Annotated in this window: 48 protein-coding genes (2 of these 48 cut by a window edge); 16 read left to right on the top strand and 32 right to left on the bottom strand. The window is 69.8% G+C overall.

All coding sequences use genetic code 11. The annotated features are described in order from the left end of the window. Nucleotides 1–376, bottom strand: partial view of an ATP-binding cassette domain-containing protein gene (locus ACZ3TS_RS21355; protein WP_467620073.1) — the beginning only. The gene continues 632 nt to the left of window position 1, outside the view; only the first 376 of its 1,008 coding nucleotides appear in the window; the start codon lies at nucleotides 374–376; the stop codon falls past the left edge of the window. 226 nt (nucleotides 377–602) lie between these two features. Further along, a complete protein-coding gene (locus tag ACZ3TS_RS21350; protein ID WP_467620072.1) occupies nucleotides 603–1,253 on the bottom strand; it encodes a PadR family transcriptional regulator in 651 nt (216 codons plus the stop codon). A 252-nt stretch (nucleotides 1,254–1,505) separates the two neighbouring features. Here ACZ3TS_RS21350 and ACZ3TS_RS21345 point away from each other — a divergent pair, with 252 nt between their 5' ends. From ACZ3TS_RS21345 to ACZ3TS_RS21335, 3 genes are all read left to right on the top strand, one after another. After that, a complete protein-coding gene (locus ACZ3TS_RS21345) occupies nucleotides 1,506–3,071 on the top strand; it encodes an amino acid permease (protein ID WP_467620070.1) in 1,566 nt (521 codons plus the stop codon). An 11-nt stretch (nucleotides 3,072–3,082) separates the two neighbouring features. Further along, nucleotides 3,083–3,262 carry a hypothetical protein gene (locus ACZ3TS_RS21340; RefSeq protein ID WP_467620068.1) on the top strand — a complete coding sequence of 60 codons (180 nt, stop codon included), beginning with the start codon at nucleotides 3,083–3,085 and terminating at the stop codon, nucleotides 3,260–3,262. A gap of 141 nt (nucleotides 3,263–3,403) precedes the next feature. Continuing rightward, complete coding sequence (locus tag ACZ3TS_RS21335) at nucleotides 3,404–4,345, top strand: RluA family pseudouridine synthase (protein ID WP_467620066.1); 942 nt, start codon at nucleotides 3,404–3,406, stop codon at nucleotides 4,343–4,345. Nucleotides 4,346–4,348: 3 nt separating this feature from the next. Here the strand turns inward: ACZ3TS_RS21335 and ACZ3TS_RS21330 are convergent, their stop codons facing one another. The 6 genes from ACZ3TS_RS21330 to ACZ3TS_RS21305 all read right to left on the bottom strand — a co-directional run bounded on the left by ACZ3TS_RS21330 (nucleotide 4,349) and on the right by ACZ3TS_RS21305 (nucleotide 9,961). Next, nucleotides 4,349–5,872, bottom strand: coding sequence for a cytochrome P450 (locus ACZ3TS_RS21330; RefSeq protein ID WP_467620064.1), 1,524 nt, complete (start codon nucleotides 5,870–5,872; stop codon nucleotides 4,349–4,351). An 84-nt stretch (nucleotides 5,873–5,956) separates the two neighbouring features. Then, nucleotides 5,957–6,577, bottom strand: coding sequence for a GTP-binding protein (locus tag ACZ3TS_RS21325; protein ID WP_467620062.1), 621 nt, complete (start codon nucleotides 6,575–6,577; stop codon nucleotides 5,957–5,959). Beyond that, entirely contained in the window at nucleotides 6,558–6,974 is a 417-nt protein-coding gene (locus ACZ3TS_RS21320; RefSeq protein WP_467620061.1) for a DUF742 domain-containing protein, read from the bottom strand. Before ACZ3TS_RS21320 ends, ACZ3TS_RS21325 begins: the two co-directional genes overlap by 20 nt. Continuing rightward, the gene (locus ACZ3TS_RS21315) at nucleotides 6,971–7,378 is read right to left on the bottom strand and encodes a roadblock/LC7 domain-containing protein (RefSeq protein ID WP_467620058.1); all 408 of its coding nucleotides are present in this window, start codon (nucleotides 7,376–7,378) and stop codon (nucleotides 6,971–6,973) included. Before ACZ3TS_RS21315 ends, ACZ3TS_RS21320 begins: the two co-directional genes overlap by 4 nt. Further along, nucleotides 7,375–8,994 (bottom strand): ATP-binding protein, encoded by a 1,620-nt coding sequence (locus ACZ3TS_RS21310; protein ID WP_467620055.1) that lies wholly within the window; start codon nucleotides 8,992–8,994, stop codon nucleotides 7,375–7,377. The genes ACZ3TS_RS21315 and ACZ3TS_RS21310 overlap by 4 nt, the downstream gene beginning before the upstream one ends. 340 nt (nucleotides 8,995–9,334) lie before the next feature. Further along, nucleotides 9,335–9,961, bottom strand: coding sequence for a TetR/AcrR family transcriptional regulator (locus tag ACZ3TS_RS21305; RefSeq protein WP_467620054.1), 627 nt, complete (start codon nucleotides 9,959–9,961; stop codon nucleotides 9,335–9,337). A gap of 240 nt (nucleotides 9,962–10,201) precedes the next feature. Here ACZ3TS_RS21305 and ACZ3TS_RS21300 point away from each other — a divergent pair, with 240 nt between their 5' ends. The 4 genes from ACZ3TS_RS21300 to atzF are packed head-to-tail and all read left to right on the top strand — an operon-like array spanning nucleotide 10,202 to nucleotide 16,848. After that, nucleotides 10,202–11,026 carry an urea amidolyase associated protein UAAP1 gene (locus ACZ3TS_RS21300; protein ID WP_467620053.1) on the top strand — a complete coding sequence of 275 codons (825 nt, stop codon included), beginning with the start codon at nucleotides 10,202–10,204 and terminating at the stop codon, nucleotides 11,024–11,026. Then, on the top strand, nucleotides 11,023–11,637 hold the full coding sequence (locus ACZ3TS_RS21295) for an urea amidolyase associated protein UAAP2 (protein WP_467620050.1): 615 nt from the start codon (nucleotides 11,023–11,025) through the stop codon (nucleotides 11,635–11,637). Before ACZ3TS_RS21300 ends, ACZ3TS_RS21295 begins: the two co-directional genes overlap by 4 nt. Beyond that, entirely contained in the window at nucleotides 11,634–15,146 is a 3,513-nt protein-coding gene (locus tag ACZ3TS_RS21290; RefSeq protein WP_467620048.1) for a 5-oxoprolinase/urea amidolyase family protein, read from the top strand. The genes ACZ3TS_RS21295 and ACZ3TS_RS21290 overlap by 4 nt, the downstream gene beginning before the upstream one ends. A gap of 19 nt (nucleotides 15,147–15,165) precedes the next feature. Further along, nucleotides 15,166–16,848, top strand: a complete 1,683-nt coding sequence (gene atzF, locus ACZ3TS_RS21285; RefSeq protein ID WP_467620046.1) for an allophanate hydrolase — start codon at nucleotides 15,166–15,168, stop codon at nucleotides 16,846–16,848. Nucleotides 16,849–17,013: 165 nt separating this feature from the next. Here atzF and ACZ3TS_RS21280 read toward each other — a convergent pair whose 3' ends face one another. From ACZ3TS_RS21280 to ACZ3TS_RS21230, 11 genes are all read right to left on the bottom strand, one after another. After that, nucleotides 17,014–19,866, bottom strand: a complete 2,853-nt coding sequence (locus ACZ3TS_RS21280) for a DEAD/DEAH box helicase (RefSeq protein WP_467620043.1) — start codon at nucleotides 19,864–19,866, stop codon at nucleotides 17,014–17,016. 107 nt (nucleotides 19,867–19,973) lie between these two features. Continuing rightward, a complete protein-coding gene (gene tatC / locus ACZ3TS_RS21275; RefSeq protein WP_467620040.1) occupies nucleotides 19,974–20,921 on the bottom strand; it encodes a twin-arginine translocase subunit TatC in 948 nt (315 codons plus the stop codon). A 47-nt stretch (nucleotides 20,922–20,968) separates the two neighbouring features. Next, a complete protein-coding gene (tatA, locus tag ACZ3TS_RS21270) occupies nucleotides 20,969–21,247 on the bottom strand; it encodes a Sec-independent protein translocase subunit TatA (protein WP_467620038.1) in 279 nt (92 codons plus the stop codon). 340 nt (nucleotides 21,248–21,587) lie between these two features. Next, nucleotides 21,588–21,782 carry a hypothetical protein gene (locus ACZ3TS_RS21265; RefSeq protein ID WP_467620037.1) on the bottom strand — a complete coding sequence of 65 codons (195 nt, stop codon included), beginning with the start codon at nucleotides 21,780–21,782 and terminating at the stop codon, nucleotides 21,588–21,590. Between the two features lie 10 nt (nucleotides 21,783–21,792). Next, nucleotides 21,793–22,053: a CpXC domain-containing protein gene (locus ACZ3TS_RS21260; RefSeq protein ID WP_236041782.1), complete on the bottom strand. Its 261-nt coding sequence runs from the start codon at nucleotides 22,051–22,053 to the stop codon at nucleotides 21,793–21,795. 77 nt (nucleotides 22,054–22,130) lie between these two features. Beyond that, nucleotides 22,131–23,159 carry a helix-turn-helix transcriptional regulator gene (locus ACZ3TS_RS21255; RefSeq protein WP_467620035.1) on the bottom strand — a complete coding sequence of 343 codons (1,029 nt, stop codon included), beginning with the start codon at nucleotides 23,157–23,159 and terminating at the stop codon, nucleotides 22,131–22,133. A gap of 17 nt (nucleotides 23,160–23,176) precedes the next feature. Further along, on the bottom strand, nucleotides 23,177–24,154 hold the full coding sequence (locus tag ACZ3TS_RS21250) for a helix-turn-helix transcriptional regulator (protein WP_467620033.1): 978 nt from the start codon (nucleotides 24,152–24,154) through the stop codon (nucleotides 23,177–23,179). A gap of 375 nt (nucleotides 24,155–24,529) precedes the next feature. Beyond that, nucleotides 24,530–24,901, bottom strand: coding sequence for an FKBP-type peptidyl-prolyl cis-trans isomerase (locus tag ACZ3TS_RS21245; protein ID WP_467620030.1), 372 nt, complete (start codon nucleotides 24,899–24,901; stop codon nucleotides 24,530–24,532). A gap of 69 nt (nucleotides 24,902–24,970) precedes the next feature. After that, nucleotides 24,971–25,975 (bottom strand): FKBP-type peptidyl-prolyl cis-trans isomerase, encoded by a 1,005-nt coding sequence (locus ACZ3TS_RS21240; protein WP_467620029.1) that lies wholly within the window; start codon nucleotides 25,973–25,975, stop codon nucleotides 24,971–24,973. A 126-nt stretch (nucleotides 25,976–26,101) separates the two neighbouring features. Further along, nucleotides 26,102–27,463 carry a Pup--protein ligase gene (gene pafA / locus ACZ3TS_RS21235; RefSeq protein WP_467620027.1) on the bottom strand — a complete coding sequence of 454 codons (1,362 nt, stop codon included), beginning with the start codon at nucleotides 27,461–27,463 and terminating at the stop codon, nucleotides 26,102–26,104. Between the two features lie 9 nt (nucleotides 27,464–27,472). Next, nucleotides 27,473–28,732, bottom strand: a complete 1,260-nt coding sequence (locus tag ACZ3TS_RS21230; RefSeq protein WP_467620025.1) for an MFS transporter — start codon at nucleotides 28,730–28,732, stop codon at nucleotides 27,473–27,475. Between the two features lie 98 nt (nucleotides 28,733–28,830). Between ACZ3TS_RS21230 and ACZ3TS_RS21225 the strand changes: the two genes are divergently transcribed. Then, nucleotides 28,831–29,844, top strand: a complete 1,014-nt coding sequence (locus ACZ3TS_RS21225) for a LacI family DNA-binding transcriptional regulator (RefSeq protein WP_467620023.1) — start codon at nucleotides 28,831–28,833, stop codon at nucleotides 29,842–29,844. A 91-nt stretch (nucleotides 29,845–29,935) separates the two neighbouring features. Here ACZ3TS_RS21225 and prcA read toward each other — a convergent pair whose 3' ends face one another. From prcA to arc, 6 genes are all read right to left on the bottom strand, one after another. Next, entirely contained in the window at nucleotides 29,936–30,688 is a 753-nt protein-coding gene (gene prcA / locus ACZ3TS_RS21220) for a proteasome subunit alpha (protein WP_467620021.1), read from the bottom strand. Nucleotides 30,689–30,747: 59 nt separating this feature from the next. Then, complete coding sequence (gene prcB / locus ACZ3TS_RS21215) at nucleotides 30,748–31,593, bottom strand: proteasome subunit beta (protein ID WP_467620020.1); 846 nt, start codon at nucleotides 31,591–31,593, stop codon at nucleotides 30,748–30,750. After that, the gene (locus tag ACZ3TS_RS21210) at nucleotides 31,545–32,138 is read right to left on the bottom strand and encodes an endonuclease VII domain-containing protein (RefSeq protein ID WP_467620018.1); all 594 of its coding nucleotides are present in this window, start codon (nucleotides 32,136–32,138) and stop codon (nucleotides 31,545–31,547) included. Before ACZ3TS_RS21210 ends, prcB begins: the two co-directional genes overlap by 49 nt. A 37-nt stretch (nucleotides 32,139–32,175) precedes the next feature. Next, on the bottom strand, nucleotides 32,176–32,394 hold the full coding sequence (locus ACZ3TS_RS21205; RefSeq protein ID WP_380884004.1) for a ubiquitin-like protein Pup: 219 nt from the start codon (nucleotides 32,392–32,394) through the stop codon (nucleotides 32,176–32,178). A gap of 183 nt (nucleotides 32,395–32,577) precedes the next feature. Further along, on the bottom strand, nucleotides 32,578–34,089 hold the full coding sequence (dop, locus tag ACZ3TS_RS21200; protein ID WP_467620017.1) for a depupylase/deamidase Dop: 1,512 nt from the start codon (nucleotides 34,087–34,089) through the stop codon (nucleotides 32,578–32,580). 233 nt (nucleotides 34,090–34,322) lie between these two features. Next, the gene (gene arc, locus ACZ3TS_RS21195; RefSeq protein ID WP_467620016.1) at nucleotides 34,323–36,089 is read right to left on the bottom strand and encodes a proteasome ATPase; all 1,767 of its coding nucleotides are present in this window, start codon (nucleotides 36,087–36,089) and stop codon (nucleotides 34,323–34,325) included. 247 nt (nucleotides 36,090–36,336) lie between these two features. Between arc and ACZ3TS_RS21190 the strand changes: the two genes are divergently transcribed. Continuing rightward, nucleotides 36,337–36,639: a ferredoxin gene (locus tag ACZ3TS_RS21190; RefSeq protein ID WP_467620014.1), complete on the top strand. Its 303-nt coding sequence runs from the start codon at nucleotides 36,337–36,339 to the stop codon at nucleotides 36,637–36,639. Nucleotides 36,640–36,757: 118 nt separating this feature from the next. On the opposite strand, the gene ACZ3TS_RS21185 is transcribed toward ACZ3TS_RS21190, so the two are convergent. The 3 genes from ACZ3TS_RS21185 to ACZ3TS_RS21175 all read right to left on the bottom strand — a co-directional run bounded on the left by ACZ3TS_RS21185 (nucleotide 36,758) and on the right by ACZ3TS_RS21175 (nucleotide 40,300). Then, nucleotides 36,758–37,333: a hypothetical protein gene (locus ACZ3TS_RS21185; RefSeq protein WP_467620012.1), complete on the bottom strand. Its 576-nt coding sequence runs from the start codon at nucleotides 37,331–37,333 to the stop codon at nucleotides 36,758–36,760. A 218-nt stretch (nucleotides 37,334–37,551) separates the two neighbouring features. Then, entirely contained in the window at nucleotides 37,552–38,454 is a 903-nt protein-coding gene (locus ACZ3TS_RS21180; RefSeq protein ID WP_467620011.1) for a tRNA (adenine-N1)-methyltransferase, read from the bottom strand. A gap of 43 nt (nucleotides 38,455–38,497) precedes the next feature. Next, on the bottom strand, nucleotides 38,498–40,300 hold the full coding sequence (locus tag ACZ3TS_RS21175; RefSeq protein WP_467620009.1) for a site-2 protease family protein: 1,803 nt from the start codon (nucleotides 40,298–40,300) through the stop codon (nucleotides 38,498–38,500). A gap of 242 nt (nucleotides 40,301–40,542) precedes the next feature. On the opposite strand from ACZ3TS_RS21175, the gene ACZ3TS_RS21170 reads away from it, so the two are divergent. Further along, complete coding sequence (locus ACZ3TS_RS21170) at nucleotides 40,543–41,508, top strand: RecB family exonuclease (RefSeq protein WP_467620006.1); 966 nt, start codon at nucleotides 40,543–40,545, stop codon at nucleotides 41,506–41,508. Nucleotides 41,509–41,522: 14 nt separating this feature from the next. Continuing rightward, nucleotides 41,523–42,194 carry a response regulator gene (locus tag ACZ3TS_RS21165; RefSeq protein WP_402428405.1) on the top strand — a complete coding sequence of 224 codons (672 nt, stop codon included), beginning with the start codon at nucleotides 41,523–41,525 and terminating at the stop codon, nucleotides 42,192–42,194. 101 nt (nucleotides 42,195–42,295) lie between these two features. Here ACZ3TS_RS21165 and ACZ3TS_RS21160 read toward each other — a convergent pair whose 3' ends face one another. The 4 genes from ACZ3TS_RS21160 to metH form a co-directional block, all read right to left on the bottom strand. After that, complete coding sequence (locus tag ACZ3TS_RS21160; RefSeq protein ID WP_467620101.1) at nucleotides 42,296–43,879, bottom strand: ABC transporter substrate-binding protein; 1,584 nt, start codon at nucleotides 43,877–43,879, stop codon at nucleotides 42,296–42,298. A 141-nt stretch (nucleotides 43,880–44,020) separates the two neighbouring features. Then, nucleotides 44,021–45,625, bottom strand: coding sequence for an ABC transporter substrate-binding protein (locus ACZ3TS_RS21155; RefSeq protein ID WP_467620003.1), 1,605 nt, complete (start codon nucleotides 45,623–45,625; stop codon nucleotides 44,021–44,023). 420 nt (nucleotides 45,626–46,045) lie between these two features. Then, nucleotides 46,046–46,747: an HAD family hydrolase gene (locus tag ACZ3TS_RS21150; protein ID WP_467620002.1), complete on the bottom strand. Its 702-nt coding sequence runs from the start codon at nucleotides 46,745–46,747 to the stop codon at nucleotides 46,046–46,048. A 732-nt stretch (nucleotides 46,748–47,479) separates the two neighbouring features. Continuing rightward, on the bottom strand, nucleotides 47,480–51,004 hold the full coding sequence (gene metH, locus ACZ3TS_RS21145) for a methionine synthase (RefSeq protein WP_467619999.1): 3,525 nt from the start codon (nucleotides 51,002–51,004) through the stop codon (nucleotides 47,480–47,482). 271 nt (nucleotides 51,005–51,275) lie between these two features. On the opposite strand from metH, the gene ACZ3TS_RS21140 reads away from it, so the two are divergent. The 5 genes from ACZ3TS_RS21140 to ACZ3TS_RS21120 form a co-directional block, all read left to right on the top strand. Beyond that, nucleotides 51,276–52,040: an IclR family transcriptional regulator gene (locus ACZ3TS_RS21140; RefSeq protein ID WP_467619998.1), complete on the top strand. Its 765-nt coding sequence runs from the start codon at nucleotides 51,276–51,278 to the stop codon at nucleotides 52,038–52,040. Nucleotides 52,041–52,436: 396 nt separating this feature from the next. After that, nucleotides 52,437–53,225 (top strand): MIP/aquaporin family protein, encoded by a 789-nt coding sequence (locus ACZ3TS_RS21135; protein ID WP_467619996.1) that lies wholly within the window; start codon nucleotides 52,437–52,439, stop codon nucleotides 53,223–53,225. 85 nt (nucleotides 53,226–53,310) lie between these two features. Beyond that, nucleotides 53,311–54,870, top strand: a complete 1,560-nt coding sequence (glpK, locus tag ACZ3TS_RS21130; RefSeq protein WP_467619993.1) for a glycerol kinase GlpK — start codon at nucleotides 53,311–53,313, stop codon at nucleotides 54,868–54,870. Nucleotides 54,871–54,876: 6 nt separating this feature from the next. After that, the gene (locus tag ACZ3TS_RS21125; protein ID WP_467619991.1) at nucleotides 54,877–56,484 is read left to right on the top strand and encodes a glycerol-3-phosphate dehydrogenase/oxidase; all 1,608 of its coding nucleotides are present in this window, start codon (nucleotides 54,877–54,879) and stop codon (nucleotides 56,482–56,484) included. 443 nt (nucleotides 56,485–56,927) lie between these two features. Continuing rightward, nucleotides 56,928–57,671: the 5' portion of a nucleoside phosphorylase gene (locus ACZ3TS_RS21120; RefSeq protein WP_467619988.1), read on the top strand. The gene runs 18 nt beyond the window's last position; 744 of the gene's 762 nt are visible here — the first part of the coding sequence; it begins with the start codon at nucleotides 56,928–56,930; the stop codon falls past the right edge of the window.

The raw sequence follows: 57,671 nt of genomic DNA, 5'->3' as shown, positions 1-57,671 counted from the left end.
GCTCGAGGAGCTCGTCCACTCGCGTGTTGAGCGCCCCGCCCTTCAAGCCGTAGAGCCTGCCCTGGAGTTGGAGGTTCTCGCGGCCGGTGGCGACCGGGTCGGCACCGGAGCTCTGGGCGACCACGCCGATCGCGCGGCGCACCCGGTCGGGGTGGCGCAGCACGTCGTGGCCGGCGACGGTGGCCGAGCCCGAGTCGGGGCGGGCCAGGGTGGTGAGGATCTTGACGGTGGTGGACTTCCCGGCGCCGTTCGGGCCGAGGAGTCCGAAGACGGTGCCCGGCTCGACGGTGACGTCCATGCCGTTCAACGCCGTGACATCACCGGGATAGGTCTTGATCAGCTGACGCGCCTCGACCGCGGGCGCACGGGTGGTCATGACGACTGCTCTCCTGTGGACAGCGGACGGCGGCGGTCCGCGGTGCGCGGACGGACCGCCCTCCGGATGAGCGGATGACGACTGATCCGCGTGAAGAGCGCCGGGCTATCCTGGGTGTGCCGCACCTCGATCGCCTGGATGTGCCTCACGGCGGATTCAGCTCGGGGTTCGAGACCCTGGCGGGACTGCTGCAACAGCCCTGCCGGGGTTTTTTCCTTGTCAGCGGCTACGGTCTCTCGACATCGCCGCCTTCCGGCTTCGCGTACTCCTCGGGGAACTCCCCCGTCTCGTTGAAGGTCCGCCACTCCTTGACGCCGGGCAGGGTGCCCGCCGTGATCTCCGCGAGGAAACCGCGCACCCACGCGGCCTCGGCCTCGATCATGTGGAGCTTGTACTCGGTCTCGATGAGGAAGAGCCGCGGAAGTGTCTCGTAGAGCTTGTCCAGGCCACCGCGGGCGCTCGCGGCCTGCACCTCCAGGGTGTCCAGCCGCTCCTCGAGCAGGCGGGCCACCTCGTCCGGGTGGAGCACACCCATCAGCGAGAGCGCCGCCTCGAAGATGGGGAACTCCTGTGCGGGGACGGCGAGCAGGTCCGACAGCCACTCCGTGGCCTCTTCGCGCCCGGCGTCCGTGATGCCGTAGAGCGTGCGCTCGGGACGGTTGCCCTGCCGCTGCACCTCGGCGACCTCGACGAAACCGTGTTTCTCCAGGTTCTGGACGACGGTGTAGAGCGACCCGTAGTTGATCTTCAGGCTGGCGTCCTTGCCGCGACGGCGCAGGGTCTGGGCGATCTCGTACGGATGCATCGGCTTCTCGGTGAGCAGCACCATGACCGCGAGCGCCAGCGGGTTGCCGAGCTTCCGGCGCTTCGTCGCCACGGGGTTCACCTCGATCCATTGTTCAGAACCGAATATCCGGAGACGAACATATCGCGTCTCCCAGACAGGCGTCAACAGTCACGATGTATCGTGTTTTCGCGTCGAGCCGCAAGGCGGTGAGGAGTTGGGTCCGCACCCGACACGGCCACGTGACGCCGGCGAAACAGGCCCTCCCTACTTTCTGTCGCCCGACAGGAATTTCTGTCACCCGACAGGAAGTCTCGCGCCGCAGTGCGAAAGCAGGTTGCCGCCATGACGAGCACCGCCCCCGCCGACATCCGCCCCGCCCCGCCACGACCCGACGGGGCCGCCGACCTCGCGGAGTTCGGCTACCGCCAGGAACTGCACCGCAGCCTGGGCCGGTACGCCTCCTTCGCCGCCGGGTTCTCCTTCATCTCCGTACTGACGACCGTCTTCCAGTTCTTCGCATTCGGGTACGCGTTCGGCGGCCCCGTCTTCTTCTGGACGTGGCCCGTGGTGCTGGTGGGCCAGCTGCTGGTGGCCGCGTGCTTCGCGGAGCTGGCGGCGCGCTATCCCCTCTCCGGCGCCGTCTACCAGTGGTCCTCGCGGCTGTCGAACGCCACGTTCGGCTGGTTCGCCGGCTGGATCATGGTGATCGGGCAGGTCGTCGTGGTCGCGGCGGCGGCTCTCGCGCTGCAGATGGTGATGCCGCCGCTGTGGTCCGGCTTCCAGCTGGTGGGTGGCGACCCGTCCCCCACCTCCTCCACGGGCGCGGCCAACGCGGCGGTCCTCGGTGTCATCCTGCTGGTGCTCACCACACTCGTGAACGTCCTCGACAACCGCGTGCTGTCCGCGGTCAACCGCATCGGGGTCACCGCCGAGATCATCGGCGCCTGCCTGATCGTGGTGCTGCTGCTCACCCACTCCGAGCGCTCCCCCGGCATCACCTTCCACACCGGCTCCGGCACGGGCGGCCTGTTCGGCGCGCTGCTCGTGGGCTCGTTCACGGCGGCGTACGTGATGATCGGCTTCGACAGCGCCGGGGAGATGAGCGAGGAGACCCACCATCCGCGCCGCACCGCGCCCCGCACCATCCTCACCGCTCTCGGCGCGGCGGGCCTGCTCGGCGGACTGATCGTCCTCGGCGGCATCCTCGCCGCGCCCAGCCTGACCGACGGGCACCTCGGCACCGAGGGCCTGAGCTACGTCCTGACCAGCAGCCTCGGCGACGGTGTCGGCCGGGTGCTGCTGGCCGATGTGGTGGTGGCGATCGCGGTGGCGACCCTCGCGATCCAGACGGCGGCCTGCCGGATGCTCTTCTCCATGGCCCGCGACGGTCAGCTGCCGTTCGCGAAGCGGCTCGCGCGCGTCAACCCGCGCACGGGCATGCCCAGCGCCCCGGCCCTGGTGGTCGGCGTCCTCGCCGCCGCGCTCCTGCTGCTCAACTTCGCCTCCCCGGACGCCTTCCTGGCCATCGGCACCACCTGCATCGTGATGCTGTACCTCGCGTACGCGATGGTGACCGGCCCCCTGCTGGTACGGCGCCTGCTCGGCCGGTTCCCCGCCTCGGGCACCGACGAGACGGGCGCGCCCCTCTTCTCGCTCGGCCGCTGGGGCGTCCCGGTCAACGCGCTCGCCCTGCTCTACGGCCTGCTCATGACCGTCAACCTGGCGTGGCCGCGCGCGGCGGTGTACGACCCGACGGGCGGGCACTGGTACTTCCAGTGGTTCACGGTGCTCTTCCTGCTGGTCAGCGTGGGTGTAGGTGCCCTGTATCGAGTCACGAGGGCACAACGCGGGCACTCGGTCCAGAAGCCGGCGGCCCCTGCGGAAGCCCTCCCAGAACCGACTCAATAGCGTCCGCCGTCATGCCCTCGACCGCCGGCCAGAGGCCCGTGTGCTTCTCCAGCGTGATGCTCGGCTTCGAGTGCCCGAAGCGCACTACGGCGCTCGAGGACATAGGCACGGTGCTCTCCGACCTCGGCATCGGACCGGAAGACCTGACGCGCGAGCTGTACACGGACGCGGTCGCGGCCCGGCGCCGCTGATCCCGGACATGCAGAAAGCCCCCTTGCACGGTCGTGTGGACCATGCGGAGGGCTCGGTGCGCCCGGAGTACCGCGGGCAGGGGGAGGGGCTGCTGTGCCGGCCGAGGGCGGCCTTCGCGGCACCACGTACGCTGGGCCGTGATGCGACGCAAGATCCGGATCCCGCCCTCTCCCCTGCTGCAGCGCGACGGGGTCGATCCGGTGCGGGTGCGGCTGCCGTTCGACGAGGAGTGGGCCACCGTCCGGGATCATCTCGTGGCGCGGCTCGCGGCCGGGGACGGAGTGATCGACGGCATGCTCGACGCCGGGCTGATCGTCGGGGCGGACGGGCGGGCGGTCGCGCGTGACGCGGCGTACGTACCGGGCATGTACGTGTGGTTCCACCGCGCGCTGCCCGACGAGGTGCGCGTCCCCTACCCGGTGGAGGTGGTGTACCGCGACGAACACATCGTCGTCGCCGACAAGCCGCACTTCCTCGCCACCACCCCACGCGGCAGCCACGTCGCCGAGACCGCCCTCGCCCGGCTGCGGCGCGACCTGGACATCCCGGCGCTGACCGCCGCACACCGGCTGGACCGGCTCACCGCCGGGCTCGTGCTGTTCACCGTACGGCCCGAGGAGCGCGGCATCTACCAGACGCTGTTCCGCGACCGGCGGGTCTCCAAGGAGTACGAGGCCGTCGCCCCGTACGACCCCGAGGTGACCCTGCCCCGCACCGTGCGCAGCCGGATCGTCAAGGAGCGCGGGGTCATGGCGGCCCGGGAGGTGACCGGCGAGCCCAACGCGGTCAGCACGATCGAGCTGCTGGAACACGGCGCCGGGCACGGGCGCTACCGGCTGCTCCCGCGCACCGGGCAGACCCATCAACTGCGGGTGCACATGAACGCGTTGGGGCTGCCGATTCTCGGCGATCCGCTCTATCCGGTGGTGTCCGGCCCCGGACCGGCCGGTGATTTCCGGCGCCCGCTCCAACTGCTGGCGCGAGTACTGGAGTTCACCGATCCGGTCACAGGAGGCGTACACCGCTTCGTCAGCGAGCGGGTGCTCCAGGCCTGGTCGGCGTACGACGCGTGGGCCCGGTAGGGCTCAGTCGCCCCGCCACCACCGCAGCACCCACCGCCACAGGCCGGGGCGGGTGCGCGGCTCGGCGGCGGGGTACGGCAGCGACGGCCCGGCACCCGGCCCGGGCGGCACCGGCTGAGCGGCCACCGGCTCCGGCACCGGCGTGGTGGTGGTCTCGGACCCGGGTGTCGTGATCAGCCAGCCGGGACGCTGGTGCGGTACGGCGTGCATGGCCGGCCGCTCGGTCACCTCCTGCGGCGGCCTCGGCTCGAACCGCACCGGCAGCTCCACCAGGTGCCGCGACGCGATGGACCCGGTCCACCGCAGTTCGTCCTCCGCGCAGTCGAGCTGGATGTCCGGCAACCGCATCAGCAGCGCGTCGATACCGGTGTCGGCGATGGCGCGGCCGATGTCCTGGCCCGGGCACTCGTGCGGGCCGCCGCCGAAGGCGAGGTGGGAACGGTTGCCCAGCATGTTGGCGGAGAGGTCGGGCCGTACCCGGGGGTCGACGTTGCCGGGCGCGATGCCCAGCAGCAGTCCGTCGCCCTTGCGGATACGCCGGCCGCCCAGTTCGGTGTCCTGCTTGGCGAAGTACCCGAGGATGCTGCTGAACGGCGGCTCGTCCCACAGGGACTGCTCCACCGCCTCGGGCACCGTCATCTGTCCGCCGCTGAGCTGGGCCCTGAAGCGCGGATCGGTGAGCACCACGCGCAGCACGTTGGCGAGAAGGTTGGCCGTGGCCTCGTAGGCCGCGATCAGGACCACACGCAGATGCTCCCTGATCTCGTCGTCGGTGAGCCGGGCCGGGTGGTTGACGAGGTGGCTGGTGAAGTCGTCCTCGGGCTGGGCCCGGCGGCGGGCGGTGAGCCGGGTCAGGGCGTCCACGATGTACTGGTTGCTGGCGATCGCGGTCTCGGTGCCCTTGAGCATGTCTCGGGCGGCGTGCACGATCCGGTCGTTGTACTCGTCGGCCATGCCGAGGACCTCGCACATCACCGCCATCGGCAGATGGTCGGCGAACTGGCCTACCAGGTCGGCCCGGCCCTCCTCGCAGAACCGGTTGACGAGGGTCTGCGTGGCGCGGTTGATGTAGCGGCGAAGGCCCCGGTAGTCGATGGTCGACATGGCTCCGGTGACCGCGCCGCGCAGCCGCAGGTGCTCGTCGCCCTCGGCGTGCGAGCAGATGGGCTGCCAGGCGAAGTGCGGCGTCAGCGGATGGTCCGGCTTGATCGCGCCGGACAGCAGCGGGGCCCAGATCCGGCTGTCCCGGGTGAAGTGCGCGGGGGAACGCACCATGTGCAGGTTCTCGGCGTGGCCGAGGACCACCCAGATCGGCACGTCGTCGTGGAGCAGCGCGGGTGCCACGGCACCGTGTTCGGCACGCATCTTCTCGTACAGGGCTCCCAGGTCCTCCGCCTCGGGACCGTACAGCCGGTGCGCTCCGCCGGGGCCGCGGCCGTGGGCCGGGCAGCCGGGCGGCGGGACGTGGGCGGGGTCGTCCGTACTGGTGAGGTCCCTGCTGGTCAGGGAGTGGGATTCATGCGTCACGACGTTCGCTCCGAAGCTGAGGTGGATCCGGGTGTCTTGGGGGGGACAGGACATGGGGACGGGCACGGCGGGTGCGTGCGCGGATCAGACGGGCGCGCGTGTCATCGCGAGGGAGTGCAGGAAGCGCATCAGCGTCATCAGGACGTCGCGGCTGGAGGCCCGGCGCCGTGCGTCACACTCCACGATCGGGATCTCGTCGGACAGGTCGAGCGCCACGCGGAGTTCTTCCATGGGGTAACGAGGTGCGTCGGGGAATGCGTTGACGGCGACCACGAAGGGCACGCCGCGCTCCTCGAGGCGGCCGATGACGTCGAAGCTGACCTCGAGGCGGCGGGTGTCGAGCAGCACGACCGCGCCGAGAGCGCCCTCGAACAGGCCGTTCCACAGGAACCAGAAGCGTTCCTGGCCCGGGGTGCCGAACAGGTACAGCACGAGTTGCCCGGTGACGCTGATCCGGCCGAAGTCCATGGCCACGGTGGTGGCGGTCTTGCTGTCGGAGCCGTAGTTGTCGTCGACTCCGATGCCTGCCTGGGTCATGGTCTCCTCGGTCGTCAGCGGCCTGATCTCGCTGACGGAACCGACCATGGTCGTCTTGCCGACTCCGAAGCCGCCCACGATCACGATCTTGACCGCGGCCTGCGCCGTGTGCGGCAGGTGGTCCTCGGCCCGCGGACCCGGGATCGTGTCAGAGCTTTTGTAGTCCATGCATCACCGCTTCGAGGAGGGAACGGTCGGGCGTCGCCTTCCGGACGATCGGCGCGCGTGCCTGCACCAGTTCGGCCGCCAGCAGGTCGGTGAGCAGGACGGTCACCACGCTGAACGGCAGGCTGAGATAGGCCGAGATCTCGGCCACGGACAGGGGGGCCCGGCAGAGCCGGAGCAGCGCCGACTGCTCCGGGGTGGCGGTGGGAGGTGGGGCGGTGCTCGCCACGATCAGGGTGACCAGGTCGATGGGGGCCCGCTCGCCCCCGTCGGTCGCGCCCGTGAGGATGTACAACCGCTCCGGGTTCTTCTCCTCGCCCTCCTTCCCGCCGCCTGCTGCGACAGGCTCCGGCGGGGGCTGCTCCTTGGGGTTGCGCCGACGGCGTCGCGGAGGAGTCATACGGTCTGCCCGTTGCGCCGCGGCGGGCTCGTCAGATGGTCGCCGATGCGGATGACGAGATCGCGCATGCGGTTGCTCATCAGGCCCGCCTCCGCGACCGTGTCGGCGAGCACCGCGAGATAGGCGTTGGCGCCGGCCGCCATCATGTAGAAGTAGCCGCCGTCGATCTCGATGACGACCATCCGCATCCGACCGTCGCTGCCCGGGATCTCGGTCGCGACCGCTCCGGCCAGGCTCTGCAGTCCGGCGCAGGCCGCGGCGACGCGGTCGGCCGCGTCCGGGTCGCCGCCGTATCGGGCGATGCGCAGACCGTCGGCGGAAAGCACCACGACCTGGTGGACGCCCGGCACTCCGTCGGCGAGCTCCTTCAGCAACCAGTCGAAGTTGCCTCGCTGCTGGATCACTTGAAGTCCCCCTCGTCGTCGGCCTGGGCAGGGGCAGGCTCGTCGTTGATGAATGCGTGCGGGTCGTCGTCCGGGGGCCCGGGGGAGAACGCGTTCGGGTCCGGGTCGGCCTTGAGCCCGTTCATGAACGCCTCGACCCAGAGGCCGGGGGCGGGCTCTTCCTTCTCCGGTTCGGGTTCAGGCGTCCAGGGGGCGTGGGTCGCGGCCTCGACGGCCTGGGCGGCGGCCTCCGCCGCGGCTGCCTCGGCGATCCGCTGGCTCAGCGGGATCTTGACCCGGCTGCGACGCTGCGGCAGGCCGCCCGGCGTCCACTCGGTGACCACGGGGACGTCGTCCTCCATGGCGAGTTGCTGCGGGATCCGGGGCCCGGTGGTGGGACGGCGTTTCTTGGCCTTGCGGTCGGGGCCCTTGACCCCGTCGTTGTCCAGGGTCGGCACGGAGGTGGCGCCGATGCCATGGGCGAACCCGGGTGCGGGGTCGGTGGTCAGCATGTCGTTCGGGATGACGAGGATGGCGCGGACGCCGCCGTAGGCGGACTGTCGCAGCGAGACATGCATGTTGAACATCGACGACAGGCGCCCGACGACGGCGAGTCCGAGGCGCGGGGTCTCGCCGACCTCCTGGACGTCCACGCCGGCCTGGGCCTCGGCGAGCATCCTCTCGACCTTGGCGCGGTTCTCCTCGCTGAGGCTGATGCCGCCGTCCTCGATCTCCACCGCGATGCCGGTCTGCACCTCGGTGGCGGTGACGTGCACCTTGGTCTGCGGCGGCGAGTAGCGCGTGGCGTTGTCGAGGAGTTCGGCCGCGGCGTGGATGATCGGCTCGACCGAGATGCCCTTGATGTTGACCTTGGCGATGGAGTGCAACTCGATGCGGCGGTACTCCAGGATCCGGGACATCGCGCCGCGCAGCACGCTGTACAGCGGTACGGGCTGGGGCCACTGGCGGCCGGGGCGGCCGCCGCCGATGACGGCGATGGAGTCGGCGAGGCGGCCGATCAGCGCGGTGCCGTGGTCGATGCGCAGCAGGTCGTCGAAGACCTCGGGGTTGCGGCCGTGGTCCTCCTCCATCTCCCTCAGTTCCTTGGCCTGCTGGTGGACGATGGCCTGGACGCGGCGGGCGATGTTGACGAAGGCGCGCTGCGAGGAGTCACGGATCGCGATCTCGCGGTCGACGATCTTGAGGAGGGTCCGCAGCAACTGCCGCTGCGGCCCGGGAAGCCCGCGGAACCGGGGGCTCTGGTCGACGACCGTGTGCATCACCTGCGCGGGGGAGACGCCGCCGCGCAGGGTGTCGAGCGCTCGGGGCAGCACCTCCGTGCGGAAGTACTCGATGTCGTCGTCCTGGGAGGCGATGCGCTGTTCCAGGTAGGCGGTCCGCTGCGCGAAGTCGGCACGCAGGGCACGGACGGTGCGGCCGCGGCGCGCCGCCACGGCCGCGACGGCGGTCACCAGGACCGTGGCGAAGGCTCCGCACCAGCCGACCGTGCTCCGGGCCTGCTCGGGGACCAGCCCGACGGCGGCGCCCGTCGCCGCCGCCGTCAGTATGGCGGGCAGCAACAACTCGCGTACGTAGAGAAGTTCACGACCACCGGGAGGCGATTGAACACTCACCATGTATGCCCTCTGAGACGAATCGGCAGGATCGGGGGGCTTGCGGAAGAAAAGGTGGGGGTGGCTACCTGGTCGGACGTGGGGATCAACTCGATCTTCGGTATTTTTGCGAACAGAAGGACGAATTCACCTCAACTCGGTGCGTCGCGGGCGAGCTTAGTCCGGCCGGATCATCGCCGAGTCATATTCAGCAAGCACCTGAAATGCCTACCGAGGCAGGAGTACGCTCGGCGTTTTACACAATGCGACGCTGTTCGAACACTGTCCGTCACGGCGTACGGGCGTACGAAGCCGGTCCCCTCAGCGAGTGCAACGCTCTTCGCGGAAGTGACCTGAGAGACCGTCAGATTCCGGCGATGCGCAGTGCCGCGTCCGCCGTCGCCTCCGCAAAGACGGAGACCGGGCGCTCCGGATCGGAGCGGTGGACGAGGATGACGCCCTCGATCAGGCCGAAGACCAGATCCGTCCGCAGATCCAGCTCACCCTTGGCCAGAGCACCGCCCGACGCAGTGGCGGCGAGCAACTGCCGGTAGGTGTCCTTGAGTTCTGCCCGTACGGCGTGGAAGCCGGCGAAGCGCTCGGTGCGGACCTCGGGCAGCAGATACAGACCGCCGAGGTTGTACGGACCGCCGCAGAGCAGCTCCACGTCGGTGCGGCACAGCTCCCACAGCCGCTCCTCGGCCGGGACGGCGTCCTCGGCGAGCAGCTCGCGCGCACAGGCCAGCGAGGGGGTGACGGTGGACTCCAGGAGTTCGGCGAGCAGTTCCTCCTTGCCGGAGACGTAGTGGTACATGGACGCCTGCCGCATTCCGGCCCGCTCGGCCACGGCCCGGGTGGTGGTGGCGGCATAGCCCCGAGTCGTGAACAACTCGGCGGCGGCGGAGAGGAGTTCGTCGCGCGGCGACAGCCCGCTCTCGGGGCGCTGCGCCGCCCGCGGCCTGCCGACCCGCCGCCCACCACCGGTTCCCATGCGTTCGATCCTCGCACACGACGGCGTACGGCGATCTCGGTCGAGCCCAGCACGCCCGCCCCACGGCGACTCCGCGCGAGAGGGCACGACGCGCCTCGACCATCGCTACGGCGCGACCGGTGAGGGATCGGTAACCGAGCGGCAACACCCGGGACACGGCGGCGACCCCACCCCCGCCTAATTTCTGTCGCGCGACAGAAATAAGCACAGCAGTCACCGGATCACCCGGAGGTCCCCGCAATGGCGACAGCGACCACTTACGGAGCACGCGACCATGCCCGGGCACAGGAGGGCACCCGTGCCGAGGCCATGCCCGTCGTGCCGGCGAGCGCCTGGCCCGCGCCGCCGTGCGAGGCGGGCCACCTGGTGTGGGCGGAGACGGTGGCGGGCGGCAACTACACGCACAAGGTGCTGGCCCGCGGCACGGAACTGCGGCTGACCGACCTGCGCGGCGACGCCTGTGCGCACCTCCTGCTCCATGTCGCGGACCGCCCCTGGGAGCGGCTGAACGTCGCCGACACGGTCAAGGTGCAGTGGAACGCCTACCTCGGTGAGGGGCAGCTGCTCCTCTCCGACCAGGGCCGCGTCCTCGCCTCGGTCGTCGCCGACACCTCCGGCCGGCACGACGCGCTGTGCGGTACCTCCACGCTCGTACGCAACACAGCGCGGTACGGGGACGGTACGCCGCAGTCCGCGTCCCCCGCCGGGCGCGAGCTGTTCAAGCTCGCCGCCGCCAAGAACGGCCTTCAGCCGCGCGACCTGCCGCCCTCGCTGTCGTTCTTCCAGGGCGTGGAGGTCCGCGAGGACGGCGCCCTCGACTTCACGGGCTCGGCCGGTCCGGGCGGCAGCGTCACCCTGCGCGCCGAGCAGGACCTCACGGTGCTCCTCGCGAACGTCCCGCACCCCGCCGATCCCCGCCCGGACTATGTCTGCACCCCGCTGGAGGTCCTCGCCTGGCGCGCGGAGGCCACGCGCCCGGGCAATCCGCTGTGGGAGGCCACTCCCGAGGGCCGCCGTGCCTTCCTGAACACCGCCGAATTCCTTGCCGCGAGGGGGCTCGCATGAAGACCGTCGTTCCGGCCCGTGCCGCCTGGTCGTGCGTCGTCCGCGCCGGCGAGACGCTGACCATCACCGACCTCCACGGCAACCAGGCCGTCGACTTCCTCGTGTACGACGCCCACGACACGTCGGTCCGCTACAGCGCGCCCGACACGATCCACGCGCAGGGGAACATCTTCCTCACCACGGGCAGCGTGATCCTCTCCAACGAACACACCCCGCTGATGACCGTGGTCGCCGACGACGTCGGCCGGCACGACACGGTCGGCGGCGCCTGCTCCAAGGAGTCGAACACGCTCCGCTACGGCCACCACACGTGGTCACAGCACGCCTGCGTGGACAACTTCCTGGCGGAGGGCGCCAAGCACGGCCTGGGCAAGCGCGACCTCGTCTCGAACGTCAACTGGTACATGAACGTGCCCGTCGAGAAGGACGGCACGCTCGGCATCGTCGACGGCATCTCGGCCCCCGGTCTCTCCCTGACCCTGCGCGCCGAACGCGACGTGCTCGTCCTGGTCTCCAACTGCCCCCAGATCAACAACCCGTGCAACGGCTTCGAGCCGACGGCCGTGGAGATGACGATCGCCGGGCGCACCGGCCAGGGGGACGCCGCATGACCTTCGACACCCTGCTGGTCGCCAACCGCGGCGAGATAGCCGTCCGCATCATCCGCACCGCGCGCGAACTCGGCCTGCGCACGGTCGCCGTGTACTCCGACCCGGACCGCTCGGCTCCCCATGTCCGCCTCGCCGACGAGGCCGTAAGGCTCGGCCCTGCTCCCGCGAAGGAGTCGTACCTCGACGCGGACCTGGTGCTGAAGGCGGCCAAGGACACCGGCGCGGGGGCGATCCACCCCGGCTACGGCTTCCTGTCCGAGGACGCTGCGTTCGCCCGCCGCTGCGAGGACGCCGGGATCGTGTTCGTGGGTCCGACGCCCGAGCAACTGGAGCTGTTCGGCACGAAGCACACGGCGCGGGCGGCGGCCGAGGTGGCGGGAGTGCCGCTGGCACCCGGCACGGGCCTGCTCGGCTCCCTGGACGAAGCGCTGCGTCAGGCGTCCGCGATCGGCTATCCCGTGATGCTCAAGGCGACCGGGGGCGGCGGGGGCATCGGTATGTCGGCATGTCGCTCCGCAGACGAACTGACCGACGCCTGGGCGCGGGTGCAGCGGGTCGCCGCCGCTTCCTTCTCCTCCGCCGGAGTCTTCCTGGAGCGGCTCGTCGAGCACGCCCGCCATGTCGAGGTACAGATCTTCGGCGACGGCGAAGGTCGCGTCGTCACCCTCGGCGACCGTGACTGCTCCCTGCAGCGCCGCAACCAGAAGGTGGTGGAGGAGGCACCCGCACCGAATCTGCCTTCTCAGGTGCGCGCACAACTCGCTGCGGCCGCACGCGACCTGTGCGCTTCGGTCGGCTACCGCTCCGCCGGAACCGTGGAGTTCGTGTACGACGCCGCCCGGGAGGAGGCGTACTTCCTGGAGGTCAACACCCGGCTCCAGGTGGAGCACCCGGTCACCGAGGAGATCTACGGCGTCGACCTGGTCGCCTGGATGCTACGGCTGGCGCGCGGCGACCGCGCTGTCGTGCGGGACCCGGGCCCGCCCCGCGGCCACGCCGTCGAGGCCCGTCTGTACGCCGAGGACCCCTCCCGCGGCCACCGGCCCGGCGCGGGCCTGCTGACCCGGGTCGAGTTCCCGCAGGGCGTACGCGTGGACGGCTGGGTCGAGACGGGCACGGAGGTCACGACCTCGTACGACCCCCTGCTCGCCAAGGTGATCGCATTCGGCCCGGACCGGGAGCAGGCGCTGGGGCGGCTGGACCACGCCCTGGCCGGGACCCGGATGGACGGCATCGAGACGAACCTGGGGCTGGTGCGCGCGGCGCTGGCGGACCGGCACGTCCGGGCGGCCGCCCACTCCACCGCGACCCTCGCCGCCATCACCGACCCGACCCCGCGCATCGAGGTCGTGACGGCCGGGACCCTCACCACGGTCCAGGACTGGCCGGGCCGCACCGGCTACTGGCAGGTGGGCGTGCCCCCGTGCGGCCCGATGGACGACCTCTCCTTCCGGCTCGGCAACCGGGCCCTCGGGAACACGGAGGGCGCCTCCGGCCTGGAGTGCACGCTCCAGGGGCCGGCCCTGCGCTTCACGCACCCGACGACCGTGTGCGTCACGGGCGCCCCGGCACCGGTGACGGTGGACGGCAGGGCGGTCGCGCAGTGGGAGCCGGTGACGGTGCCCGCGGGCGCCGTCCTGGAGATCGGCACACCGGAGGCACACGGACTGCGCACGTATGTGCTGGTCGCCGGCGGCCTGGACGTCGCCCCTTTCCTCGGCAGCGCATCTACCTTCACGCTGGGCCGGTTCGGCGGCCACGGCGGCCGGGCACTGCGCACGGGAGACGTCCTGCACGGCGGCACCTTGACGACGGGCACCCCGGTACCCACGGCCGACCGCCCGGCTTTCACCCGGTCGTGGCTGCTCGGGGCCCTGGAGGGCCCGCACGCCGCACCGGAGTTCTTCACCGAGGAGGACATCCACGACTTCTACGCCGCCGAGTGGAAGGTCCACTTCAACTCGGCCCGGACGGGCGTGCGACTGGTCGGGCCCAAGCCGCGCTGGGCCCGCTCCGACGGCGGCGAGGCGGGCCTGCACCCGTCCAACATCCACGACACGCCGTACTCGGTCGGTGCCGTCGACTACACGGGTGACATGCCGGTACTGCTCGGCCCGGACGGCCCCTCACTCGGTGGCTTCGTCTGCCCGGCGACGGTGGCGACCTGGGAGCGCTGGAAGCTCGGCCAGCTGCGCCCGGGAGACACGGTCCGCTTCGCTCCGCTGGCCGACGACGGCGCACCACGGCCCGCGATCGTGGACGGCGGGGTACTGGCCCGGGACGGCGATGTGACGTACCGGCGCAGCGGCGACGACAACCTGCTGGTCGAATTCGGGCCCATGCAGCTCGACCTGGTGCTGCGGATGCGGGTGCACGCACTGATGGAGGCGGTGACACAGGCATGCCTGAACGGAGTCACGGACCTGACTCCCGGCATCCGCTCCCTCCAGATCCAGACGGACCCGGCAAGGCTCCCTCAGCCGGAACTGCTGTCGGCGGTCAGCGACTTGGTCACCTCCCTTCCACCCACCGACGAACTGGTCGTTCCGTCCCGCACGGTCCACCTCCCCCTGTCCTGGGACGACCCGGCCACCCGCGAGGCCATCGCCCGCTATATGGCCGGTGTCCGCGACGACGCGCCCTGGTGCCCCTGGAACATCGAGTTCATCCGCCGCGTCAACGGACTGGCTTCGGTGGAGGACGTGTACCGCACGGTCTTCGACGCGGAGTACCTGGTACTCGGTCTGGGCGACGTGTACCTCGGCGCACCCGTGGCCACGCCGCTGGACCCCCGCCACCGCCTGGTGACCACGAAGTACAACCCCGCCCGCACCTGGACCGCCGAGAACTCGGTCGGCATCGGCGGCGCCTACCTGTGCATCTACGGCATGGAGGGCCCCGGTGGTTACCAGTTCGTGGGCCGTACGACGCAGGTGTGGTCGGGCTGGCAGCAGCGGGGGGCTTTCGAGCCGGGCTCGCCGTGGCTGCTCCGCTTCTTCGACCGCATCAAGTGGTACCCGGTCGGCGCCGACGAGCTGCTCGAACTCCGCGCGGACATCACGTCGGGTCGTTTCGTCCCCCGCATCGAGGAGGGCGTGTTCTCCCTGGCGCAGTACCAGGCGTTCCTCGCCCAGAACGCGGACTCGATCGCCGGATTCAGGTCCCGCCAGCAGGCCGCCTTCGCGGCGGAGCGCGACGCTTGGGAGGTGGCGGGTGAGTTCGCCCGGGCGGAGTCGGCGGCCGCACCGGCGGCGCCCCCGGCCGAGGTGACGGTTCCCGCGGGCGGCCGACTGGTGGAGGCCGAGTTCGCCGCGTCCGTGTGGCAGGTGAACGTCCGGCCGGGTGACGAGGTGGCGGCCGGACAGCCGTTGCTCGCTCTGGAGGCGATGAAGATGGAGTCCCGGGTGCACGCGCCGACCGCCGGTGTGGTGGCCGAGGTGCTGGCCAGGCCCGGCGACCAGGTGGAGGCGGGGACGGCGCTGGTCGTGCTGGCCCCGGCCGCGAGTTGAGAACACGCAAGGAGCACGCATGTCCACGACTGTGTCCCGCGTCCGTGCCGCCTACGGGCGCATCGTGGCGGTCGACCGCCCGGAGCTCTGGATCGACCTGCGGCCGCGGGCCGAGGCGGAGGCCGAGGCCGAGGCGATCGATGAGCGGGTGGCCGCCGGAGAACGCCTCCCCCTCGCCGGCCGCCTGTTCGCCGCGAAGGGCAACATCGACGTGGCCGGGCTGCCCACCACCGCCGGCTGCCCCGCGTACGCCTACATGCCGGAGGCGGACGCCCCGGTCGTCGCCCGCCTGCGCGCGGCCGGTGCGCTCCTGCTGGGCACGACGAACCTGGATCAGTTCGCGACCGGGCTGGTCGGCACCCGCTCCCCCTACGGCGCGGTCCGAGGCGCCCATGACCCGGACCGGATCAGCGGCGGCTCCAGCTCCGGTTCCGCCGTGGCGGTGGCGCTCGGCATCGTCGATTTCGCCCTCGGCACGGACACCGCGGGCTCGGGCCGCGTCCCGGCCGCCTTCAACGGCATCGTCGGCCTGAAGCCCACCCGTGGTCTCGTCCCCACGACCGGTGTGGTTCCCGCCTGCGCCTCGATCGACTGCGTCACGGTCTTCGCCCGTACGCTGCCGGAGGCCCAGCAGGCCCTGGCACACATGGCGTCCCCGCCCGGCCGCGCCCTGCCGCCGCTCCCCCAGCGCGCCCCCGGTCCGTGGCGCATCGCCGTCCCGCCGCTCGCCATGCTCGGCGAGCTCGACGAGGGCTGGGCCGAGGCGTACGAGGCCGCCGTCGCCCGGCTGGCCGACGCGGGCGCCGAGGTGCGGACCATCGACCTCACGCCCTTCACCGAGGCCGCCACGATGCTGTACGAGGGTGCGTTCGTCGCCGAGCGCTACACGGCGATCGGGAGCTTTGTCGACAAGTTGATCTCAGAGGGCGGTGAGGGCCTCGACCCGACCGTCGCCGGCATCATCACCCGTGCTCGTGACGTCCCGGCGCATCAGCTCTTCGCCGACCAGGACCGGCTGGCCGCCCTGCGTGACCGGGCCCTCGCCGAACTGGCCGACGCCGACGCGTTGTTGCTCCCCACCGCCCCGGGCCACCCCACTCTCGCCGAGGTGGCCGCGGATCCGCTGGGCGCCAACGCCCGCCTGGGCCGGTTCACCAACTCCACGAACCTCTTCGACCTGGCGGCGGTGGCCGTCCCCGCCGGCGAGGTGGACGGACTGCCCTTCGGTGTGATGCTGATCGGCCCGGCGTTCACGGACGAGCGGCTGGCAGGGATCGCCCACGGCCTTCAGCCGGAGACCCGCCTCGCCGTGGTGGGCGCACACCTGACCGGCCAGCCCCTGAACCCTCAGCTCCTGGCGCTCGGCGCCCGTCTCGACGCCACGACCACGACGGCCCCCGTCTACCGCCTGCACGCCCTTGCGACCGACCCGCCCAAGCCCGGCCTGGTCCACGTCGGCGAGGGCGGAGCGGCGATCGAGGCGGAGGTCTGGCGCCTGCCGGCCCAGGGCCTGGGGCGCCTCCTGACCGCGCTCCCCCGCCCGATGGCCCTGGGCCGGGTCGAACTGGCGGACGGCACCCATGTCCCGGGCTTCCTGTGCGAGCCGAGCGCCCTCGTGGACGCCGAGGACATCACACCGTACGGCAGCTGGCGGGCGTTTCTGAACCACCGGGCGGGCGCCCCTGAAGGGCGCGGGCGGTGACATGGTGCGGCTCGGCCACGTGGGCGCGACCAGCCACAAGGCACCCGCACCGGCACCCGCACCGGCACCCGCACCCGCACCCGCACCCGCACCCGCACCCGCACCCGCCGGACCACACCAGCCGAACCTGACGGACAGCGCCCGGCCGCCAGGGGCTGTCCCGGGCTATCCCACCGACGAATAGGCCACTACACCCCGCAGCAACCCATCAACCGCCTTGCGCGCATTCTTCGCCACGGTCGAGCCCTCCGCAGGAGAAGCCGCCGCGATCTGGCCGAGCACGTCGATGACCTGCTTGCTCCAGCGCACGAAGTCGCCGGCCGGCATCTCGGCCTCGCGCAGGACCTCGTCGAGGCTCTTGCCGCTCGCCCACATGTACGCGGCCCAGGCGAAGCCCAGGTCCGGCTCGCGCTGGCCGACGCCCTCCGTCTGGTTGATCCGGAACTCCTCCTCCAGGGCGTCGAGTCGGCCCCAGATCCGCACCATCTCGCTGAGCGCGGCCTTCGCCTTGCCCGACGGCACCTTCGGCGCCATCGCGTCGTCGCTCACCCGGGCCTCGTACACCAATGCGGAGGCGCACGCGGCCAGTTCGGCCGGGGCGAGCCCTTCCCAGACGCCCTCGCGCAGGCACTCGCTGGCCAGCAGGTCCAGTTCGCCGTACAGCCGCGCCAGGCGCTTTCCGTGTTCCGTGACCTCGTCGCCGCGCAGGTAGTCCAGTTCGGTGAGCAGCGCGACGATGCGGTCGAAGGTGCGGGCGATGGTGTTCGTACGGCCCTCGATGCGGCGCTCCAGCTGCGAGGTGTCGCGCATCAGCCGGTGGTGGCGCTCGGCCCAACGGGCATGGTCCTCACGGTCGTTGCACCCGTGGCAGGGATGCGCGCGCAGTGCGGCGCGCAACCGGGCGATCTCGCGGTCGTCGGCGGCCGCGGAGCGCTTCTTGCGATGCCGCTCCGGCGGGATGTGCCCGGCCTTGGTGCGCAGCGCGGAGGCGAGGTCGCGACGGGACTGCGGCGAACGCGGGTTGAACGACTTCGGGATGCGCATCCGCTCCAGCGGTTCGACGGGCACCGGGAAGTCCATGGACGCCAGCCGCTTGACCTGCCGCTCGGCGGTCAGGACCAGGGGGCGCGGGCCGTCGTGGTACTCGAAGCCGCGATGGCCGTTGGAGCGGCCGGCGGGCAGACCGGGGTCGAGGACCAGGGCCAGGCCGGCGTACTTGCCGGTGGGGACGTGGATGACGTCACCGGGCTTGAGCTTCTCCAGCGCGACGGCGGCCTCGGCGCGGCGCTGCACGGCGCCCTGCCGGGCCAGCTCCGTCTCACGGTCCTTGAGTTCACGACGCAGCCGGGCGTACTCGTCGAAGTCGCCGAGGTGGCAGGTCATGGCCTCCTTGTAGCCCGCGAGCCCCTCTTCGTTGTGCTGGACCTGGCGCGAGATCCCGACGACCGACTTGTCGGCCTGGAACTGCGCGAAGGACGTCTCGAGGAGTTCGCGCGAGCGGTGCCGGCCGAACTGCTCGACCAGGTTCACGGCCATGTTGTACGACGGCTTGAAGCTGGAGCGCAGCGGATAGGTGCGGGTGCCCGCCAGGCCCGCGAGGTGCTCGGGGTTCATGCCGCGCTGCCACAGCACGACCGCGTGGCCCTCGACATCGATGCCGCGACGGCCGGCACGGCCGGTCAGCTGGGTGTATTCGCCGGGGGTGATGTCGGCGTGCTGCTCGCCGTTCCATTTGACGAGCTTCTCCAGCACCACCGATCGTGCGGGCATGTTGATGCCCAGCGCGAGGGTCTCGGTCGCGAACACGGCCTTCACCAGACCGCGGACGAAGAGCTCCTCGACGACCTCCTTGAACGTCGGCAGCATGCCGGCGTGGTGGGCGGCGATACCGCGCTCCAGGCCCTCCAGCCACTCGTAGTAGCCCAGGACGTGGAGGTCCTCGGCCGGGATGGAGGCCGTGCGCTCCTCGACGAGGGCGCGGACCTGTTCCCGCTCCTCCTCGTTGTTGAGCCGCAGCCCGGCGTACAGGCACTGCTCGACGGCCGCCTCGCAGGCGGCCCGGCTGAAGATGAACGTGATCGCGGGCAGCAGGCCCTCGGCGTCGAGCCGCTCGATGACCTCGGGTCTGCCCGGCGTCCACGCCCGGGCCCGCTGTCTGCGCTCCCGCTCGCGGTCGGCCTCGCGCATGGCGCGACCCCGCCTGCGGTCCAGGTACGAGGGGCGGCTCGCCTCCATGCGGGCCAGGCGCGTGAGATCGGGATTGACGGCCTTCTTGTGGCCCTCGCCCTCCTCGAACAGGTCGTACATCCGGCGGCCGGCCAGCACGTGCTGGAACAGCGGCACGGGCCGGTGCTCGGAGACGATCACCTCGGTGTCACCGCGGACGGTGTCGAGCCAGTCGCCGAACTCCTCGGCGTTCGACACGGTCGCCGACAGTGACACCAGCGTCACCGACTCGGGGAGGTGGATGATCACTTCCTCCCAGACGGCGCCGCGGAAGCGGTCGGAGAGGTAGTGCACCTCGTCCATGACCACATAGCCGAGACCGAGGAGGGTCTGCGAGCCCGCGTACAGCATGTTCCGCAGGACCTCGGTGGTCATCACGACGATCGGTGCGTCGGAGTTGACGCTGTTGTCGCCGGTGAGGAGGCCGACCTTGCCCGTGCCGTAACGGCGACACAGGTCGGAGTACTTCTGGTTCGACAGCGCCTTGATGGGGGTCGTGTAGAAGCACTTCTTGCCCTGCTGCAGGGCGAGGTGGACGGCGAACTCGCCGACGATCGTCTTGCCGGAGCCGGTGGGCGCGGCCACCAGCACGCCCTTCCCCGCCTCCAGTGCCTGACAGGCCTCGATCTGGAAGGGGTCGAGACCGAAGTCGTACATCTCGCGGAAGGAGGCGAGTGCGGTGGCCTGCTCGGCAGCACGCAGACGGGCTGCCGCATACCGCTCGGCCGGTGAGAGGTCCTCTGTCATCGTACTTTCGAGCGTACCGGGCCCCACCGACAACAGGACGATCATTATCCGGATCAGGCCGTTGACCGGCGCAGGAACGGCAACGGGCCCTACCGGCACACCCGGTGGGGCCCGCGGATTTCGTCATCCCGGCACGCGCCGTGACCGTCCGGTCATGTGACGTCGTCGTAGCCGTTGACCCGGTCGGTGCCCGGCTGCTCCGCCGGGGCCCCGCCGGCCGACACCGCCTCGATCTCGCCGATGTCGTCGGGGGTGAGGTCCAAGTCGGATGCCTCGTCATCGTCCGGGCCCTCCGCCTCCCGGCGGCGCTTGCGCCGGTCGTTCAGCAGCGAGAAGAAGACCGCACCGAAGTACAGCACCCAGATCGGTCCGGCGAGGGCCAGCATGGTCAGCGGGTCGGTGCTGGGCGTGGCGATGGCCGCGAAGACCGTGATGCCGAGGATCATGGCGCGCCACCAGCCGAGCATGCGCTTGCCGCTGAGTGCCCCGGTCAGGTTGAGCATGATCAGCAGCAGCGGCAGCTCGAAGGAGAGGCCGAAGACGAGCACCATCCGGGTGACCAGGTCGAGCAGGTCGTCCAGCGGCAGCAGGTTGTTCACACCCTGCGGGGTGAACCCGATCAGCACCTTCGCGGTGGTGGGCAGCACCCGGTACGCGAAGTAGGCGCCACCGAGGAACAACGGGACGCCGGTCCCGACGAACGCGTAGGCGTACTTCCTCTCGTGCCTGTGCAGACCCGGGGCGACGAACGCCCACAGCTGGTACAGCCAGACCGGAGAGGCCAGCACCACGCCGGCCATCAGGGAGACCTTCAGGGCCAGGGTGAACGGCGTCAGCAGACCGTTGATGGTGATCTGCGCGCACTGCTGGGACTTGTCGTGCGACTTCGCCAGCTCTTCGAAGGTCTTGGCGCAGCCGACCGAGTCCAGCACCGGCTTGGTGATGAAGTTGATGATGTCGTTGTAGAAGAAGGCGGCCAGAACCGTGACGACGACGATGGCCAAAATCGCCTTCGCGAGCCGGTTGCGGAGCTCACGAAGGTGTTCCGCAAGGGGCATCCGCCCCTCGGGGTCCTTCTCCTTGCGGGCAGGCTTGAGCAACCCACGTCCTCATCTCGTGCGGCAGGCCGGAGGCATCCGGCCGTGCGTCAGCGCTTGGTCGTGTCCGTCGGCTCGGTGACCGGGCGGGAGCTGGTCACATCGCCGGGAGCGGCCTGGATGGTGCGCTGCGCGGGAGCCTCGTCGTTCGGCGGGCCGGCGGGCGCGGACGGCTTGCCGTCCTCCTTCATCGCCTTGGCCTCGCTCTTCAGGATGCGCGCGGACTTGCCGAGGGACCGCGCCATGTCCGGAAGCTTCTTCGCGCCGAACAGCAGGATGATGACGACGAGGATGAGAATGATCTCGGGAGCTCCGAGCCTTCCGAACATAAGTCTTTACCTTCTCACCGAGGCGGCATGGGTGGGGTGCTGTCCGATCGGTCGGACACATGTCCGACCAATGTGCAGCGATCGTAACGCTCAGGGGTGAACGCGAGGCAATCCCTGTGCGTACTCCCGGTCTGCGGACCGCGCCTCGTTCTCCGGGCCGCGATCAGAGGGTACCTGCCCGCGGTGGGAAGTAGACAGGTCGAAGTAACTCATTGCGCGTCCATGGGGCGACTCATACCGGATCCACAGAGCGCCCGATGAGCAGGGCACAGGCCCGGAGAAACGGCCGCACGGGCGCACGGACCGCGCCGGGACCCGCGCAGCCGGGCTCACACCCGGTTCACATCCCGTCCACGGTCCGTGCCGTCGCCACGGCCGCCCGCTCCAGGTCCTCCGCGGCGCGATTGATGCGGCGTGCGGAGTCCGACACCTGTCGCCCGAGGCGCTGCGCCTCCACGAAGACCCGGACGGCGAGCACACCCAGAACGGCGAGCCCCAGGAACCCAAGGGCGATCGCGAGCATCGGCCAGAACATGACGCCGAGCCTAGAGGGTCGAGTGCAGCCTCAGGGTCCGCACCCCGCCCCCGGTGAGCAGTTCGACGATGCGCTCCCCGGCCGGCTTGCGGACGGACGCACCGCACTCGGGGCAGGTGAAGGAGTAGAAGGTGGTCTTGCTTGTGGCACCGATGGCCAGCCGCAGCGCGCTCGCCCCCAGTTCGAAGCGGGCCCGGCAGTCCGGGCAGCCGGCCCGGAACACCACGTCGGCCACCCGCCTCATGCCGGCGAACGCCGTCCGCACCGACATCTCCGCTGCCCCGGACCCTTGCGGCGCACCGGCCGACGCATCCGACTGCTCCGACGCACCAGACATCGCCGATGTGCTCACAGCCCCTGCTCCTGCCTGTCGTACAGCCCGTCCTGAACAACATCCGGCCCGTCGTACGCCGCGAGTGCCTCGGCGGCCGCCCGGCGAGCGCTGTCCGCGAGGTCCTGCGGCGACACGATCCGGCCGTCGCGCCCGAGCCGCAGCGCCAGCCGCCGCAGCGACGCCGGATCGGGGGTCCGCAGGGTGATACGCAGTCCGCCGTCCGGCAGCTCGTCCGCGCTGTCGTGCGGGTAGTACTCGGCGACCCAGCGACCGCCCGGGCCGACCTCGACGACCACCTCGGGGTCCTCGGCGGCGGGCTGGACGAGTCCCTCGGACAGGTCGCGCAGCTCGATCTCCGGCGGCGCCGACGGTTCGTCCAGGATTTTGATCTCGGCGACCCGGTCGAGCCGGAAGGTGCGGCGCGCCTCCGAGCGACGGCACCACGCCTCCACATACGTGTGGCCCACGCTGACCAGACGGATGGGGTCGATCTCACGCTCGGTGACCTCGTCACGGGCCGGTGAGTAGTAGCGGATCCACAGGCGGCGGCGTTCGGAGATGGCCCGGTCGACGTCCGCGAAAACGCCGCCCTCGGACTCGAAGGTGACCGAGAGCCGCGAACTGGCACCCGCGGCCTCGCCGGCCGCGGTCTCCACCTTGGCGGTGGCGCGCAGCAGCGCCTGCCGGTCGCTCTCCCGCAGGCCCGGCAGGGTGGCGACGGCCCGCGCGGCCACCAGCAGCGCGGTCGCCTCGTCGGCCGCCAGGCGCAGGGGCTCGGCCGCGTCCGCCCCGAGGGCGGCCGGGTTGTGCCACCAGATGCGCTCGCCGTCGGTGTCGATGTCGAGCAGATCGCCGCCGCGGAAGCTGGTGCCGCACATGGGCAGCACATCGAGGTCCGAGACCAGCTCGTCCTCGGTGATCCCGAAGGCCCGGGCGACGTCCTCGACACGGGCACCGGGGCGCTCCCGCAAATACGTCACCAGGGAGAGCATCCGCCGGGTCTGGTCGATGGCGTTCGTCGGCCTGGCCGGTTTGCCTGCCACTGTCGTACCTCTCCCCCTCAGCCCTTGGCCACGGCGCGCAGTCGGTCCACCACGTCGGCCCGGAGCTCCGCGGGCTCCACGACCACGACGTCGGGCCCGAACTCGACCAGCCAGGCATCCAGGCCGTGGCCGTACGGGATCTCCAACTCGTCCCAGCCGTCGCCGAGTTCCCGCACGGCGGTGGCCTTCGCGCGAAGCGGGTAGCCCGCGCCCGTACGCAGCCTGATCCGGGCCGAGCGGTCGGCGGTCTCCCCCGCCCAGCTCGCCACGGTCTCGCGGACGGTGACCACGTCGGGCACCCGGGCGGTGAAAGCGCCGCCGCGGCTGCGCACCTTGCCGGTGATCCGGGAGAGCCGGAAGACGCGCTCGGCGCCCCGGTCGCGGTCCCAGCCGGCCAGGTACCAGTGGCCGCGCCAGCACTCGAGCGCCCAGGGTTCGACGTGCCGGGGCTCGGGGTGGGCGGCGGTGGCCTTGCGGTAGTCGAAGACGACCGGGCGGCGGTCGCGGCAGGCGAGCATCAGCGGCTCGAAGGCGGCCTCGTGCACCGGGATGCGCGGCTCCAGGGCGCCGTGGGCCTCATAGGGGTCGACGTCCTCGGGCAGTCCGGCCGCGCGGAGCTTCTGCAGCGCGCCACTGGCGGCGCCGGCGAGGCGGGCCTGCTGCCAGACCTTGGCGGCCAGGCCCAGGGCGGCGGCCTCCTCGGCGTCGAGGGTGATGGGCGGGAGCCGGTTGCTGTCGCGTCGGGCCAGGTAGCCGACCTCACCGTCGAGATTCTCGACGGTCTCGATCACCAGTCCGAGTTCGCGCAGGTCGTCCTTGTCCCGCTCGAACATACGGTTGAAGGAGTCGTCGGACCCGGCCGCGCCCCTCTCCGGCCCGAACGCCTCGACGTAGGCCTCGATGGACTCGCGCAGCTCCCGCTTGCTGAGCGGCCGCCGCGTCCCGAGCAGACACAGCGCCAGGTTCATCAGCCGCTCTGCCTTGGCAATGGCCATCGACGCCCTTCGCCTCCCCATGATGCTTACGACCGACGACCGTACCGCTCGCGGGTGTCCTGACAAAAGCCGAGGGCCCATGCCCGCACAGGCATGGGCCCCAGGTGATCGTTTCCGGTCGTATCCCGAACCACCGTCGTAGGACGCCGACCGGGTCCGGCACCGGAGCGGACGCGCCCCGACGGCCGGATCGCGGCGGAAGAGGCCGAGCACATAGAATCCCGGCCGACGGCGCCGCGAAACAGGCTCCGTGCCCGGCCCGTCACGGCGATCTGAACCCGACCGGTACGGCACCGTCATCGGGCCCCCGGCCGGAGGCCCACCAGTGGCTGGACGACGGCCGGACGGGTCCCGCCTCGGCAGCCGCGCCCTGGATCAGACTCCGACCAGGTCGCAGACGAAGATCAGCGTCTCCCCGGGCTTGATCCGCCCGCCCGCACCACGGTCGCCGTAGGCGAGGTGGGGAGGGATGATCAGCTGGCGGCGGCCGCCGACCTTCATGCCCTGCACACCCTGGTCCCAGCCCGGGATGACCCGGCCCACGCCCAACTGGAACTTCAGCGGCGTGCCGCGGTTCCAGGAGGCGTCGAATTCCTCGCCCGTGGAGAAGGCCACGCCCACGTAGTGGACGGAGACGGTGTCGCCCGCCTTGGCCTCCGGGCCGTCGCCCTCCCAGATGTCCTTGATCTCGAGGTCGGCCGGGGGCTCGCCGCCCGGGAAGTCGATCTCGGGCTTGTCGATGCTCACGTCGATAGCTCCTGCTGTTCGTCTTGAGGCCATTACGGCAACTCCGACACTCTCACATCGCCGCAGGGGTTACATCTTCGCCAGGATGTCGACCGAGAAGACAAGCGTGGAGTCCTTCTTGATGCCGCTGCCCGAGGGCGGGTTGTCGCCGTATCCCAGCTTCGGCGGGACGACGACCAGCACGCGGCTGCCCACCTTCTTGCCGGTGAGCCCCTGGGCCCAGCCCTTGACGACCTGCTGCAGCGAGAACGAGGCGAGCTGCCCGCGGCTGTACGTGGAGTCGAACTCCTTGCCGCCGTCCCACAGCACACCCTTGTACTGCACCAGCACGGTGTTGTCCGCCGCGACCTCGTCGCCGTCGCCCTCCAGCACATAGTTCGAGACCAGGCCGGTCGGGGCCTTCGCCTTCGGCACCTCGATGGACGGGGCCTTGCCGTCGCTGTTCGTACCCACCTTCGGCAGGGCGGCGTTGTCCTGCGCGACGGCCTTGCCCTTGGCGGAGCTCTTCCCGTTGAACGTGTTCTCGATGTCCACCACGAAGACGAGCGTGTCGGTGCCCTTGATACCAGCCTGGGAATTGCCCTGCGAGCCGTAACCCCAGGTCGGGGGCACTGCCATCGCGACCCGGCTGCCCACCTTCTTCCCCGGCAGCGCATACCGCCAGCCGTCGATGATGCTGCCCTGGGACAGCTGGATCACCAGCGGCGTCTTGCGGTCGTAGGAGTTGTCGAAGACCTTCGCCGTGTCCCAGATCTGCCCCAGGTAGTGCGCCTGGATGAAGTCGTTCTCCGCGACCGTCTGGCCACTGCCCGCGATCACCGTCTTGACCGCGAGGTCCTTCGACGGCGAGCCGGTGCCCTTGGCCACGGTCGGCTTCTCGCCGAACTTAGTGCCCGCGGTGATGGCCGGCAGCGGCCCTTCGACGATCTTCGGCGAAGGAGCGGCGGACGTGGCCGGGGCCGAAGGGGATGGGCTTGCGCTGGCCTTGCCCTTGCTGGACTCGCCGTCGCCGCACCCGGCGAGCGTGACCAGTCCGGCGGGCAGAGCGGCAAGGATGAGGGAGCGTCGGCGCACGGTGGGGCCTCGTATCGGTCGATCTTGATTGATGGCGTGCGCGCAACTCTACGGCGTGACGAGGGCGCCGTACGGCAAACGTACGACGCCCGCGTTGCGTTCCGGTGATATGCGTGGAACGCGTGCTCACATTCCGGCGATCAGCTTCTCCACCCGGTCGTCGACCGAACGGAACGGGTCCTTGCACAACACGGTGCGCTGTGCCTGGTCGTTGAGCTTCAGATGCACCCAGTCGACCGTGAAATCCCGGCGCTGTTCCTGCGCCCGACGGATGAAGTCGCCACGCAGCCGGGCCCGAGTGGTCTGCGGCGGAACCGACTTGCCCTCGAAGATCTTCAAATCGTTGCAGATCCGGGTGGCTTGCCCCTTCTTCTCCAGCAGGTAGTACAGACCACGGCGACGGTGGATGTCGTGGTAGGCCAGGTCTATCTGCGCGACCCGGGGATGCGACATCGTCATGTTGTGCTTGGCGCGGTACCGCTCGATGAGCTTGTACTTCATCACCCAGTCGATCTCGGTGCCGATCCGGTCCAGGTCCTCGGACTCGATCGCGTCGAGCGTGCGGCCCCACAGCTCCAGGACCTGCTCCACGATGCCCGTACGGATCCCGCGGCGCTCGCAGAAGTCCACGGCCTTCTCGAAGTACTCGCGCTGAACCTCCAGGGCGGAGGCCTCCCGGCCGCTCGCCAGGCGCACCTTGCGGCGGCCCGTGATGTCGTGGCTGACCTCGCGGATCGCCCGGATCGGGTTCTCCAGGGTGAGGTCACGCATCACGGTGCCCGCCTCGATCATGCGCAGCACCAGGTCCGTGGCACCGACCTTGAGCAGCATGGTCGTCTCGGACATGTTCGAGTCGCCGACGATGACATGCAGCCGGCGGTAGCGCTCGGCGTCCGCGTGCGGCTCGTCACGCGTGTTGATGATCGGCCGGGAGCGCGTGGTCGCCGAGCTGACGCCCTCCCAGATGTGCTCGGCACGCTGGCTCACGCAGTACACGGCGCCACGCGGCGTCTGCAGCACCTTGCCGGCGCCGCACAGCAGCTGTCGCGTGACCAGGAACGGAATCAGGATGTCCGCGAGCCGCGAGAACTCCCCGTGCCGCGCCACCAGATAGTTCTCGTGGCAACCGTAGGAGTTGCCCGCCGAGTCGGTGTTGTTCTTGAAGAGGTAGACGTCGCCCGCGATTCCCTCCTCGTGCAGGCGGCGCTCGGCATCGACCAGGAGCCCTTCGAGAATGCGCTCGCCGGCCTTGTCGTGCGTGACCAGTTCGATCACGTTGTCACATTCGGGTGTCGCGTATTCCGGATGTGAGCCCACGTCGAGATACAGGCGGGCACCGTTCCGCAGAAACACATTGCTGCTGCGGCCCCATGACACGACACGGCGGAAGAGGTACCGCGCCACCTCGTCAGGCGACAGACGGCGCTGTCCCCTGAACGTGCACGTGACGCCGTACTCGTTCTCCAGCCCGAAAATGCGGCGGTCCATGACTGAACATTACGCCTGATCCCCTGAGCTGAAACGGGGTTCGACAGCACGGTTTGGATCATTTTCCGGTGAAGCCGCAACCATCGCACCCCTGTCAGGAGCTGCGAGGACCCGCCCCGTGGCCAGCAGGACCAGCAAGGACACGGCCCCCGCGGCACCCGGCACCGCGAACCCCCACAGGGCGCCGCCCGTCTGTACGACCGGCCCCGCCAGGCCTGTCCCGACCGACGCGCCCACTGTGAAGGTCGTCACAAGCCAGGAGAACGCCTCGGTCACCGTCCCGCTCGGCGCGTGCCGGTCGACGATGATGAACGCACAGGCGATACAGGGCGCCAAAAAAACCCCGGCGAGCGCCGTGAGCAGCACCATCGCCACCACGCCCGGCATCAGCATCAGCGGCAGATAACACACCGCCAAAAGTCCCACGAGCACACGCAGTCGCCGCTCCGGCACACCCGACCACTGCCCCGCCCCGTACACGATGCCGCCGGCCAGGGCGCCCAGGCCCAGAGCGGCCATCAGCCAGCCGTACACCCCGTCGCCCCCGTGACCGTCGGCGTACGAGACGGCCGCCACCGTGATGGAACCGAGCGCGATCCCCACGAACAGGAACGCACCGAGCAGCACGAGCAACCCGGGCGAGCGCAGGGCGCCGAGCCAGTGCGCCGCACGCGGCGCCGAGCGCCACGTGCGCGACGGCGGCGAAACGACGACGGAGAGCGCCCCCAGGACACCGATGACATTGAGCACGACCAGTGCCACCCGGGCGGACCAAAGGGCCACACACGCGGTCACCAGCAGCGGGCCGACGGTGAACATCACCTCCTGGGCGATCGCATCCATCGCGTACGCCGTGGGCACCTGGTCCTTGCGGCGCAGCACGACCGGCCACAGAGCGCGCAGCCCGCCCTCCAGAGGCGGCGTGAAGAGCCCCGCGACAACCATGGCGGCGTACGCCCATAGGGGTGGCTCGACGCCCGTCAGGGCGAACGCGGTCATCGCAAGGGCGGAGAGCAGCGCGGCCGGCAACTGGACACGCGGCTGGCCGTGCAGATCGACGAGCCGGCCGAGCAACGGCTGCCCCACCGCGTTCGCGACCCCGTACACCGCGGCGAGCGCCCCGGCGAGGCTGTAGGTGCCGCCGTCGGCCCGCACGAACAGCACCACCGCGATCGCCGCGGTTGCGTTCGGCAGCCGGCCCACCAGCGTCCCCACGAGCAGGCGCGCGGCGTGCCTCGCCCTGAGGATCTCCAGGTATCCCGCGGCCATTCCCCGCCCTTCTCGTGGGTGAAGTTTTACGTATAACGTCGCCTGTCATACGTACCATGTGCGCTGACCACGAGTCCAGACGAAAGAGCAGGCCCACGGTGGCACGAGGTAGCACGCGACCCACCAGCCGCGATGTCGCCCAGGCCGCCGGCGTCTCCCAGGCCGCCGTCTCCCTCGTCCTGGGCGACAAATGGCGCGGCCGCGTCTCCGAGACCACCGCCGCACGAGTCCGGGAAGCCGCACGCGAACTCGGCTACCGCCCCAACCTCGCCGCCCGCAACCTGCGCCTCGGCCGCACCCGCACGGTCCTCCTCGTCGTCCCCGCCCTGACCACCGAGTTCTTCGCCGGCGTCTACACCGGCGCCGCCCGCGTCGCCGCCGAACACGGATTCGGCGTCGTCCTCTACCCCTCACCCGAAGGCGTCGGCCCCGCCCGAGACCCCTTCCACTCCGCACAAGCCGCACTCGACGGCGTCATCGCCTCCTCCATGGCCGCCGACGCCCTCACCGCCATCCGCGGCGACCAGCTCCCCCTCGTCATGCTCGACAGCGACCCCGAAGGCAGCCTCGGCGCCGCAACCGTCAACCTCGACATCGCGGACGGCGTACGACAGGTCGCCGAACACCTGCTCACCCTCGGCCACCGCCACTTCCTCCACCTCGCCGCCGACATCCCCTCCTGGACCTTCGAGACACGAGCACGGGAACTGGCCGCCCGCATCGCCCATGTGCCCGGCACCACCCTCCGCACCACCCACGCACCCATCTCCAGCGAAGACGCCCTCACCGCCGCCGAAGCCGCCCTCACCACCGCCGGCCCCCGCCCCACCGCCCTCGTCTGCGACGACGACCTCCTCGCCGCGGGCGCCTACAAGGCCGCCCGCCGCCTCGGCCTGCGCATCCCCGACGACCTCTCCGTCACCGGCCTCGACGACCTCGCCCTCGCCACCGCCATCGACCCCGAACTGACCACCGTTCGCCTCGACGCCGAACTCTTCGGCGAGCGCGGCATGCAAGCCCTCCTCGCCGTCCTCGAAGGCCGTACACCGGAACGGGGCGACATCCCCGTACAACTCGTCGTACGAGCCTCCACAGCCCCTCCAGGCCCCTGACACACAACGCCGCGCGCCCCGGCCGTTCCCGGCCGGGGCGCGCGGCATAGCGCCATGCGGCGCCGCACTCCTCACAGAGCGGAGCGAACGATCACTCCTCGTCCTCGGAGGACTCGTCCTCCGCCTCCGAAGCCGTCGCCGCACCGTTCGCCTCCAGCAGACGCGACAGCTGACGGCCCACGATCCGCCTGAACTTGCGCTTCTGCGGACGCGTACGGTCCAGAACCGCGACCTCCAGCCGCTCCGCGGGGATCTCCCGCTCGCTGCCGTTCGTGTCACGGGACAGGGCCTGCACCGCCAGCTTCAACGCCTCCGCGAGAGTCATACCGTCGCGGTGACGCTGATCCAGGAAACTGCTGATCTGCTCCGCATTGCCACCGACCGCGACCGACCCGTGCTCGTCCACGATCGACCCGTCGTGCGGCAGACGGTAGATCTGGTCACCCTCCGGGGTCTCCCCCACCTCGGCGACCACCAGCTCCACCTCGTACGGCTTCTCCGCCGCACTCGAGAAGATCGTGCCCAGCGTCTGGGCGTAGACGTTGGCGAGACCGCGGGCCGTCACATCGTCACGGTCATAGGTGTAACCCCGCAGGTCGGCGTAGCGCACACCACCAATACGCAGGTTCTCGTACTCGTTGTACTTACCGGCCGCCGCGAAACCGATCCGGTCATAGATCTCGCTGAACTTGTGCAGCGCACGGGACGGGTTCTCACCGACGAACACGATGCCGTCGGCGAACTGCATCACGACCAGACTGCGGCCGCGCGCGATGCCCTTACGGGCGTACTCCGCCCGGTCGGCCATGGCCTGCTGGGGGGAGACATAGAACGGCGTCGACACCGGTTATCCGTCCCTTTCTGTCGAAGTCACACGATCACCTGACAACAACCGGGCCCGCGTCAGAGCAGAGCGGCCCGCGGACCGTCCGGCTGCTCCAGACGCCGCTCCAGGACCGCGCGGGCGATCTCTGACGCCTCGTCCTCGGTGAGCCTGCGGAAACCGTCCTCGGTGATCACGGTGACGATCGGATAGATCCGGCGGGCGACATCGGGACCACCGGTCGCCGAGTCGTCGTCTGCCGCGTCATACAGGGCCTGCACCACCAGCGTGGTGGCCTGCTCCTCGGTCAGATCCTCACGGAAAAGCTTCTTCATGGCGCCGCGCGCGAAGATGGAGCCGGAGCCCGTGGCCGCGAAGCCGTGCTCCTCGGAGCGGCCGCCCGTCACGTCGTAAGAGAAAATACGGCCCTTCTCCCGGTCCACGTCGTAACCGGCGAAGAGCGGCACCACGGCCAGGCCCTGCATGGCCATGCCGAGGTTGGAACGGATCATGGTCGACAGGCGGTTCGCCTTGCCCTCCAGGGAGAGCTGGGCACCCTCGACCTTCTCGAAATGCTCCAGCTCCAGCTGGAACAGCTTCACCATCTCCACGGCGAGACCCGCCGTGCCGGCGATCCCGACCGCCGAGTACTCGTCCGCCGGGAACACCTTCTCGATGTCCCGCTGCGCGATCACATTCCCCATCGTGGCCCTGCGGTCACCGGCGAGCACCACGCCGCCGGGGAACGAGACGGAGACGATGGTCGTGCCGTGCGGGGCCTCGATCACGCCCTGGGTGGGGGGCAGGCTCCGGTTGCCGGGCAGCAGCGTGGGCTGGTGCTCGGACAGGAAGTCCATGAAGGACGAGGACCCAGGCGTCAGGAAGGCAGCTGGTAGACGCCCGGTGCTACGAGGGTTGGCTTCCACGCGTTTCCTTCCACGTATGTCGCAGCCCGCCTTATGACGTCGGGCCGATGCTTGAACTGCCCCAGTGCGGCATTGCAGCTGAAGCACAGTACGCCACGGACCCTACCCGTCTCGTGGCAGTGATCCACATGCTCGGCCGAGGCCGCAAGACAGATGCAGCAAACGCCCTGCTGCTGCTCGATCAGCTCATCCAGTTCGGCGGGAGTGAGACCGTACTTGCGCTTGAAGTAGCTGACCCGGTTGCGCTCCGCGCGACACTCGCGGCAGTAGCTCGCCAAGCCATCCGAAGAGGACTTGTTGCGCTCCCACTGCGAGTGCGGCTTCGCTTCTCCGCACTGCGGGCACCGCTTGTGTCCCTCCGGGACAGGCACCCGGGCACGGACTCGCTTGCCCTTGGCCTCCTGGCGCTGCCGGTAGTACTCGGCGGAGCACTCGCGGCGGTACGCCTGGAGGCCGTCAGGCATCGACTTGTTACTGGCAAACGCCGCCCGCGGCAGTTGCTGCTTGCACCGCGAACAACGCCGCCTCCCCACTTCCTCGACCACCCAGGCCCCCGGACCCACCTTAGAATCTAAGGCGAAATCACTCTCCACCCTTCTGAACGAAGGACCTCACGAAATCCTCGGCGTTCTCCTCGAGCACGTCATCGATTTCGTCCAGCACGGAGTCCACGTCGTCGCTCAGCTTCTCGTGCCGCTCCTTGAGGTCCTCGGAGCCCTGCGCTTCCTGCGCCTGCTCCTCGACCTCCTCCGTGGAGCGCGTCGCCTTCTGCTGGCCGCCGCCGGTGTCCTTGGTCGCCATAACCCTCACCCCGCTCAGTTCGCCCGACATGGTCGGCATTCCTGCCGATCGGTGATGATCAGACCCTACAAGCCCGGTCTGACATCGGCCCCGCAGTTACTCCAACGTACGGGGGCCACCTCGATGATTCCCGGCCCCGGGGTTTTACACCCCGGCCGACCGGTACCGTCCCCGGGTATCCGTTCAGCCCCCGGACAGAACCCTGACCAGGTCCTCCGCCGTGCGGCAGCGGTCAAGGAGCTCCTTGACGTGATTACGCGTTCCGCGAAGCGGTTCGAGGGTTGGCACCCGCTGGAGCGAGTCCCTGCCCGGCAGGTCGAAGATCACCGAGTCCCAGGAGGCCGCGGCGACGTCGTCCGCGTACTGCTCGAGGCAGCGTCCGCGGAAGTAGGCGCGCGTGTCCTCCGGCGGCTTCGTGCGGGCCCGTTCGACGTCGTCCTCGGACAGCAGCCGCTTCATCTTGCCGCGGGCCGCCAGACGGTTGTAGAGGCCCTTCTCGGCGCGTACGTCGGCGTACTGGAGGTCGACGAGGTGGAGGCGGGCGGCGTCCCAGTCGAGGCTGTCGCGGCGCCGGTAGCCCTCCATGAGCTCTCGTTTGGCGACCCAGTCGAGTTCGCCTGCGAGGCTCATGGGATCCCTCTCCAGGCGGTTCAGGGTGTCTTCCCAGCGGGAGAGGACGTCCTTGGTCTGGTCGTCGGCATCCGCTCCGAAGCGCTCCTCCACGTATTTGCGCGACAGCTCGTAGTACTCCATCTGGAGCTGGACGCCGGTGAGTGTCCGGCCGCTGCGGAGCGTGACGAGGCGCTTGAGGGTGGGGTCGTGGGAGACCTGGTGGAGGGTGCGTACGGGCTGGTCGACCGCCAGGTCGACGGCGATGAAGCCGTCTTCGATCATGGACAGGACGAGTGCCGTGGTGCCCAGTTTGAGGTAGGTCGAGATCTCCGAGAGGTTGGCGTCGCCGATGATCACGTGGAGGCGGCGGTATTTCTCGGCGTCGGCGTGCGGCTCGTCCCGTGTGTTGATGATCGGTCGCTTGAGCGTCGTCTCGAGGCCTACTTCGACCTCGAAGTAGTCGGCGCGCTGGCTGAGCTGGAAGCCGTGTTCGTGTCCGTCCTGGCCGATGCCGACGCGGCCCGCTCCGGCGAAGACCTGGCGGGAGACGAAGAACGGCGTGAGGTGGCGCACGATGTCCGAGAAGGGGGTTTCCCGCTTCATCAGGTAGTTCTCGTGCGTGCCGTAGGAGGCGCCCTTGTTGTCGGTGTTGTTCTTGTAGAGGTGGATCGGCTGGGCGCCGGGGAGCTGGGCGGCTCGTTCCGCGGCTTCGGCCATGATCCGCTCGCCGGCCTTGTCCCAGAGGACGGCGTCGCGGGGGTTGGTCACCTCGGGGGCGCTGTACTCGGGGTGTGCGTGGTCGACGTAGAGCCGTGCGCCGTTGGTGAGGATCACGTTGGCGAGGCCGATGTCCTCGTCGGTGAGCTGGCTGGCGTCGGCGGCCTCGCGGGCGAGGTCGAAACCTCGCGCGTCCCGCAGCGGGTTCTCCTCCTCGAAGTCCCAGCGGGCCCGGCGGGCCCGGTGCATCGCCGCCGCGTAGGCGTTGACGATCTGGGATGAGGTGAGCATGGCATTGGCGTTGGGGTGCCCGGGGACGGAGATGCCGTACTCCGTCTCGATGCCCATTACTCGCCGTACGGTCATGCGGCCCTCCTTGCCCGGCGGCGCCCTCGGTCGGGGGCGGCGCTCAGATACCGCTGGTGCTCCGGTGCGCGTGCGGTGCCCGTCCCCGCACGGCGCGACGCGGCGGTACGAAAGAGCCTAGAACGCCTTTGCGCTGGTGGGGAGATCATTTGCGTCATTGCCTTGCTCCAGCCGTGCCCGGAAAGCAGTCGGCTGCGGGTACCCGGTGAGGGCACCCGCAGCCACCCCGCTCTTTACAGGTACTGACCGGTGTTCGCCACCGTGTCGATGGAGCGTCCGGTGTCTGCGCCCTGCTTTCCGGTGATGAGGGTACGGATGTAGACGATCCGTTCGCCCTTCTTTCCGGAGATCCGGGCCCAGTCGTCGGGGTTGGTGGTGTTGGGCAGGTCCTCGTTCTCCTTGAACTCGTCCACGCACGCCTGGAGGAGGTGGGAGACTCTGAGGCCCTTCTGGTTGTGCTCGAGGAAGTCCTTGATCGCCATCTTCTTGGCGCGGCCGACGATGTTTTCGATCATGGCGCCGGAGTTGAAGTCCTTGAAGTAGAGGACTTCCTTGTCACCGTTGGCGTAGGTGACCTCCAGGAAGCGGTTCTCGTCGGACTCGGCGTACATCTGTTCCACGGCGGTCTGGATCATGCCGTGGACGGTGGCCGCCTTGTCGCCTCGGTGCTCGCTGACGTCGTCGGCGTGCAGGGGGAGGTTCTCGGTGAGGTACTTCCCGAAGATGTCCCTGGCCGCTTCGGCGTCGGGACGTTCGATCTTGATCTTCACGTCGAGGCGGCCGGGCCGCAGGATGGCGGGGTCGATCATGTCCTCGCGGTTGGAGGCGCCGATGACGACCACGTTCTGCAGGCCTTCCACGCCGTCGATCTCGGCGAGCAGCTGGGGGACGATGGTGTTCTCCACGTCCGAGCTGACGCCGGAGCCACGGGTGCGGAAGAGGGATTCCATCTCGTCGAAGAAGACGATGACGGGGGTGCCCTCGCTGGCCTTCTCACGGGCGCGCTGGAAGACGAGGCGGATCTGCCGTTCGGTCTCGCCGACGTACTTGTTCAGCAGCTCGGGGCCCTTGATGTTCAGGAAGAAGCTCTTGCCGGCGGCCACGCCGGTCACTTCGGCGACCTTCTTGGCCAGGGAGTTGGCCACGGCCTTGGCGATGAGCGTCTTTCCGCATCCGGGGGGTCCGTAGAGCAGGACGCCCTTGGGTGGGCGCAGTTCGTGCTCCTTGAACAGGTCGGGGTAGAGGTACGGGAGCTCGACCGCGTCGCGGATGGCTTCGATCTGGCCGGCGAGGCCGCCGATCTGCTCGTAGCCGATGTCGGGTACCTCTTCGAGGACGAGTTCCTCGACCTCGCTCTTCGGCACGACCTCGTAGACGTAGCCGGAGCGGGGTTCGAGCAGGAGGGCGTCGCCGGGGCGGATGGTGACGTCCAGCAGCGGCTCGGCGAGCCGTACCACCCGTTCCTCGTCGGTGTGCCCGAGTACCAGGGCGCGCTCGCCGTCCTCGAGGACTTCCTTGAGGGTGACGATGTCCCCGACCCGCTCGAATTCCATGGCCTCGACCACGTTGAGCGCTTCGTTGAGCATCAGCTCCTGGCCGCGGCGGAGCTCGTCGAGTTCCACGCTGGGGCTGACGTTCACGCGGAGCTTGCGGCCTCCGGTGAAGATGTCGGCCGTGCCGTCCTCGTTCGCCTGCAGGAAGACACCGAAGCCGGCCGGCGGCTGTGCGAGCCGGTCGACTTCTTCCTTGAGGGCCACGATCTGGTCGCGGGCCTCACGGAGCGTGTTGGCGAGTCGTTCGTTCTGTGCGGACACGCCGGCCAGGTTGGTCTGCAGCTCGACGATCCGCTCTTCGAGAATCCTCGTGTGTCGCGGAGAGTCGGCGAGCTTGCGTCGCAGGACGGCGATCTCCTGCTCAAGGTAGGCGATCTGTCCGGCAGGGTCTTCGGACCCTCGTCCCGGGCGGATGCCGCGGTTCATGTCGTCGTCGTGGGCTGCCACGGTCCTCACCTCCTCCAAGGGGAGCTGGACGCTTCCAGACCCTACCTGGGTGGGTGTCGATTGAAACCCCTAGATCACAAAGACTGTCGAGGTGTGTCCGATCTTCACCCTTGCGCTCTCCCTCACGCCAGGGGAATACCCACCGAACATGATTGGGAAGCCGCCGAAGGTAGGCTCGCCGTGTTCAACACCCGTCAGGGCTGGCCGGATTCCCGGACCGGCTCTGCGCAGCAAAACAGCAGGGGAGATGACCGTGCAGCAGGCCGGAGTCGACGGCGAGTCGCTGGAGGTCTGGATCGACCAGGACCTGTGTACCGGTGACGGCATCTGTGCCCAGTACGCGCCGGAGGTCTTCGAGCTGGACATCGACGGTCTGGCCTACGTGAAGGGCCCGGACGACGAGCTTTTGCAGGCCAGGGGGGCTGCAACGCCCGTACCGCTGCCGCTTCTCACGGACGTGGTGGACTCGGCGCGGGAGTGTCCGGGCGAGTGCATTCATGTACGTCGAATTTCAGACAGGGTGGAGATCTACGGACCTGACGTGGAGTGATCGTACGACCACTCCACGTTGTTCATGTCTTTTTCCTCACATCGGGTTCGCCATACCGTCGCGTGCGCGCCCTTGGGCGGTCACGCGGCGGTGTGCGTCGGCGGTGGTGTGTGCGATGTCACACACTCTGTGCGCCGGAGGGCGTGGAGCGGATGAACGCGCCGCCCTTCCACTGCCACTTGGCGAGGGTCTTCACATCGGGGCAGCAACTCGGCACGTCGGGCGAGGAGTAGCCGAGGAGGGTGGCGGTGACGGCTGCGTCACGGACGGCGAAGTCGGTGACGGTGAGGCGGTCCTTGGGGTCGACGAGGGTGGCGACGACGCGGGGTCTGGTGGCATCGGCGGCCTGGGTGAGGACGTAGACGCCGTCGGGTGGGGTGCCCATGCTCGCGTCGCAGTGGACCAGGGCGACGGTTTCGGGGCGGCCGTCGCCGTCCAGGTCGCCGGTGGCCTTCTTCTGGACGAGGAGCTTGGTGGGGCCGCAGTCGAGTGGGAAGTCGGCTCTGGCGGGGTCGGGGGGTGCGCTGGTGACCGGGGCCGCCTTGGACCGGGCGTCGGGCTGGGCCGCCGTCGCGGAGCCGGGCTGCAGCACGGAGGACAGGGCGATGACGCCGGAGATGGCGGTGGCCGTGGCGACCCAGTGGATGGGCCGTGTGGTGGTGTGAGCGAGTTCCGGAACGGCGGGGTGCTGCACGCGAGAAGTGTCTCCTGTGAGAGCTGTGCCGGTGGGGGTGCCCCGCATAGTGCCACACGTCACATTGCGAGGGAACGGCGGGGGTGGGGAGCTCTTCTGTCGGCGCGTCAGGGCCGGGTGCGCGCCCGGGGCTGAACGCGCGAGCGCCGTGGCCGAGTTCCGCGGTGTGTGCGGGAACTCGGCCACGGCGCTTGTCCGTTGGTTGTGGCGGGGCCGCGTCAGCGGCCGGCGCCTCCGTCGGCGTTGGGTCCGGCATAGTCCTCGCCGTAGGCGCCCTTCGCGGGCCGGCGGCGGCGCATGGGCGGCTCGACGCCGTCGGCGAGGCGACGGGCGGTGAGGAGGAAGCCGGTGTGGCCGATCATCCGGTGGTCGGGGCGGACGGCCAGACCTTCGATGTGCCAGTTGCGGATCATCGTCTCCCAGGAGGTCGGCTCGTTGAAGCAGCCGATCTCGCGGATGGACTCGACGGTCCGGGCGAGCTGGGTGGTGGTGGCCACGTAGCAGCACAGGATGCCGCCGGGGACGAGCGCCTTGGAGACGGCTTCCAGGCATTCCCAGGGGGCGAGCATGTCGAGGATGACGCGGTCGACGTCGGTGTCGCTCAGGTTGTCCTGGAGGTCGCCGACGGTGAGCTGCCAGGCGGGGTGGGGGCCGCCGAAGTAGCGTTCCACGTTCGCCTGCGCGATCTCGGCGAAGTCGGCGCGGCGCTCGTAGCTGTGCAGCATGCCCTGGTCGCCGATGGCTCGCAGCAGGAAGCTGCTGAGCGAGCCGGAGCCGACGCCGGCCTCCACGACACGTGCGCCGGGGAAGATGTCGGCGAAGGCGAGGATCTGCCCCGCGTCCTTGGGGTAGACGACGGCTGCCCCACGGGGCATGGACAGGACGTAGTCGGGGAGCAGGGGGCGCAGCGCGAGGTAGGCGACGTTCCCGGTGGTGCGGACAACGCTGCCCTCGGGAGCGCCGATCAGTTCGTCGTGCGGGAAGGAACCCTTGTGGGTGTGGAAGTTCTTCCCCGCTTCGAGAGTGAACGTGTAGTGGCGGCCCTTGGGGTCGGTCAGCTGTACCTGGTCCCCGACCTTGAAGGGCCCGCGACGGCGGGCGGCACCGGTCGGTTCGGACATGTGACCAGCCTACCGGTCCCCGGACGGACGGCCGACCACGTGTTCAGGTGGGCCGGGCCATGGCTTTGACGAAGGCACGCTCGACGTCTGCGGCGGACAGGACGCCGTAGATCTCGCCGGTCTCCTCGACGACGAGGTATTCGGTGGCGGGGTTGGCGCGCAGGGTGTCGAGGAGGTCCTCGCCCGCGAGCTCCGCGGAGACGCGCATGCCGTCGGTGAGCTCCTGGGCGAGGCCGCTGACGGGGACCCAGGGGCGGCGGTGTTCGGGTACGCCGACGATGGCGGCCTCTCGGACGAGGGAGAGGGGTTCGCCGTGGGCGTCCACGACGACGAGGGCGCGGGCGCCGACGTCGTTGGCGCGGCGCAGGGCCTCGGACAGGGGGGTGTCGGTCTGGACGGGGACCGCGCGGCGGGTGAGGGTGCGGGCGCGCAGGTCGGGGAGGTGTTCGCGCAGGCGGGCCATGCGGAGGCTGTTTCCGGCACCGGTCCAGATGATCGCGGCGAGGATGGCGGCGAGCAGGGCGTCGGTGACGGTGTCCATGCCGACGTTGTCCTCGGCGGTGGAGCCGAGCGCACCGGACTGCGTCAGCAGGGGGAGGCCGATGAGGACGGAGATGGCGAGTGCGCGGCCGACCCAGGCGGCGGCGACGGTGCCGCTCATGGGCCTGCCGGTGATCTTCCAGACGACGGCGCGCAGCATACGGCCGCCGTCGAGGGGCAGGCCGGGCAGCAGGTTGAAGACGGCCACGATCAGGTTGGAGATCATGAGGCCGGCCAGCAGGACTCCGGGAACGGTGCCGGGCCGGACGGGCTGCATGGCGAGGTAGAAGACGCCGGCGAGGACGAGGGAGAGCAGGGGCCCGACGAAGGCGAGGACGAACTCGCGGCCGGGGGTCTCGGCCTCCTTCTCGATCTCGGAGACGCCGCCGAAGAACTGGAGCTGGATGCGGCGCACGGGCAGCTTGAAGCGGAGGGCCGCGACGGTGTGGGCCAGCTCGTGAACGAGTACGGAGGCGTAGAAGGCGACCGCGAAGAACAGGGAGACGAGGTAACGGGCGGCGCCGAGTTCGGGCAGCACGCGGTCGAGCTGGCCGCCGAACACCCAGGTGATCAGGGCGGCGACGAGGAACCAGCTGGGGGCGACGTAGACGGGGACGCCGAACGGCCTGCCCATGAGGATGCCGCCACGGGGCTCCCTGGGCCGCTGTGGTGGGCGGCCCTTGCCGCTGGTGTCGGAGTGGGCATGGCTGCGGGAGGTGGCGGACGCGGTGGGGCGTTCGGTCGGCGGGGTTTCGGCGGGGTCGTGGGCGTGCGGAGGAACGCCACCGGTGTGGTGCCCGAAGGACGAGGTGTCCGGGGAGCCGTCGTGGCGCGGTGGTGTGGAGGGGGGGTGGGCGTCCGCGGCGGGGCGTTCCTCCGGCGACGGCGTCTCGTGGTGGTCGTCGTGCGGCTGCGGGGCGGTGGGGCCGTCGGAGTGATCCGGTGCGCCTTGAGGGAGGGGACGGCCATTCGAGTCCTGCTCGGCGGCCTCGCCAGCGTCGGACGGGTGGTCGTCGCTCTCCGCGTCGGACGGCGGGTGGTCGTCGCTCTCCGGACGATCCCGAGCGGACTCCCCTGCGTCCTCGCGGGTCCCTGCCGGGCCGTTCCGCTGTCCTTCGGACGCCTCCGTACTCGCCGGCTCCTCGCCGTTTGCCGTCCCTTCCGTCGTCGGGGCCGAGCTCGTGGTGGGGTCTCGCTCCGGCTCGGGGCGTGCGGGGCCGGCGGTGCGTGCCGTGGGGGTCGCCTCGCGGTCGGTCGCCCTGTCGTTGCCGGGGCGCGGCTGTCCGCTCCCGCCGCTCTCGTCCACGATGTCCCCTCGATCGAAGCGTCTCCCCGGCCCCGGTCGTGCCGGGTGGGAGGGTCTGTGGTCGATGGTATGCGGCCGTCGCTTCGTGTTCCGCCCCGGCACCCCCTCTGTTGTCCCCGTCGTCGCGAGTGCGCACCGCCGTCGCGTGGGGTGCTCCACGGTCGTCGGGGCCCGGCTGCGGCCGTGCTTCGGCCGGGGCGCGGCTGTGTCACTGTCAGTGGCGGCCCGTATGGTCTGTGGTCATGGAAACCAGCACCGACGGCGCTGCCGAGCCGTCCGCCGTGGCCGCCGTGCCTCCGGAGTCGCTGTCGCCCTCGCGTGCCGGTGACTTCATGCAGTGCCCGCTGCTCTACCGGTTCCGGGTGATCGACAAGTTGCCCGAGAAGCCGAGTGAGGCGGCGACCCGGGGCACGTTGGTGCATGCGGTGCTGGAGCGGCTCTTCGACGTGCCCGCCGCCGAGCGGACCGCGCCTCGGGCCAGGTCGTTGGTGCCGGGTCAGTGGGACCGCTTGCGGGAGAGCAGGCCGGAGGTCGTGGAGCTGTTCGCGGACGATCCGGACGGTGAGCGGCTGGCGCGCTGGCTCGATGAGGCGGAGCGGCTCGTGGAGCGCTGGTTCACGCTGGAGGACCCGACCCGGCTGGAGCCCGCCGAGCGGGAGCTGTTCGTCGAGGCTCAGCTTGATTCGGGGCTGAAGCTGCGCGGAATCATCGACCGCGTCGACGTGGCGCCCACGGGTGAGGTGCGGATCGTCGACTACAAGACGGGCAAGGCGCCCCGGCCCGAGTACGCAGAGGGCGCACTGTTCCAGATGAAGTTCTACGCCCTGGTGGTGTGGCGTCTGAAGCGGGTCGTCCCGCGCCGGCTGCAGCTCGTGTATCTCGGCAGCGGTGACGTGTTGACGTACGACCCCGTGCTCGCCGACCTGGAGCGCGTGGAGCGCAAGCTGCTCGCGCTGTGGGAGGCGATCCGGCTGGCGACGCAGACCGGCGACTGGCGGCCGCGGCCCACCAAGCTGTGCGGCTGGTGCGACCACCAGGCGGTCTGCCCGGAATTCGGGGGCACTCCCCCGCCGTATCCGCTGCCGGTGGGACCTGCCGACGGGCGTTCGACCGGGGGTCCGGGGGGCGAACCCCGGGAGACGCAGCCGCTGCCGGTGAGGGTCCCCGAATCGGGCGCCACCGAGCAGGGCAGAATGGGGCCGGACTAGCGAAGGAGACTCACGTGGCCATCCGCGTCCTACTGGTCGACGACCAGCCGCTGCTGCGTACGGGCTTCCGGATGATCCTGGAGGCCGAGCAGGACATCGCGGTCGTCGGCGAGGCCGGAGACGGCCTCCAGGCGCTCGACCAAGTGCGTGCCCTGCAGCCCGATGTGGTTCTGATGGACATCCGCATGCCCCGGATGGACGGGGTGGAGGCGACCCGGCAGATCACCGGGCCCGGGCGGGACGGCCCGGCGAAGGTGCTGGTGCTGACCACCTTCGACCTCGACGAGTATGTGGTGGAGGCGCTGCGGGCCGGTGCCAGCGGCTTCCTCCTGAAGGATGCTCCGGCCGATGAGCTGGTGCAGGCGATCCGGGTGGTCGCAGCGGGCGAGGCGATGCTCGCTCCGAGCATCACACGCCGGCTGCTCGACAAGTACGCGGGTCATCTGCCGTCCGGGGACGAGCCGGTTCCGGACACCCTGCACACCCTCACCGAGCGCGAGGTGGAGGTGCTGAAGCTGGTGGCGCGCGGGTTGTCCAACGCCGAGATCGCCGCTGATCTGTTTGTCAGCGAGACCACGGTCAAGACGCACGTCGGGCATGTGCTCACCAAGCTCGGGCTGCGGGACCGGGTGCAGGCGGCGGTGTATGCCTACGAGAGCGGGCTGGTGCGCCCGGGCGCGCAGTAGTCTCCCCGGACTTCGACGGCGGCGTTCCGGGACTTACGACAGTGCGGAGGGCGCCCCTTTTCCCGAGGGGGCGCCCTCACTGTTCGTGCGTGCGGCCCGGGTCAGCCCTTGCTGATCTCCCAGAACCGGAACACGGTGGAGGCGTCGAGGCAGTACTCGAGCCCGTAGACGCCTTCCCGTGCGACGGCATACTGCTTGGCCTGCCAGACCGGGATGACCGGGACGTCCTCGGCGACGATGTCCTGGAGCCTGCCGTACGCCTTGTCGGTCGACGAACGGTCGCTCTCGGCGGCCGTCTTCGGGATCAGCTCGCCCGTGATCGTGCTGTTGTCGTAGTGGTTGTCCAGCACATTGCCCTTACCGAAGAACGGCGCGGTGAAGTTGTCGGGGTCGGGGTAGTCCGGGACCCAGCCCTTCACGTAGACGCCGTACTTGCCCGCCGCGATGTCCTTCTCGTACTCGTCGAAGGCGACGGACTTGACGGTGGCGTCGAACAGCCCGCTGGCGTTGAGCTGTTCAGCGATCGTCTTGAGTTCCTCGTCGGTGGCGGGCCCGTAGCGCGAGGGCGTGGACCACAGCGTCAGTTTCACCTTGCCGGTGATGCCCGCGGCGTTCAGCGCGGCGGTCGCCTTGGCCTTCGAGGGGCGGGCGCCGTAGGTGTCGAAGAAGGACGTGTCGTGGCCGGTGATACCGGCCGGGATGATCGAGTAGAGCGGGGTCGCGGTGTCGTCGTACACCTTGTTGACCAGGGCCTCGCGGTCGAGCAGGTAGGCGATGGCCTTGCGGACGCCGAGCTTGCCGGCCACCGGGTCGTCCATGTTGAAGACGAGGTGCTGGACTTCGGCGCTGGAGCCCTCGACGACCTCGATGTTCTTGCCGGTGGAGGTGTCGTCGGCGATGTCGGCGATGTCGGCGGCGGCGAGACCGCGGTAGGCCAGGTCTATCTGCCCGCCCAGGAGAGCGCTTTTCAGGGCTGACTGGTCGCCGTGGAAGAACCTGAGGGTGACACCGGAGTTGCGAACCTTGGAGGTGCCCTTGTAGGCGGAGTTGACCGAGAAGACGGCCTTGTCCTTGCCGAAGGAGTCCAGTTTGTAGGGACCGGAGCCGACGGCGTTGCCGTCCTTGCGCAGCGCGTCGGCGGGGTATTCGTTGTGATCCACGATCGAGCCGGCGCCGGAGGCAATCTTGCTGGGGAATGTGGCGTCGGCGTACTTCAGTTTGAAGACGACGGTCTTCGCGTCCGGTGTCTCCACCGAGCCGAGCATGGGGAACATGATCGCGGGACCGGCGGAGTCGTTGATCTTCAGCATCCGGTCGAAGGAGAACTTGACGTCCTTCGAGGTGAGCGGGTCACCGTTGCTGAACGTCAGGCCGTCCTTGAGCGTGCATGAGTAGACCCTGGTCGCCGTGTCCGTGAACGAGCACTCCTTGGCGGCCTCAGGCTCGGGTTCCGTGCCGCCTTTGGGAAAACTCAGCAGGGACTGGAAGACGTTGTTGAACAGCAGCCAGGACCCCGGGTCGTAGCCGGAGGCGGGGTCGGTGGCCAGGACATCGTCGGACATCCCCATCACAACGGAGGAGCCGGTGCCCCCGGAGTCGTTCGTGGAAGTGCCGCATCCGGCGAGCAGGCCGGCGGCCAGCCCCGTCGCGACGGACAGGACCGGCCACTGGGTGCGCATGTTCACGTGCATGTGCCTTGTCTTCGGTTCTCGTTGGCTCCGGACTCCGCGCGTTCCGGGCCGTGCGGGAGCCTCCGGATCGTATCGCGAACATGGGGAGGGGCAGGGCCCCCGGGGGGATGCCCCGGCGGCCCCTGAAGCGGCCGGTCAGTTGCCCTGGCCGCGGCTGAGCTCCCACAGTTGCAGGGTGGAGGAGGAGTTCATCGCGTACTCGCTGCCCGTGATGTCGTCGCGGGTGGCGACGTACTGCTTGCCCTGCCACAGCGGGAGGATCGGCACCTCGTCGGCGACGATGTCCTGGATGTCCGTGAGGCTCTTCGACGCGGTGAGCCGGTCGGCCTCACGCCGGGAGTCCGGGATCAGCTTGTTGCGAATGGTGCTGTTGTCGTAGGGCAACTTGAGGAAGTTGTCCTTGTCGAGGAACGGCGCGAGGTAGTTGTCGGCGTCCGGGAAGTCCGGGAACCAGCCCATGCCCCAGACGTCGTAGGCACCGTTCCGCTCGGCCGGAACAAAGTGCGCCCAGTCCGTGCCCGCGATGCTGACGTCGAACAGCCCGCTGGCGTTGAGCTGCTGCTTGAGCACCTCGAACTCCTTGGCGGTGGCCGGGCCGTAGTGGTCGGTCGTGTAGTGCAGCGTCAGCTTCACCGGGGTGGTGATGTTCGCCCTGCTCAGCAGCGTGCGGGCCTTGGCCACGCTCGGGTCGCCGTACTTGTTGAAGAACGAGTTGGAGTGGCCGGTGATGGTGGCCGGAACGAGCGAGTACAGGGGCTGTGCCTCGGTGCCGTACACCTTGGACACCAGTGCACCGCGGTCGATGATCTGCGCCATGGCCTCGCGGACGGCCTGGTTCTTCACCGAGGCGGCGTCGGTGTTGAAGGCCAGGTAGCGGATCTCGAGGCCCGGCATCTCGACCAGGTTGACATTGCCGGTCGTGTTGTCCTGGAGCTTGCGGATCTGGTCCGGCGCCATCGTGCGGGTCATGACGTCGATGTCGCCCTTTTCGAGCGCGGCGCCCATGGCGTCGGCGTCCTTGAAGGACTCCAGGACCACCTTGTCGTTCTTCGGGGTGAGCAGACCCTTGTAATGGGGGTTCTTGGTGAAGGTGGCCTTCACCATCTCGTTGTCCTTGACCTCGGCCTGCATCGTGTACGGCCCGGAACCGTCGACCGAGAAGCCGTTGCGCAGCTTGTTCTTCTCGTAGTCCTTGGGGTTGACGATGCCCGCGACCGGCGTCGACAGCTTGTACGGAAACGTGGCGTCGGCGGTCTTGAGGTGGAAGATGACGTCGCGGTCGCCCTGGGTCTCGATGGTGTCGATGTCCGAGAGCAGCCCGAAGGGGCCACCGACGGCCTTGATGCGCAGGGCCCGCTCGACGGAGTACTTGACGTCCTCGGCCGTGATCGCGTCGCCGTTGGCGAACTTGAGGCCGTCACGGAGCTTGCACGCGTAGCGCTCGTTGCCGGTGTCGGTGAAGCCGCAGCTCTCGGCGGCCTCGGGCTCCGGCTCCCCGTCGCCGCGAGGCTGGGCCATCAGCGTCTGCACGGTCTGCCGGAGGATGTTCCAGGTGCCCACGTCGTACGCGTACGCCGGGTCGACGGGCGCGGGGGCGTCCTTGGAGGCGGTGAACCGGTCGGTGGTTCCGACGACGATGGCGTCACCGCTGTTGCCCCCGCTGCTGGACCCGCCGCAGGCGGCGAGGACGGGGGTGAGCAGGCCGACGACGGCCGGCAGCACCAAAGTCTTACGGTTCATGCTCGAGTTTCTCCAGAGCTGTCGGGTCCGTGTATCCGGCAAGCAGGGGTGGTGCTACGGATCACGGGGTTGTGGCGATGTTCTCGCGATGAGATTAGTGCGCACCTGCACGAGAGCTGACAGCCACCGGAGTTGAGTTCCCATCACGCTGCGAAACCGGTTGTGAACGCATCGGAAAACCGGTCGCGGAAGGATTAGTGCAGCGTTTCACCAATCGGGACACATGGGCGCGCGGAGGGTCCGCGAATGGGGTGGAACAGCACACGCCGGTCCTGCTGTCGACCCCATTGCGCGTGGTGAACGTCACATTCCCAACTGGGGTGGCAAGCACCGGAATTCGGTCGCGTGACCGGGTATTAATTCAGCCCGCTGGACAGCCGAGGGTAATCCGTCCATTCGATCTGCACGCTGGGTGAAGGGTCAGCGCATTTCCGTCATCAAACCGCGCAGAAATGGCAGGTCGACCTCTTCGAGGGAGGTCACGACGGTACGGCCGGCGGCGGGGGCGATGGGGGCCACAGACGGGACGGCGACCACGCGGCAGCCGGCGGCCTCGGCGGCCGCGACCCCGGTCGCCGTGTCCTCGATGACCGCGCACCGGGTGGGCTCCGCCTCGAGGCCCTTGGCGGCCAGGAGATAGGGGTCGGGGAACGGCTTGGTGCGCTCCACCTCGTCGCCCGCGACGGTCAACGCGAAGTACTGCGGGCCGAGGGAGGCCAGAATGCGGTCGATGATGCGCCGATGGGACGCGGAGACCAAGGCGGTGGGGATCTCGTGGGCCGCCAGTTCGGCAAGCAGTCGCGCGGCGCCCGGCATCAGGGGCAGCCTGCGGTCGATGCGGTCCTCGAACCCGTCGTTCAGCAGCACGGTGAGCTCGTCGAGAGTGATGTCGGCGCCGGTGGCCTCGATCAGGAAGCCCGCGCTGCGCGTCATGGGGCCGCCGACGACGACATGGCGCCATGAGTCGTCGAGTGCGTGTCCGAGGGCGGCGAAGACGTCGACCTCGACGTCCCACCAGAATCCTTCGGTGTCCACCAGGGTGCCGTCCATGTCGAGGAGTACGGCCTGCAGTGCGGAGCCTTCGGCCGTTCGGGTTCCGAGGGCGGGGACCGTGGTGGTCATCCGGCATACCTCCTTGAAGGGACGACCAGGCCGGTTCCCACGGAGGGAACCGGCCTGCGGTGGACCGACCAGTGTACGGCGCTCGTGGGCGAAGTGCCCTTCGACGCGGGAGCGCCGCGCTGTGCGGTCGCACACACGGGGGAAGGCCGGGGACGCCGTGGACGCGCGGGGCGGCAGCCGCCCGGGGGGCACGAGCGGACACCCGGGAGGCATAAGGCTGCAGCCCGCGCGTGTGGGACTTGGGGCGCACTCCGGACGCGCGCACACGTGTCCACGCCCCGCACATGGACGCACGAAGCTGCGGCCCCTCGGCACACGGGAGTTCCGGCCGCACCCCGGTCACGGCGGACGAGGGCGCCCCCAGACACAGGTGCACGAGTGCGCACTCCGTTCACAAGTACACAAGGGCGTATGCCGGTCAGGAGTACACGAAGACGCACCTCTGGGACAGGTGCACGACTGCGTACCATTCACAAGCGCACAAGGGTGTACGCCGACCTGGAGTACACGAACGCGCACCCAAGGCACACATGCACCGAGTGCGTACCTTTGTTCACAAGTACACAAGGGCGTACGCCGGTCAGGAGTACACGAAGACGCACCCCCGTCGCGCGTGCATGGCGCGCCCGGGTCGTGGGACCGCCATGACGCGCCGACACATGCGGTGCGGCCCGCGCGCCCCACCCATGGCGTACGAGGGCGCGCCTGCGATGTGTCGACCCCCGGGGTGCCCTACCGCGCGTTGAAGTACTTGGCTTCCGGGTGGTGGATCACGATCGCGTCCGTGGACTGCTCCGGGTGGAGCTGGAACTCCTCGGAGAGGTGCACGCCGATCCGCTCCGGCTCGAGCAACTGGGCGATCTTGGCGCGGTCCTCCAGGTCGGGGCAGGCGCCGTAGCCGAGCGAGAACCGGGCACCACGGTACTTGAGAGCGAACATGTCCTCCATGTCGGCCGGGTCCTCTCCGGCGAAGCCCAGCTCGGAACGCACGCGCGCGTGCCAGTACTCGGCCAGGGCCTCGGCCAACTGCACGGACAGGCCGTGCAGTTCGAGGTAGTCGCGGTAGGAGTTCGACTCGAAGAGCCGTGCCGTCTCCTCACCGATCCGGGAGCCGACGGTGACGACCTGAAGTCCGACGACGTCCTGTTCGCCTGACTCCTCCGGGCGGAAGAAGTCGGCCAGGCACAGTCGGCGACCGCGGCGCTGACGCGGGAAGGTGAAGCGTGTGCGCTCGTTGCCCTGTTCGTCGAGGATGATCAGGTCATCGTCCTTGGACACGCACGGGAAGTAGCCGTGGACGACGGCCGCTTCGAGCAGGTTGTCGGTCTGGAGCCGGTCGAGCAGACCGCGCAGCCGGGGCCGGCCCTCGGTCTCGACCAGTTCCTCGTACGTCGGTCCCTCGCCCGTGCGTGCCTGCTTGAGGCCCCACTGGCCCTTGAACAGCGCGCCCTCGTCCAGCCAGGAGGCGTACTCCTTGAGCGGGATGCCCTTGACGACCCGCGTGTCCCAGAAGGGCGGCGTGGGCACGGGGTTGTCGGTGGCGACGTCCGAGCGAACGTGGCCTTCCTCGGGCCGCTCCTCGATCTCGACCGTGGCGGCCCGCACCCGGCGCTGCCTGAGTTCGGGCAACTTCGCCCCGGGCACACCCCGTTTGACCCCGATCAGCGCGTCCATCAGGCGCAGGCCCTCGAACGCGTCGCGGGCGTAGCGGACCTCGCCCTCGTACAGCTCGTGCAGGTCCTGCTCGACGTACGCCCGGGTCAGCGCCGCGCCGCCGAGGATGACCGGGTAGGTGGCGGCCAGGCCACGCTGGTTGAGCTCCTCCAGGTTCTCCTTCATGATCACCGTGGACTTGACCAGGAGCCCGGACATGCCGATGACGTCGGCCCTGTGTTCCTCGGCGGCCTCCAGAATCGCGGAGACCGGCTGCTTGATGCCGAGGTTGACGACGTTGTAGCCGTTGTTGGACAGGATGATGTCGACGAGGTTCTTGCCGATGTCGTGGACGTCGCCGCGCACGGTGGCCAGCACGATGGTGCCCTTGCCGGCCTCGTCGGTCTTCTCCATGTGCGGTTCGAGGTAGGCGACGGCGCCCTTCATGACCTCGGCGGACTGGAGCACGAACGGCAGCTGCATCTGGCCGGAGCCGAACAGCTCGCCGACGACCTTCATGCCGTCCAGCAGTGTCTCGTTGACGATGTCGAGTGCCGTGCGGGTCCCGAGTGCCTCGTCGAGGTCCGCCTCCAGACCGTTCTTCTCGCCGTCGATGATCCGCCGCTTGAGGCGCTCCTCCAGCGGCAGCGCGGCCAGTTCCTCGGCCTTCCCGGCCTTCAGCGACTTGGCCGTGGCGCCCTCGAACAGCTGCATGAGCTTCTGCAGCGGGTCGTAGTCCTCGGCGCGGCGGTCGTAGATCAGGTCGAGGGCGGTGGAGACCTGCTCCTCGTCGAAACGTGCGATCGGCAGGATCTTCGAGGCGTGCACGATCGCGGAGTCGAGCCCGGCCTTCACGCACTCGTCGAGGAAGACGGAGTTGAGCAGGATGCGGGCGGCCGGGTTGAGGCCGAAGGAGATGTTGGACAGGCCGAGCGTGGTCTGCACGTTCGGGTGGCGCTTCTTGAGCTCGCGGATCGCCTCGATGGTGGCGATCCCGTCCTTGCGGGACTCCTCCTGGCCGGTGCAGATGGTGAAGGTCAGGGTGTCGATGAGGATGTCGTCCTCATGGATGCCCCAGTTGCCCGTCAGGTCGGCGATCAGCCGCTCGGCGATCTCGACCTTCTTCTCCGGGGTGCGGGCCTGGCCCTCCTCGTCGATGGTGAGCGCGATCAGCGCGGCGCCGTGCTCCTTGGCGAGCCGGGTGACCTTGGCGAACCGTGACTCCGCCCCGTCGCCGTCCTCGTAGTTGACCGAGTTGATGACGGCCCGGCCGCCGAGCTTCTCCAGTCCGGCCTTGAGGACGTCGACTTCGGTGGAGTCGAGGACGATCGGCAGCGTGGAGGCGGTGGCGAAGCGGCCGGCCAGCTCCTCCATGTCGGCGACGCCGTCCCGCCCCACGTAGTCGACGCAGAGGTCGAGCATGTGGGCGCCCTCGCGGATCTGCTCGCGGGCCATCTCCACGCAGTCGTCCCAGCGGGCGTCCAGCATGGCCTTGCGGAACTTCTTCGAGCCGTTGGCGTTGGTGCGCTCGCCGATGGCCAGATACGCGGTGTCCTGACGGAACGGCACGGTCTGGTACAGGGAGGCGGCGCCGGGCTCGGGCTGCGGATCGCGCTCGACCGGGGAGAGGTCGCGGACCCGTTCGACGACCTGACGCAGGTGCTCGGGGGTGGTGCCGCAGCAGCCGCCGATCAGGGAGAGGCCGTACTCGGTGACGAACGTCTCCTGCGCGTCGGCCAGAGCCGGGGCGGTCAGCGGATAGTGCGCCCCGTCCTTGGTGAGCTCGGGCAGGCCGGCGTTGGGCATGCAGGACAGCGGGATACGGGAGTGGCGCGCGAGGTAGCGCAGGTGCTCGCTCATCTCGGCGGGGCCGGTGGCGCAGTTCAGGCCGATCATGTCGATGCCGAGCGGCTCCAGCGCGGTCAGCGCCGCGCCGATCTCCGAGCCGAGCAGCATCGTGCCCGTGGTCTCGACGGTCACCGACACGATCAGCGGGACCTCGTACCCGGCCGTCTCCATCGCCCGGCGTGCTGCGATGACGGAGGCCTTCGTCTGCAGCAGGTCCTGGGTGGTCTCCACCAACAGGGCGTCGGCGCCGCCGGCGAGCAGGCCCTCGGCGTTGCGCTGGTAGGCGTCGCGGATGCCGGTGAAGGTGGTGTGGCCGAGTGTGGGCAGCTTGGTGCCGGGGCCCATCGAGCCCAGGACCCAGCGCGGACGTCCGTCGCGCGCGGTGAAGTCGTCCGCCGTCTCGCGGGCGATACGGGCACCGGCCTCGGACAGCTCGGTGATGCGCTCGGCGATGTCGTACTCGCCGAGGGCGGTCAGGTTGGCGCCGAAGGTGTTGGTCTCGACGCAGTCGACGCCCGCGTCGAAGTAGGCGGCGTGGACCGTGCGGACGATGTCCGGGCGGGTGGCGTTCAGAACCTCGTTGCAGCCCTCGAGCCCCTGGAAGTCCTCCAGCGTCGGATCCTGGGCCTGGAGCATCGTGCCCATCGCTCCGTCGGCCACCACGACACGGGTGGCGAGGGCTTCCCGGAGGGATTCGGTTCGGCTCCGGCTGTCGGCGGTGACGGACGAAAGGGACGGGTTGGGCAACGAGGCCATGGAAGATGCTCCCTGGAGTGCGACGGCTGTCGGCTTTGCGCTTCCCCTGGAAGGCGCACGCCGTCAGGGTAGCCCGGAGCACGCCGTACGGTCAGGGGCGTCCACCCGGCGGACGGACGTGGCCGGACGTGACCCGGGTGGGGATTCCGCCCGAACGGATGGCGACCACCCATTAGCGAGAGGTCGGCAACGACCGGTAGTGTTCGGCATTGCCGAACGGCGGTATACGCATGACGGCCGGCGGTTGAAGCGGACGGAGGGCAGGACGGCGATGGCACGGAACATCCAGTCGCTCGAACGGGCGGCCGCGATGCTGCGGCTGCTCGCGGGCGGCGAGCGACGGCTCGGCCTGTCGGACATCGCCTCGTCGCTGGGCCTGGCCAAGGGCACGGCCCACGGCATACTCCGCACGCTCCAGCAGGAGGGGTTCGTCGAGCAGGACGTGGCCTCGGGCCGCTACCAGCTGGGGGCCGAGCTGCTGCGCCTGGGCACCACCTACCTCGATGTGCACGAGCTGCGGGCGCGCGCCCTGGTGTGGACGGACGACCTGGCCCGCTCCAGCGGGGAGAGCGTGTATCTGGGCGTGCTGCACCAGCAGGGCGTGCTCATCGTGCACCACGTGTTCCGGCCCGACGACAGCAGGCAGGTCCTGGAGATCGGGGCCATGCAGCCACTGCACTCCACAGCCCTCGGCAAGGTGCTGTCGGCGTACGACCCGGTCGCGCACAGCGAGGTGCTGGAGGCGGACCGGAAGGCGTTCACCGATCGGACCGTCTGTGAGGCGGAGGACTTCGAGCACCTCCTCGACCTCACCCGGGCACGCGGGTACGCGGCCGATGTCGAGGAGACGTGGACCGGTGTCGCCTCGGTCGCGGCACCCATCCACGACCGGCGGCGGATGCCGGTGGGCGCGGTGGGCATCACCGGCGCCGTGGAGCGCGTCTGCCGGGACGGGGAGCTGCGCCCCGATCTGATCGCAGCGGTCCGCGACTGTGCCCGCGCGGTCTCGCGGGACCTTGGCGCCGGCAGGTTCTGACCTCGCACACCAAGGCCGGTCCGGCGCTGCCGCACCGGCCCTTCGGCGTGCCCGGGGACCGGTGCGGCAACCCGGTCACGATCCGGCGGAAAGAACCGCTTCCGGGCCGTCCCGGACCAAGGGACAGGCCTGCGCGCCCGCGATGCGCGCCCGCCCGAAGATCGATAACTCCCGACGATCAATAACGATCGCGCTTTCGATTACCGGACTCTTGACGTCTTGGCGAACGGGAAGCGAGACTCCCGTCCATCGGTCGGCATTGTCGAACACCTACCGGCAATACGCGTTAGAGTGTGACAACGCCAAGGGCCGACATCGCTCTCACCCCTGAGGGCGCGGACCACCGGAGGGACCCGGGGTTCGCCTTCCCCTGGACGAAGGACAAAGGAGTCGCGGGTGTCCAGCTCCGACATCTTCATCGGCGAGACCATCGGTACCGCCATACTCATCCTGCTCGGCGGCGGCGTCTGCGCCGCAGTGACGCTGAAGGCCTCCAAGGCCCGTAACGCCGGCTGGCTCGCCATCGCTTTCGGGTGGGGTTTCGCCGTTCTGACGGCGGTCTACACCTCGGCACCTCTCTCCGGTGCCCACCTCAACCCTGCGGTGACTCTCGCGCTCGCCATCAAGGACGGCGACTGGAGCAACGTCCCGGTCTACTGGGCCGGCCAGCTGCTCGGCGCCATGATCGGTGCGGCCCTGGTCTGGGTCGCCTACTACGGCCAGTTCCACGCCCACCTCACCGACAGGGAGATCGTCGGGGGCCCGGGGGCGCAGGACACCAAGGCCGTCGAGGCCCAGGAGACCCAGGCCGGTCCGGTGCTCGGCATCTTCTCCACCGGTCCCGAGATCCGGAACGCGGCGATGAACCTCGCCACCGAGATCATCGGCACGATCGTCCTGGTCCTCGCCGTGCTGACGCAGGGCCTCAACGACAAGGGCAACGGTCTCGGCACCCTGGGTGCCCTGATCACCGCGCTGGTGGTCGTCTCCATCGGCCTGTCGCTCGGTGGCCCGACCGGCTACGCGATCAACCCGGCCCGCGACCTCGGTCCGCGCATCGTGCACGCTCTGCTTCCCCTGCCCAACAAGGGCGGCTCCGACTGGGGCTACGCCTGGATCCCCGTCGCCGGTCCGCTGATCGGCGGCGCGATCGCCGCAGGCATATACAACGTCGCCTTTGCTTGAGAGAACTGAGCTTCTCCGGGCATCGCCTCTCAGCACCGCGCCGTAAAGACCGCCCCACTTATCCACGGAATTCCAGGAGCACACCGTGACCGACGCACACACCGCCGGCATCGCATCCCACGGCCATGGGCCGTTCATCGCCGCCATCGACCAGGGCACGACGTCCTCGCGCTGCATCGTCTTCGACAGGGACGGCCGTATCGTCTCCGTCGACCAGAAGGAGCACGAGCAGATCTTCCCGAAGCCGGGCTGGGTCGAGCACAACGCCACCGAGATCTGGACCAACGTCCAGGACGTCGTCGCCGGAGCCATCGAGAAGGCCGGCATCACCCGGGACGACATCAAGGCCATCGGTATCACCAACCAGCGCGAGACCACCGTGCTGTGGGACAAGAACACCGGTGAGCCCGTCCACAACGCCATCGTCTGGCAGGACACCCGTACCGACGCGCTCTGCAAGGAGCTCGGCCGCAACGTCGGCCAGGACCGCTTCCGCCGCGAGACCGGTCTGCCGCTGGCCTCCTACTTCGCCGGTCCGAAGGCCCGCTGGCTGCTCGACAACGTCGAGGGCCTGCGCGAGCGCGCCGAGGCGGGCGACATCCTCTTCGGCACCATGGACACCTGGGTCATCTGGAACCTCACCGGTGGTGTCAACGGCGGCCACCACGTCACCGACGTGACCAACGCCTCCCGCACCCTGCTGATGAACCTGCACACCATGCAGTGGGACGAGAAGATCGCCGAGTCCATCGGCGTCCCGCTCACGATGCTGCCCGAGATCCGCTCGTCAGCCGAGGTGTACGGCGAGATCACCGGCGGGCGCCTCGGGGAGCTGCTCGGCGGCATCCCGGTCGCCTCCGCGCTCGGCGACCAGCAGGCGGCCCTGTTCGGCCAGACCTGTTTCTCCGAGGGCGAGACCAAGTCCACGTACGGCACCGGCACCTTCATGGTGATGAACACCGGTGACAAGATCATCAACTCCTACTCGGGCCTGCTGACCACGGTCGGCTACCAGATCGGCGACCAGAAGCCGGTCTACGCCCTGGAGGGCTCCATCGCGGTCACCGGTTCCCTGGTGCAGTGGATGCGCGACCAGATGGGCCTGATCAAGACCGCCGCCGAGATCGAGACGCTCGCGCTCTCGGTCGAGGACAACGGCGGCGCCTACTTCGTGCCGGCCTTCTCCGGACTGTTCGCCCCGTACTGGCGCTCGGACGCCCGCGGTGTGATCGCCGGTCTGACCCGGTACGTCACCAAGGCGCACCTCGCGCGCGCCGTCCTGGAGGCGACCGCCTGGCAGACCCGTGAGATCGCGGACGCCATGACCAAGGACTCGGGTGTCGAGCTGTCGACGCTCAAGGTCGACGGTGGCATGACCTCCAACAACCTGCTGATGCAGACGCTCTCGGACGTCCTGGACGCGCCGGTGGTGCGCCCGATGGTCGCCGAGACCACCTGCCTCGGCGCGGCCTACGCCGCCGGTCTCGCCGTCGGCTTCTGGAACAGCACCGACGACCTGCGCGCCAACTGGCGCCGGGCCGCCGAGTGGACGCCCCACATGGACGCGGAGACCCGCGACCGTGAGTACAAGAGCTGGCTCAAGGCCGTCGAGCGGACCATGGGCTGGATCGAACACGAGGAGTAAAAAGCAATGACCACCCTGCAGAGTGTCCCGGCTCTGGGCACGCACCCGCCCTACGGCTCGGGCCCGAGCCGCGCCGAGACCCGGGAGCAGTTGTCCAGGGCGACATTCGACCTCCTGGTGATCGGCGGCGGAATCCTGGGCATCTCCACGGCCTGGCATGCCGCGCAGTCGGGCCTGCGGGTGGCGCTGGTGGACGCCGGCGACTTCGCCGGCGCCACCTCCTCCGCCTCCTCCAAGCTTCTCCACGGCGGACTGCGCTACCTGCAGACCGGCGCGGTGAAGCTGGTGGCGGAGAACCACTTCGAGCGCCGTGCGGTCTCCCGTCAGGTGGCCCCCCACCTGGCGAACCCGCTCACGTTCTACCTCCCCGTGTACAAGGGCGGGCCGCACGGCGCGGCGAAGCTCGGGGCGGGCGTCTTCGCCTACTCCGCGCTGTCGGCGTTCGGTGACGGCGTCGGTCACCTGCTCTCGCCGGCCAAGGCGCAGCAGGACGTGCCGGAGCTGCGCACCGAGAACCTGAAGGCCGTGGCGGTGTACGGCGACGACCAGATGAACGACGCGCGCATGGCGCTGATGACGGTCCGCGCGGCCGTCGACGCGGGCGCCGTCGTCCTCAACCACGCCGAGGTCACCGGACTGCGCCTCACCAGGGGCCGAGTCACCGGCGCCGAGCTGAAGGACGGGCTCTCCGGCGACGAGTTCGGTGTCGACGCGCGGCTGGTGCTGAACGCGACCGGCCCGTGGGTGGACCATCTGCGCAGGCTGGAGGACCCGAACGCGGCGCCCTCCATACGCCTGTCCAAGGGAGTGCACCTGGTCCTCAAGCGCACCTCACCCTGGAAGGCGGCGCTCGCGACGCCGATCGACAAGTACCGCATCACCTTCGCCCTCCCCTGGGAGGACATGCTGCTGCTCGGCACCACCGACGAGCAGTACGAGGCAGACCCGGCCGAGGTCGCGGTCAACGACAAGGACATCGCACAGATCCTCGACGAGGCCGCCTTCTCGGTCCGCGACCAGCAGCTGCGGCGCGACCTCATCACCTACGCCTTCGCCGGTCTGCGAGTGCTGCCGGGCGGCCCCGGTGACACCGCCAAGGCCAAGCGCGAGACCGTCGTCACCGAGGGCCCAGGCGGCATGCTGTCCGTCGCGGGCGGCAAGTGGACCACGTTCCGGCACATCGGACGTACGGTCATGAAGAAGCTGGAGGCCCTGCCGGGCCGCCCGCTCGGCGACGACTTCGAACCGATCTCCACGCTGCCGAAGCGGCTGCCGCTGCCGGGCATCGCCAACCCGCGCGCGATCGCGCACCGCCTGGTCGTGGACGGTCCGGCACCCGGCCCGCGCATGGCGCCCGACACCGCCAAGCACCTGGCGACCCACTACGGCTCGCTGGCCTTCGACATCGCTCGGCTGGCCAACGAGAACCCGGAGCTGGGCGAGCGTGTCCACCCGGACGCCCCGGAGATCTGGGCGCAGGTCGTCTACGCCCGGGACCACGAGTGGGCCGAGACGGTGGACGACGTGCTGCGCCGCCGCACCACCCTGACGATCCGCGGTCTGGCCACGGACGACGTGCGCGCCAAGGTGCAGGACCTGCTCGACAAGGAGTAGGTCCCTGCAACAAGGGGCGGCTTCCCGCACGAAGCCGCCCCTTTCTCATGCGCCCGTGCCGCGCCCGTACCACGGGGTGCCGCGTATCCGGCGCGGCTCGGCGACCTCCCTCAACTCCCCCGAGCGCGCGGCCGAGGGCTCCGGCGGGCCGCTGATCGCGGACATGCACGGGCAGGCGGTGGCCGATACCGGGATACGAGGCGAAGGTGAATCAGCCCTTAGGGCTCCCTTAGGGCCACATCTGGGGGCAAGGCGGGCTACAACACGCCCTTGGGCACCATCGAGGGGGCGGTCGCCGACCATCCGCAGCTCGATCGTTCCCCACAGCGGGCAGTCGACGGCCGCGCAGATCGAGACGTTGCAGCGGTTTGTACGGTATCCGGTGTGGCATGCGTGTTCGCCGCGCGCCGCCCCGCGGACCGCCGACCCACCGGAGTCGCCTCATGACGCAGGACCTGTCGCCCGTCACCCGCATCCCCCACAGCGGGCTCCCCCCGTACGCCGTCGTCGTCGGCGACCCGGCGCGCGCGGCAACGGTGGCCACGCTGCTCGACGGGGCCGAGGAGGTCTCGTACCACCGCGAGTACCGGGTGTTCACAGGGAGCTGGAAGGGCCTGCCGGTGACGGTCGCCTCGCACGGGGTGGGCGCGCCGGGCGCGATCCTGCTCTTCCGGGAGCTGGCGGACGCGGGGGTCCGCACGTTCCTGCGGCTGGGCACGGCGGGTGCGATGAAACCGGACATCGGCGACGGCGACCTGGTGATCGCCGAGGCCGCCGTGCGGGACGACGGCGTGACCCAGCAGCTGCTGCCGCCCGAGTATCCCGCGGTGTCCGCGCCCGAGGCGGTCCTCGCGCTGCAGCGCGCGGCCCGGGAGGCGGGAGTTGCGCACCACCGGGGGATCGTGTGGACCCGGGCAGCTTTCCAGCCGGGACTGATCCCGCTGAACGCGTACGACGGGGCGGGGCTCGCAGCGATCGAGATGGAGCTGTCGGCGCTGCTGGTGACGGCCTCCCTGCGCGGGCTGGTCGCGGGCGGCGTGCTCGTCGTGGACGGCGCCAACGCCGACGAACTGGTCGACGAGGAGGCGGCCTTCTCGACGGGCGGCTACGACCCGTACCGCGAGGTCGTGGCCCGGGGAGTGGAGCACGGCGCGGTCGTCTCGCTGGAGGCGCTGCGGCTGCTGGCG

The organism is Streptomyces sp. NPDC022910 (assembly GCF_055561075.1).
Note: the sequence above shows the minus strand (reverse complement) of the source record. Positions and strands in the feature narration are given on the sequence as shown.

What these genes read in the sequence shown, in the direction of transcription:
- ACZ3TS_RS21345 (WP_467620070.1), top strand. Translation starts at nt 1,506, where the DNA reads ATGACGAGCACCGCCCCCGCCGACATCCGCCCCGCCCCGCCACGACCC.
- ACZ3TS_RS21340 (WP_467620068.1), top strand. Translation starts at nt 3,083, where the DNA reads ATGCCCTCGACCGCCGGCCAGAGGCCCGTGTGCTTCTCCAGCGTGATG.
- ACZ3TS_RS21335 (WP_467620066.1), top strand. Translation starts at nt 3,404, where the DNA reads ATGCGACGCAAGATCCGGATCCCGCCCTCTCCCCTGCTGCAGCGCGAC.
- ACZ3TS_RS21325 (WP_467620062.1), bottom strand. Translation starts at nt 6,577, where the DNA reads ATGGACTACAAAAGCTCTGACACGATCCCGGGTCCGCGGGCCGAGGAC.
- ACZ3TS_RS21320 (WP_467620061.1), bottom strand. Translation starts at nt 6,974, where the DNA reads ATGACTCCTCCGCGACGCCGTCGGCGCAACCCCAAGGAGCAGCCCCCG.
- ACZ3TS_RS21310 (WP_467620055.1), bottom strand. Translation starts at nt 8,994, where the DNA reads ATGGTGAGTGTTCAATCGCCTCCCGGTGGTCGTGAACTTCTCTACGTA.
- ACZ3TS_RS21305 (WP_467620054.1), bottom strand. Translation starts at nt 9,961, where the DNA reads ATGGGAACCGGTGGTGGGCGGCGGGTCGGCAGGCCGCGGGCGGCGCAG.
- ACZ3TS_RS21300 (WP_467620053.1), top strand. Translation starts at nt 10,202, where the DNA reads ATGGCGACAGCGACCACTTACGGAGCACGCGACCATGCCCGGGCACAG.
- ACZ3TS_RS21295 (WP_467620050.1), top strand. Translation starts at nt 11,023, where the DNA reads ATGAAGACCGTCGTTCCGGCCCGTGCCGCCTGGTCGTGCGTCGTCCGC.
- ACZ3TS_RS21290 (WP_467620048.1), top strand. Translation starts at nt 11,634, where the DNA reads ATGACCTTCGACACCCTGCTGGTCGCCAACCGCGGCGAGATAGCCGTC.
- atzF (WP_467620046.1), top strand. Translation starts at nt 15,166, where the DNA reads ATGTCCACGACTGTGTCCCGCGTCCGTGCCGCCTACGGGCGCATCGTG.
- ACZ3TS_RS21280 (WP_467620043.1), bottom strand. Translation starts at nt 19,866, where the DNA reads ATGATCGTCCTGTTGTCGGTGGGGCCCGGTACGCTCGAAAGTACGATG.
- tatA (WP_467620038.1), bottom strand. Translation starts at nt 21,247, where the DNA reads ATGTTCGGAAGGCTCGGAGCTCCCGAGATCATTCTCATCCTCGTCGTC.
- ACZ3TS_RS21265 (WP_467620037.1), bottom strand. Translation starts at nt 21,782, where the DNA reads ATGTTCTGGCCGATGCTCGCGATCGCCCTTGGGTTCCTGGGGCTCGCC.
- ACZ3TS_RS21260 (WP_236041782.1), bottom strand. Translation starts at nt 22,053, where the DNA reads ATGTCGGTGCGGACGGCGTTCGCCGGCATGAGGCGGGTGGCCGACGTG.
- ACZ3TS_RS21250 (WP_467620033.1), bottom strand. Translation starts at nt 24,154, where the DNA reads ATGGCCATTGCCAAGGCAGAGCGGCTGATGAACCTGGCGCTGTGTCTG.
- pafA (WP_467620027.1), bottom strand. Translation starts at nt 27,463, where the DNA reads ATGGACCGCCGCATTTTCGGGCTGGAGAACGAGTACGGCGTCACGTGC.
- ACZ3TS_RS21230 (WP_467620025.1), bottom strand. Translation starts at nt 28,732, where the DNA reads ATGGCCGCGGGATACCTGGAGATCCTCAGGGCGAGGCACGCCGCGCGC.
- ACZ3TS_RS21205 (WP_380884004.1), bottom strand. Translation starts at nt 32,394, where the DNA reads ATGGCGACCAAGGACACCGGCGGCGGCCAGCAGAAGGCGACGCGCTCC.
- dop (WP_467620017.1), bottom strand. Translation starts at nt 34,089, where the DNA reads ATGACCGTACGGCGAGTAATGGGCATCGAGACGGAGTACGGCATCTCC.
- ACZ3TS_RS21190 (WP_467620014.1), top strand. Translation starts at nt 36,337, where the DNA reads ATGACCGTGCAGCAGGCCGGAGTCGACGGCGAGTCGCTGGAGGTCTGG.
- ACZ3TS_RS21180 (WP_467620011.1), bottom strand. Translation starts at nt 38,454, where the DNA reads ATGTCCGAACCGACCGGTGCCGCCCGCCGTCGCGGGCCCTTCAAGGTC.
- ACZ3TS_RS21170 (WP_467620006.1), top strand. Translation starts at nt 40,543, where the DNA reads ATGGAAACCAGCACCGACGGCGCTGCCGAGCCGTCCGCCGTGGCCGCC.
- ACZ3TS_RS21155 (WP_467620003.1), bottom strand. Translation starts at nt 45,625, where the DNA reads ATGAACCGTAAGACTTTGGTGCTGCCGGCCGTCGTCGGCCTGCTCACC.
- ACZ3TS_RS21150 (WP_467620002.1), bottom strand. Translation starts at nt 46,747, where the DNA reads ATGACCACCACGGTCCCCGCCCTCGGAACCCGAACGGCCGAAGGCTCC.
- metH (WP_467619999.1), bottom strand. Translation starts at nt 51,004, where the DNA reads ATGGCCTCGTTGCCCAACCCGTCCCTTTCGTCCGTCACCGCCGACAGC.
- ACZ3TS_RS21140 (WP_467619998.1), top strand. Translation starts at nt 51,276, where the DNA reads ATGGCACGGAACATCCAGTCGCTCGAACGGGCGGCCGCGATGCTGCGG.
- ACZ3TS_RS21125 (WP_467619991.1), top strand. Translation starts at nt 54,877, where the DNA reads ATGACCACCCTGCAGAGTGTCCCGGCTCTGGGCACGCACCCGCCCTAC.